Origin of the sequence: Schlesneria sphaerica, assembly GCF_044336245.1 — a bacterium.
Classification (GTDB): Bacteria; Planctomycetota; Planctomycetia; order Planctomycetales; family Planctomycetaceae; genus Schlesneria; species Schlesneria sphaerica.
The window spans coordinates 2214435-2272105 of sequence record NZ_CP172346.1 but is presented as its reverse complement, the minus strand read 5'-3'; the positions used below and the strand labels follow the sequence as shown (position 1 = coordinate 2272105).

At 56.1% G+C, this 57671-nt stretch carries 39 protein-coding genes (1 of these 39 only partly in view); 21 read left to right on the top strand and 18 right to left on the bottom strand.

What is annotated here, in order from left to right; translation table 11 throughout:
- Both ACGY09_RS08350 and ACGY09_RS08345 read right to left on the bottom strand, forming a co-directional pair.
- Positions 1–665, bottom strand: the beginning of a protein-coding gene (locus ACGY09_RS08350; RefSeq protein WP_397571185.1) for a DUF885 family protein. 2911 nt of this gene lie to the left of the window's left edge; 665 of the gene's 3576 nt are visible here — the first part of the coding sequence; it begins with the start codon at positions 663–665; its stop codon lies off the left edge, out of view.
- Positions 662–1765, bottom strand: coding sequence for a cis-3-hydroxy-L-proline dehydratase (locus ACGY09_RS08345; RefSeq protein WP_397571862.1), 1104 nt, complete (start codon positions 1763–1765; stop codon positions 662–664). Before ACGY09_RS08345 ends, ACGY09_RS08350 begins: the two co-directional genes overlap by 4 nt.
- Positions 1766–2014: 249 nt before the next feature.
- On the opposite strand from ACGY09_RS08345, the gene ACGY09_RS08340 reads away from it, so the two are divergent.
- Entirely contained in the window at positions 2015–2620 is a 606-nt protein-coding gene (locus tag ACGY09_RS08340; RefSeq protein WP_373650744.1) for an RNA polymerase sigma factor, read from the top strand.
- 181 nt (positions 2621–2801) lie between these two features.
- Entirely contained in the window at positions 2802–4598 is a 1797-nt protein-coding gene (locus tag ACGY09_RS08335) for a protein kinase (RefSeq protein ID WP_397571184.1), read from the top strand.
- 36 nt (positions 4599–4634) lie between these two features.
- Here ACGY09_RS08335 and ACGY09_RS08330 read toward each other — a convergent pair whose 3' ends face one another.
- Complete coding sequence (locus tag ACGY09_RS08330; RefSeq protein ID WP_397571183.1) at positions 4635–6539, bottom strand: AAA domain-containing protein; 1905 nt, start codon at positions 6537–6539, stop codon at positions 4635–4637.
- Positions 6540–6766: 227 nt separating this feature from the next.
- Here ACGY09_RS08330 and ACGY09_RS08325 point away from each other — a divergent pair, with 227 nt between their 5' ends.
- Positions 6767–8317, top strand: coding sequence for a DUF1501 domain-containing protein (locus ACGY09_RS08325; protein ID WP_397571182.1), 1551 nt, complete (start codon positions 6767–6769; stop codon positions 8315–8317).
- 260 nt (positions 8318–8577) lie between these two features.
- The gene (locus ACGY09_RS08320) at positions 8578–9570 is read left to right on the top strand and encodes a WD40 repeat domain-containing protein (protein ID WP_397571181.1); all 993 of its coding nucleotides are present in this window, start codon (positions 8578–8580) and stop codon (positions 9568–9570) included.
- Positions 9571–9644: 74 nt separating this feature from the next.
- Here ACGY09_RS08320 and ACGY09_RS08315 read toward each other — a convergent pair whose 3' ends face one another.
- The 4 genes from ACGY09_RS08315 to ACGY09_RS08300 form a co-directional block, all read right to left on the bottom strand.
- Positions 9645–10739 (bottom strand): glycosyltransferase family protein, encoded by a 1095-nt coding sequence (locus tag ACGY09_RS08315; protein ID WP_397571180.1) that lies wholly within the window; start codon positions 10737–10739, stop codon positions 9645–9647.
- A 218-nt stretch (positions 10740–10957) separates the two neighbouring features.
- Positions 10958–11974, bottom strand: a complete 1017-nt coding sequence (locus ACGY09_RS08310; RefSeq protein ID WP_397571179.1) for an alpha/beta hydrolase family esterase — start codon at positions 11972–11974, stop codon at positions 10958–10960.
- Positions 11975–12211: 237 nt separating this feature from the next.
- The gene (locus tag ACGY09_RS08305; RefSeq protein ID WP_397571178.1) at positions 12212–13681 is read right to left on the bottom strand and encodes a DUF1501 domain-containing protein; all 1470 of its coding nucleotides are present in this window, start codon (positions 13679–13681) and stop codon (positions 12212–12214) included.
- A 191-nt stretch (positions 13682–13872) separates the two neighbouring features.
- Complete coding sequence (locus ACGY09_RS08300; RefSeq protein ID WP_397571177.1) at positions 13873–17013, bottom strand: PSD1 and planctomycete cytochrome C domain-containing protein; 3141 nt, start codon at positions 17011–17013, stop codon at positions 13873–13875.
- A 359-nt stretch (positions 17014–17372) separates the two neighbouring features.
- Between ACGY09_RS08300 and ACGY09_RS08295 the strand changes: the two genes are divergently transcribed.
- On the top strand, positions 17373–18386 hold the full coding sequence (locus tag ACGY09_RS08295; RefSeq protein WP_397571176.1) for a methyltransferase: 1014 nt from the start codon (positions 17373–17375) through the stop codon (positions 18384–18386).
- Positions 18387–18521: 135 nt separating this feature from the next.
- On the opposite strand, the gene ACGY09_RS08290 is transcribed toward ACGY09_RS08295, so the two are convergent.
- Entirely contained in the window at positions 18522–19868 is a 1347-nt protein-coding gene (locus ACGY09_RS08290) for a UvrB/UvrC motif-containing protein (protein WP_397571175.1), read from the bottom strand.
- A gap of 201 nt (positions 19869–20069) precedes the next feature.
- Between ACGY09_RS08290 and ACGY09_RS08285 the strand changes: the two genes are divergently transcribed.
- Both ACGY09_RS08285 and ACGY09_RS08280 read left to right on the top strand, forming a co-directional pair.
- Positions 20070–21038, top strand: a complete 969-nt coding sequence (locus tag ACGY09_RS08285; protein WP_397571861.1) for an AAA family ATPase — start codon at positions 20070–20072, stop codon at positions 21036–21038.
- Between the two features lie 402 nt (positions 21039–21440).
- Positions 21441–21881: an Hsp20/alpha crystallin family protein gene (locus tag ACGY09_RS08280; protein WP_373650755.1), complete on the top strand. Its 441-nt coding sequence runs from the start codon at positions 21441–21443 to the stop codon at positions 21879–21881.
- A 322-nt stretch (positions 21882–22203) separates the two neighbouring features.
- Here the strand turns inward: ACGY09_RS08280 and ACGY09_RS08275 are convergent, their stop codons facing one another.
- On the bottom strand, positions 22204–23181 hold the full coding sequence (locus ACGY09_RS08275; RefSeq protein WP_373650756.1) for a response regulator: 978 nt from the start codon (positions 23179–23181) through the stop codon (positions 22204–22206).
- A gap of 406 nt (positions 23182–23587) precedes the next feature.
- On the opposite strand from ACGY09_RS08275, the gene ACGY09_RS08270 reads away from it, so the two are divergent.
- From ACGY09_RS08270 to ACGY09_RS08245, 6 genes are all read left to right on the top strand, one after another.
- Positions 23588–24037 carry an Rrf2 family transcriptional regulator gene (locus ACGY09_RS08270; RefSeq protein ID WP_373650757.1) on the top strand — a complete coding sequence of 150 codons (450 nt, stop codon included), beginning with the start codon at positions 23588–23590 and terminating at the stop codon, positions 24035–24037.
- A gap of 55 nt (positions 24038–24092) precedes the next feature.
- Positions 24093–24836, top strand: a complete 744-nt coding sequence (locus tag ACGY09_RS08265; protein WP_397571174.1) for a glucose 1-dehydrogenase — start codon at positions 24093–24095, stop codon at positions 24834–24836.
- 64 nt (positions 24837–24900) lie between these two features.
- Positions 24901–26298 (top strand): efflux RND transporter periplasmic adaptor subunit, encoded by a 1398-nt coding sequence (locus tag ACGY09_RS08260; protein WP_397571173.1) that lies wholly within the window; start codon positions 24901–24903, stop codon positions 26296–26298.
- 271 nt (positions 26299–26569) lie between these two features.
- The gene (locus ACGY09_RS08255; protein ID WP_397571172.1) at positions 26570–29776 is read left to right on the top strand and encodes an efflux RND transporter permease subunit; all 3207 of its coding nucleotides are present in this window, start codon (positions 26570–26572) and stop codon (positions 29774–29776) included.
- Between the two features lie 77 nt (positions 29777–29853).
- Positions 29854–30989, top strand: a protein-coding gene (locus ACGY09_RS08250) for an IS630 family transposase (RefSeq protein ID WP_397568373.1) whose coding sequence is annotated in 2 segments (ribosomal slippage) — positions 29854–30283 and positions 30283–30989 — 1137 coding nt in all. Because the reading frame shifts where the segments join, the coding sequence is not laid out codon by codon here.
- A 331-nt stretch (positions 30990–31320) separates the two neighbouring features.
- The gene (locus ACGY09_RS08245) at positions 31321–32589 is read left to right on the top strand and encodes a beta-propeller fold lactonase family protein (RefSeq protein WP_397571171.1); all 1269 of its coding nucleotides are present in this window, start codon (positions 31321–31323) and stop codon (positions 32587–32589) included.
- A gap of 178 nt (positions 32590–32767) precedes the next feature.
- Here the strand turns inward: ACGY09_RS08245 and ACGY09_RS08240 are convergent, their stop codons facing one another.
- Complete coding sequence (locus ACGY09_RS08240) at positions 32768–33538, bottom strand: response regulator (RefSeq protein WP_397571170.1); 771 nt, start codon at positions 33536–33538, stop codon at positions 32768–32770.
- A 316-nt stretch (positions 33539–33854) separates the two neighbouring features.
- Here ACGY09_RS08240 and ACGY09_RS08235 point away from each other — a divergent pair, with 316 nt between their 5' ends.
- Both ACGY09_RS08235 and ACGY09_RS08230 read left to right on the top strand, forming a co-directional pair.
- Positions 33855–35111, top strand: coding sequence for a glycosyltransferase (locus ACGY09_RS08235; protein ID WP_397571169.1), 1257 nt, complete (start codon positions 33855–33857; stop codon positions 35109–35111).
- Positions 35112–35431: 320 nt separating this feature from the next.
- Entirely contained in the window at positions 35432–35887 is a 456-nt protein-coding gene (locus tag ACGY09_RS08230; protein ID WP_397571168.1) for a hypothetical protein, read from the top strand.
- A gap of 177 nt (positions 35888–36064) precedes the next feature.
- Here the strand turns inward: ACGY09_RS08230 and ACGY09_RS08225 are convergent, their stop codons facing one another.
- The 3 genes from ACGY09_RS08225 to ACGY09_RS08215 all read right to left on the bottom strand — a co-directional run bounded on the left by ACGY09_RS08225 (position 36065) and on the right by ACGY09_RS08215 (position 39649).
- Positions 36065–37183, bottom strand: a complete 1119-nt coding sequence (locus ACGY09_RS08225; RefSeq protein WP_373650764.1) for a sialate O-acetylesterase — start codon at positions 37181–37183, stop codon at positions 36065–36067.
- A gap of 198 nt (positions 37184–37381) precedes the next feature.
- Positions 37382–38068 carry a 6-phosphogluconolactonase gene (gene pgl / locus ACGY09_RS08220; RefSeq protein ID WP_397571167.1) on the bottom strand — a complete coding sequence of 229 codons (687 nt, stop codon included), beginning with the start codon at positions 38066–38068 and terminating at the stop codon, positions 37382–37384.
- 135 nt (positions 38069–38203) lie between these two features.
- The gene (locus ACGY09_RS08215; protein ID WP_397571166.1) at positions 38204–39649 is read right to left on the bottom strand and encodes a GntP family permease; all 1446 of its coding nucleotides are present in this window, start codon (positions 39647–39649) and stop codon (positions 38204–38206) included.
- Between the two features lie 1318 nt (positions 39650–40967).
- Between ACGY09_RS08215 and ACGY09_RS08210 the strand changes: the two genes are divergently transcribed.
- Complete coding sequence (locus ACGY09_RS08210; protein WP_373650767.1) at positions 40968–42173, top strand: hypothetical protein; 1206 nt, start codon at positions 40968–40970, stop codon at positions 42171–42173.
- 798 nt (positions 42174–42971) lie between these two features.
- The gene (locus tag ACGY09_RS08205) at positions 42972–46016 is read left to right on the top strand and encodes a PVC-type heme-binding CxxCH protein (protein ID WP_397571165.1); all 3045 of its coding nucleotides are present in this window, start codon (positions 42972–42974) and stop codon (positions 46014–46016) included.
- Between the two features lie 91 nt (positions 46017–46107).
- Here ACGY09_RS08205 and ACGY09_RS08200 read toward each other — a convergent pair whose 3' ends face one another.
- Positions 46108–46833, bottom strand: a complete 726-nt coding sequence (locus ACGY09_RS08200; RefSeq protein WP_397571164.1) for an SDR family NAD(P)-dependent oxidoreductase — start codon at positions 46831–46833, stop codon at positions 46108–46110.
- Positions 46834–47144: 311 nt separating this feature from the next.
- Here ACGY09_RS08200 and ACGY09_RS08195 point away from each other — a divergent pair, with 311 nt between their 5' ends.
- From ACGY09_RS08195 to ACGY09_RS08185, 3 genes are all read left to right on the top strand, one after another.
- Positions 47145–47342, top strand: coding sequence for a hypothetical protein (locus tag ACGY09_RS08195; RefSeq protein ID WP_373650770.1), 198 nt, complete (start codon positions 47145–47147; stop codon positions 47340–47342).
- A gap of 126 nt (positions 47343–47468) precedes the next feature.
- Positions 47469–48077, top strand: a complete 609-nt coding sequence (locus ACGY09_RS08190; RefSeq protein ID WP_373650771.1) for an RNA polymerase sigma factor — start codon at positions 47469–47471, stop codon at positions 48075–48077.
- A 2-nt stretch (positions 48078–48079) separates the two neighbouring features.
- Positions 48080–50272, top strand: a complete 2193-nt coding sequence (locus tag ACGY09_RS08185; protein WP_397571163.1) for a WD40 repeat domain-containing serine/threonine protein kinase — start codon at positions 48080–48082, stop codon at positions 50270–50272.
- A 22-nt stretch (positions 50273–50294) separates the two neighbouring features.
- Here ACGY09_RS08185 and ACGY09_RS08180 read toward each other — a convergent pair whose 3' ends face one another.
- From ACGY09_RS08180 to ACGY09_RS08170, 3 genes are all read right to left on the bottom strand, one after another.
- Positions 50295–52118: a sulfatase-like hydrolase/transferase gene (locus ACGY09_RS08180; RefSeq protein WP_397571162.1), complete on the bottom strand. Its 1824-nt coding sequence runs from the start codon at positions 52116–52118 to the stop codon at positions 50295–50297.
- A gap of 207 nt (positions 52119–52325) precedes the next feature.
- Positions 52326–52799 (bottom strand): carboxypeptidase-like regulatory domain-containing protein, encoded by a 474-nt coding sequence (locus tag ACGY09_RS08175; protein WP_397571161.1) that lies wholly within the window; start codon positions 52797–52799, stop codon positions 52326–52328.
- 117 nt (positions 52800–52916) lie between these two features.
- Positions 52917–53939, bottom strand: a complete 1023-nt coding sequence (locus ACGY09_RS08170) for a DUF1559 domain-containing protein (protein ID WP_397571160.1) — start codon at positions 53937–53939, stop codon at positions 52917–52919.
- 1527 nt (positions 53940–55466) lie between these two features.
- Between ACGY09_RS08170 and ACGY09_RS08165 the strand changes: the two genes are divergently transcribed.
- Entirely contained in the window at positions 55467–56189 is a 723-nt protein-coding gene (locus tag ACGY09_RS08165; RefSeq protein ID WP_397571159.1) for a class I SAM-dependent methyltransferase, read from the top strand.
- 273 nt (positions 56190–56462) lie between these two features.
- On the opposite strand, the gene ACGY09_RS08160 is transcribed toward ACGY09_RS08165, so the two are convergent.
- Positions 56463–56780, bottom strand: a complete 318-nt coding sequence (locus ACGY09_RS08160) for a hypothetical protein (RefSeq protein ID WP_397571158.1) — start codon at positions 56778–56780, stop codon at positions 56463–56465.
- Positions 56781–57671 lie beyond the last annotated feature (891 nt).

Below are 57671 nucleotides of genomic sequence, written 5' to 3'. Positions count from 1 at the left end.
CCCAGGCCGCGAGCACGCGCGTCCCAGTAATCTTTGGGAGCGATTCCGTCAAAGTCCGGAACCTTCTCGCCTGCGAGTCGGGCGAATTCTGGCAGGTCTGTCGTAAACTCGTCCCGCGCCATAATGCACATTCTCGCTCCGCTTTTGATCATTGCCTCACGCACGTCAGGTCGTCTGGCAAGCATCATCTTCACGAGGTAAGCGGCTTCTTTCAGTGCGTAGGGATTGACCCGACTCGAGGCCACGATCGGAAACCCATCGACACTCACTGACTGCTCGTAGAACGCGGGGATTCCATTTTGTCCCTGTGGATCGAAGCGGAACCCCTGGTAGGTCACTTCGCTCGTCACGCGAGCCGACGCCTTGTCGTCGCGACCGATGACTTCAAACTGATGCCCCAAGGTCGTAGAGAGAATCAAATCCTTGCCGGGTTCGACCGTCCCGCTGGGAACTTTTTCAGTGGATGATTTCTGCCAGAAAATATCGATCGTCTGGGGACTGCCATTGATCATCTGCAATTGAGGACGCGGAAACTCGGCCTTTTGAGAAGGGGACTCGTCAGCGAAAACTTGAACTGTAATCGTGAGAAGGATCGTTCCGATCGCGAGACTGAACCAGGGGCCACGAGATCTGACGGATGGCTGGGGGGGGAAGGGGAATCTCATCGAACCTCCACAATTCGTGGACCAATGACATCGGCCCGTGGTGTGATGCCAAGTCCCGGGGTACAGCTTGCCTGCATCGTTCCCTGAACTCGACAGGGGGCTCCCTCGGCAATGCTGACAGTTACATAACTGTTAAAGTCAGTACTGGTGAAGCGAAATTCTTCCGGGGTACTGTGCGCCAGATGCGCGATCGCCGCTGTGGTGATATCCCCGCCCCAGCTGTCTTCCAGCGTCATCGCGATCCCCATGGAAACGCAGAGATCACGAACCTGCTTTGTCCGGGTGAGGCCCCCGAGCTTACTGATTTTCAGGTTCACGACGTCCATGGCGAGATCCGCCTTGGCTCGCAGCAGCATGCTCAGGTGATCAATGTTTTCGTCGAGGACGAATGGATGATCTGTGTGTCGTCTCACCGCCAGACATTCTTCATAGGTCAGACATGGCTGTTCGATATAGACGTCGATATCACGAACAGCTCGAACGACTCGGATGGCTTCGTGCTGCGTCCAGCCCGTATTCGCATCGGCGACCAGGCGGTTTGATGGTTGCAACATCGCACGTACCGCACGAATCCGCTCAATATCGGTGTCGGGATCGCCCCCGACTTTCAATTGAAATCGCGTGTAACCTGCTTCTCGATAGCCCGCGACCTTGACCGCCATGGCATCGGGAGATTCCTGTGAAATCGCCCGGTAAAGCCGCACGCTGTCGCCGAAGCGTCCTCCCATCAGCATACAAACCGGGAGTGATGTCGATTTTCCGAGGAGATCCCAGCAGGCGATATCGATGCCGGATTTGACGTAGGGATGCCCCTTGAGTGCCGCGTCCATCCGATGGTTAATGACAGCGAGTTCCCTCGGGTCCAGTCCGATCAGGTGCGGTGCCAGTTCTTTCAACCCGGCTCGGACTCCTTCTGCATAAGCGGGAAGATAAAACGGACCCAGCGGACAGACTTCCCCGTAGCCAATCAGCCCTGTATCCGTTTCGACCCCCACAATCGTACTGTCGAAGACGGAGACGGACTTTCCTCCAGACCATTTGTAAGAACCTTCAACGAGTGGAAGTTCGACCCGGTGAGCGAAGATGCGCGAAATTTTCATAGTCACAGCGGCTCGTGAAATAAGAGTTCAGTCTGTGGTGAATGTCAGCCACCAGACGCGATCGGAACGAATCGAGCGAACGAAATAAGAATGGATAACCGGAAATCATGGGACGCAATCCTGTGATGGGCAAGCGAAAGGGGCTGCTATGCCCCGGCGAATTTCCGGGTGTGTTGTTTGCGAGACGCAATTCTCGAATTTTCGCGATAGGTTTAGCGGAGTGATTCGTACGTGCTGAATGAGGCAGATATGACAAGCACACCCCCGACACGGCCGACATTGCTTTTTCGGATTCGAAACGCCCGTGACCAGGAGGCGTGGGAGCGGTTCATCGACCTGTATGCACCGCTCGTTTATGGGTTTCTCAGAAAGCGAGGTTTGCAGGATGCGGATGCTGCGGACTTAACTCAGGATGTTTTACGGCAAGTTGCATTGGCCGCGAACTCACTTGAGTACGACCCCAGGAACGGGACCTTCCGCAGCTGGCTGTTCACGATTGTCCAGAACCGCTTGATTGATCACTGGAGAAGAGAAGGAGTGCGTGAGCGTGCCACGGGAGACTCAGTGGCTCAACGGCTTTTGGAAGAACAACCGCAAGCGGGAGTGAACGAATCTGCCGATGGAGATTGGGACACCGATTACAGCCGGCAACTATTCCATTACGCGGCCAAAATTGTGAAGCAGGACTTCACTCCATCGACCTGGCAAGCGTTCTGGCGGACGGCCGTCGATGGGTTGCCCGGGCCAATGGTGGCGGAGCAACTGGGTCTGAGTTTGGCAGCGGTCTATCTGGCCAAAGGTCGAGTCCTGAACCGGTTGAAGGAGCAGGTGAAACAGCTCGTTGGAGAGGAGTAGCCTCGCTGGCATCGGGAAGAATTTTTGCGATCGCGGGCTTCAGCCGTCGACGGCGCAAGCATCGATCGTGAATGGTGCAAGGCCCTGCGATTTTCAGGCCGTGGGCTCATTTTGCTGCAATGGCGGGCGACGGGTGAGGATTGGCAACGAACACGTTCTGTAACTCAGGAAAGTCAATATCATGACACACTTCACGATCGCGTGTCCCACCCGGGACGACCTGCGGGGCTTGATCGACGGTGCGGTTTCCGGGGAGATGCAGCAGGCGATTCAAACCCATCTCGAGAGCTGCGCCCGATGTCAGCAGGCGCTGGAGTCGCTGGTGGTCGTGAGTGAGTCATGGGACTCAGAACTGGGGAAACTGCGTGAGCAGGAGGGTCTCCCCGTTGAACCGGTTCTGTCCGATGCCATGCAGCAGATGAAGGGGGAGGATTTCGTGGACATCGCGGAGCCTGCTTCCCGGCGGCGTGCGGAGATCGACTTCCTTCAGCCTTCTGACGTGCCGAATTCGATCGGTAGACTCGGACACTACGAAGTCACGGAAGTCGTTGGTCAAGGGGGAATGGGAATCGTGCTGCGGGCATTCGATCCGACGCTGCATCGCGTTGTCGCCGTCAAAATTCTGGCTCCCTATCTGGCTCACAATCCGCATGCTCGTCGCCGATTTGTCCGGGAGGCTCAAGCCATCGCTGCCGTCAGTCATGACCATGTGATTACGATCCATGCCATCGAAGACGTCGCCGAGCAACCCAGAATCGTGATGCAGTATGTCGCAGGTCGTTCCCTTCAGCAGAAGATTGATGCAGAAGGAGCGCTCGAGCTGAAGGAGATTCTGCGGATCGGAATGCAGACGGCATCCGGCCTCGCTGCGGCTCACGCGCAAGGGTTAGTCCATCGCGACGTTAAGCCATCCAATATCCTGCTGGAAAATGGAATCCAACGAGTCAAATTGACGGACTTTGGGCTGGCTCGTGCCGTCGATGACGCCAGCCTGACGCAAAGCGGAGCCATTGCCGGAACGCCGCAGTATATGGCTCCAGAACAGGCAAATGGAGATGCCGTCGATTACCGGGCCGATCTGTTCAGTCTGGGAAGTGTGATTTACGCGATGTGTGTGGGGCATTCTCCCTTCCGTGCGAGTACTGCCATGGGAGTATTAAAGCGAGTCTGCCATGATCCCCCTCGGCAGATCCAGGAGCTCAACCCCGATATTCCTGATTGGTTGTGCAATATCACAATGAAGCTCTTGGCAAAGAAACCGGACGAGCGGTTTCAATCTGCCAAGGCCGTTGCGGAAGAACTGGAGAACTGGCTGGCCCATGTACAGCAGCCGACCGTAGTAGCCAAACCCAGGGGAGTGTCAGAAGGGGTTTCTGCAGAAGCGGAACCCGCAACGCCGTCAGCGCAGCAAACCGGCTTGCCAGTTTCACAGACCCCAGTGAGTCCCTGGAATAACCCCACCACGACAATCCTCTTTCAGCACATATCCGGGCGGCTCTTGCTGTTCTTATTTCTGACCGGAATGACAGTCTCAATCGCGTTTCACCAATTTAATTCAAAGATCGGTCTTGCCGAAGTGATCTTGGTCGGAGCGATTGCGGGGTTGCTTGTCAGTTTTTGGGGTGTGCTGTTCGTGGCGTTAGTCCGACTGCTTTGGGGCAACGCCCGCGAAGTATTCGTCAGATCTTCCAGTTCGCGATGGTTACCAAAGGTGTCACCTGAAAGACGGCGTGCGTATGGGAGCGCCATTCCTCCCGAGAGCTTAGGAATGCTGTCAGCCATCGTCTTAATGGTCATGGGCGTACATCCGCTGCTTGCCGCCGTTGTTGCTCTAATTGTCTGGATCCTCGTGCTGCGGGTCATTCAGCCACCCGGCTCCGCCTACGGGAAAAGACGTGTCATTCCGGTGGCAGCCCAGGAAAATGGGAATGACCGGAGGACGACCTCTCAATCGGCCGGTTCGGCAGCGGAGATCTGAATCCTGTCGGACACGATGGGGATGTCCCCCGCGGGATCAGGTTGCCAGAGTCGGAATCTCCCAGACCGTGCCGTAGGCATTCTGCTGTTCGAAATACTCCAGCAGTCGTAAGTAGAACTCATGGTTGGCGAGCGTGGCACTGTCCCCAAAAACGATCAGTTTGCGGCGGGCGCGGGTCAACGCCACATTCATCCGGCGGGTATCGTTCAGGAAGCCGATTTCTCCCTTCAAATTCGAGCGGACCAGTGAGATCACGACGGCTTCTTTTTCCCGTCCCTGGAAACCATCGACGGTATCAACTTCGACGGCTTCGCTGCTGAGCAGTTCGCGGATGAGTCGCGCCTGAGCGGCATAGGGCGTGATCACAGCGATATCGTCCGGATTCAGACCCGATGCGATCAGTTCCTGGACTTGACCGATCACGAAATTGGCTTCGCCCTGATTTTGGATACTGCTTCCTTCCGGATCAGCTTGTTCATCGCAGTCGGATCCTGCGGTGTCGTAGAACTGGATCGAAGTTTGGGTCAGCGGAAGTTCGGCGACCTTAGGCAGATCGCAGAGTCGATGCTCCCTGACTGAGGCGGCGGCGGTCAGTTCGCCATCATAGAACTCGTTGGAAGAGAACTGCATGATTGCCGCGTTCATCCGGTATTGAGTTGTCAGTCTGCGCGAGATCGACGTTCCCCAACGCTTCACCAACCGCTCCATCAGGCTGACGCCGAACCCTTGTCGCCTGGCTTCAGGACAGATAATCGTTGGCGGCAACTGGTAGTGGTCCCCGGTCAGGACGAGACGCCGGCTGCGGAGGAGTGGGAGCCAGCAGGGGGGCTCGGTTGCCTGAGCCGCTTCGTCGATCACCACCAGATCGAATTGCCGGTCTTCCAGTAAATCCTCGTTAAGCCCGGTGAGGGTACTGCAAACGATCTGCGCTGAATCGAGCAGGTAGGTGACGAGGCGGGACTCGAGTTGTCTGGCATCGTGAAGGAGCCGTTTGGCCTCATCCCGGGCCTCACGGCGCGCGCCGGGCTCGGGAGCCGACCGGGTGAACTTGCCTGCCTGACGTCGCAGGATCCACGCTTGCTTTGTCCATTCCCGGGCGAGTCGCAAATCCGGGTGGGATTCCACAAGCAGGTCCAATGTATGGTCGCGGAGCTGTGGCAAGACCCGTGCCGGGTGTCCGATCCGGATCACTCGTTCCCCGGCCGCAAGCAGTCGCTCAAAGAGATTGTCTACTGCCAGATTACTGGCGGCACAGGCCAGCACCCGTTCACCCCGCCGGACGGACTGCCGGATCAGTTCGACGACTGTGGTGGTCTTACCTGTTCCGGGTGGACCATGGATGATGGCCACATGCTCGGCGGACAGTGCGTGACTAACGGCAGCGTGCTGCGATGCGTCCAAGGGGGACAGGGGGATCCACTCGCGGCCGGGGTTGAACTCCGGTGCGTCTTCGCCCAGCAAGCGGCTTTTGAGCGCAGCCAGTCGACCGCGGTCGGCTTCAGCCACTCGCTTGAGGGCGTTTCTTTGACGCTGTCGAGCGATTTCGTCTGACGAAAGATCGATCCGAAACGTCGGACGATCGGCCGTCGTTTCGGGGGAATCGCTGAGCACCACCGTGATGGTTTCGCGGTTGCGATCAGTGACGACTCCTCTCCAGCCCTCCTGTTCACGACCCTGTTCCTCCGACAGCAGGATCGGTGTTCCCGAGTGAAGTCGAGACCAGGGGAGCTGCTGCCTGCGGTCACGCTTGCCGAGCGTGAGGATGACGCGCCCTCCAAACCCGGCCGTCTCGTCGCGAATGGCGAGATCGACGATTGTCGTACCGGTCCGTTCGGCCTGATCCCCTGATGCCTTGTGTGAAAGCCGCAGCGTCTCGGCCTTCACGGCGTCTGCTTCGAGATCAAGGTTGCGAATCAATTGTTGAAAGAAGTCGGCCGACACAAAGTTCCCTTTTGAAGTTTTTCTCTACGGGAATGCTACATCCAATGCGATGCTCACTTCCAGCGGAAGGCCCCTGACGGAGGTCACCCGTACGCTCGTTCGGAGGGGGGGCCGTCCCGGACTCACGTTCCTTCGCAAATTTCTGCGGTTACCCACAAGTTCAAAGTACCTCCAAATCGACAGCCGAAGGAGCTACGACTTGCGATGGTAAATGACGATAGCATAAAATGATGTTGATTCGTCCACCTTACGAGGAAGCCGGTATGCTGCGACTACTCAGTTCCCCTAGACAGCTTTGTAATGGGTTAACCCGGCGGGAACTTCTGGAGGCGGGTGGAACGAGTCTACTCGGTTTGTCGCTTCCTCACCTGCTGCAAGCCGACGCAGTCCGCGCGTCCGAAGCCACGAGCACCGCTGCGACAAAAATGCCCGATGGGTTCGGACAGGCCAAACGCTGCATCATCCTGTTTCTGTATGGCTCACCCAGCCAGATGGAAACCGTGGACATGAAGCCGGAAGCACCCGTCGAGATCCGGGGAACAATGAAGCCGATTCCGTCGGTTGTGCCCGGCTTGGATGTCTGTGAGCACCTGCCGAACATGGCCCGGATGATGGATCGTGTCGGGGTATTAAGATCCATTCACCATGAATATCCGATTCACGGCGTGGCACATGCGATGACGGGGACGCCCGTGATCGACGTGAACATGGAACTCAGTCCGAACGATCCGAAACATCATCCCTATTTCGGGAGTGCGGTGGAGTACATCGACCGGCAGCGCCGTGGCGGGATGTCGCCGTTTCCTCAGAATGTGGCCCTGCCGTTCCCGTTCAGTTCACAGCGGACAGGAGAAGTCCATCGTGCCGGGCCGTATGCCGCGTATCTGGGATCCGCCTACAATCCGGTCTGGACCGAATTTGAAGGACGGGCAGACCGTTCTGTCTACAAGACCCTGGGGGCCCGGCGGGAAGAAATCTTTGATCCCTACGTTGGTTGTACATCCGATGCTTATTTCCGGATGGCGTCGACTTCACTTCCTGCCGAACTGACACTGGATCGACTCGATCGTCGTCGGTCGCTGCTTCAGCAGATCGACGTGGCCCGCCGAGATCTCGACCAGTCCCTGGGTGGTCGATCGCTGTCCACATTCCAGCAGATGGCGCATTCGCTCATTCAGTCCCCCGCAGTTGTGTCGGCACTCGATGTCCGACAGGAATCGCAGGAGACTCGCGAACTCTACGGCATGACGCTCTTCGGACAATCATGCCTTGCCGCTCGCCGGATGCTCGACGCCGGGACCCGGCTGGTCAGTGTGTTCTGGGACGAATACGGTCTGGCCGGGGATGCGTGGGATACGCACTGGAACCACTTCCCCCGCATGGTCGACCAGTTGCTGCCGGGCCTCGACAAGGCATTCTCTGGCCTGGTCCTGGATCTAGACCGACGCGGGCAATTGGACGACACATTGGTCGTCTGTATCAGCGAGCATGGTCGCACGCCCAAGATTGCGGGGGTCGAAGGAGGCGGGCGTGATCACTGGTCGCAAGCCTACTCTGCACTGTTTGCCGGGGGCGGAATCGCGTGCGGACGCGTCGTGGGAGCCACTGATAAGCACGCAGGCGAAGTTGTTTCAAACCCGGTCGGACCGAAAGACGTGCTGGCGACCATGTATCATCTGCTGGGAATTGAACCGCACATTTTTCTGCCGGACCGGACTGGCCGTCCGATTCCCCTGGTTCCCGAAACCAGTCGAGTCATCACCGAATTGCTGGCCTGATCTGGCACGATCGAATTCGAAACGGGTTGCCTTTGAGACTTCGTTATGGACTTTGGTCCCGCTAACATTGAAGGGTGGTCCCGCCACTCAGCGGAGACTGATTGTGGTTGACCTGCTTACCGCTTACCTGAATAACTGATCTTTCTGACTGTCCTACCCGCCTGAATTGTCCTCGCCTCAGCTTACTTGATTACCTGCTTACTTTGACGAGTCAACTTGAGCTGTGATGATCGTCCCCCCATTCAGTAGAAAAGCTCATTATGTCCGCTGACCCCATGCAGACCCATATTGCCAAGACGCTGGCGCACACCAGCCCCCTCATCTCGTGTCGGATCGATCCGACAGGAAGATTTGTCTTTGCAGGAGCCGAAGATTCCAAGGTCGTCCGCTGGGAACTGGCGACAGGAAACAAAGTCGAATTCATCGGGCACGAAAGTTGGGTGCGCAGTTTGGCGTTCTCGGCGAACGGAGAGACCCTGATCACGGGCGGGCACGATGGAAAGCTGATTTGGTGGTCGGCCGCCGCGGACGCTCCTGTTCCGCTGAAGACCGTGCAGGGACACGAAGGCTGGATTCGTGATTTCGCCGTCAGTCCCGATGATCAGTTACTGGCGTCCTGCGGTAACGACCTGAAAGTCAAGTTGTGGTCACTCGCAGATGGGGTTCTGGTACGCGAGTTACTCGGGCATGAACGACACGTCTACGGCGTGGCATTTCATCCGGACGGTAAGCAACTTGTTTCGGGGGATTTGACGGCGAAATTTGTGCATTGGGACGTCGAGACGGGAAATCAGGTACGCAGTTTCGAAATTGCGAGTCTCTCGAAATACGACCCGGGCTTCATGGCGTATTACGGCGGTCCTTTCTGCCTTGAATTCCATGCAGACGGGAAGCGGTTGTTCGCCGGGGGAATCACCAACGTCTCAAATGCGTTTGCGGGAGTCGGGAATCCCATCATCGTGCAGATCGACTGGGAACAGGGAAAGGATGCGGTAACGCATCTCAGTAAAGGTGGTGTGCAGGGAACGGCATGGGGACTGACCTGTAAGCCGGAAGGGTTCCTGATCGGAGCGACGGGTGGGCAGGGGGGCGGTCACCTGTTCTTCTGGAAATACGACCAGAAGGATGAGTTTCATACGCTCAATCTTGGCAATGTCGCTCGTGACCTCAGCCTGCATCCCGATGGACTTCAGATCGCAACGGCTCACTACGACAAGAATCTTCGCATCAGTCTGATGGCTCCGAAGACCTGATCGGTCGTGGAGGCTTTGCAATTTGAGCGGGCGTCGGTGCGAGAGACTGCAGCCTCCGTGCGTCATGCGCACCATCAGTTGGAGGCGTTTCGCTGAAGTGCGGTCTTTATGGCTGCCAGTGCCTGGGGGGTGCCGTTGATCGTCCCTTTCAGCGGCAGGAGACTCGTTCTGTAGTCGTCGACTCGCCCCAAAAACTCAAGGAAGCGGCGCGCTGTGAATGTTTCGACGGTCATCCAGTCTCCTGCCCCCATCTGTCGCAGAAAGTGAGCATTGATCTGCTGCTCATAGTGCATCTCTTCCGGGATCGCAAAGACAGGCTTTCCGTAAAACAGAGCCTCACCCAGCAACTGATTTCCCGCAGCGCTGACGAGCGCCGTGCAGGAAGCAAGGTCGGCGACAAATCGGTGTTCGTCGATTGCGTGAAAAGTGACTTGCCCCATGGCGGGGCGTTCCCCCAGGCCATAGACGCGTACAGGCCAACCCGATTGGGCCAGAATCTCGATCACGGCTGGGGGAGTATTGGTGCGGAGATAGGACAGCAGGAATCGATTCGTTGTAGGGACCGTTGCCACGACATCCGGCCTTAACATGGGGCCGATTTGCACGACGTGTTCAAAGCCCTTCTTCAAGGGAGGTGTGTAGAACGATGAGGCGACCGGAGTGTAGGGCCCCCAGCCGTAGTACCAGCGAACCGCCCAGCTCATCCACCACGCATAGCGTCGCAGGAGGAGTGGTAAACTGCTGAGATCGTAGGCGAGCAGCACATGCTGGTGATCGATACTCATCCAGGGGAGCCCCGCCAGTCGACTTGCCCGGGGAAGCGCGGGTTCAAAGTCCGAGATGGCGAGGTCTGGCTTTTCCAGTTCGATCTGCTTTCGGAGCGTATCGACAAGTTGCGGCAGGACCCGCCAGCCAAATTTCATCGCTGCCGCAGTGGACTTAAACAGATCCAGTTTGCCACCCGTATAACGAAAGTTCAGGCCTGGGATCTTCTGCAACCGGACATTCTCAGATTGTCGTTCCCCGTACGATTTCGACAGAAATTCATACGCATCCCCCGAAGCGAACAAGACGATTTCATGTTCACTTTTCAGATGCTCCACCAGCGTCATCACCCGCACGGCATGCCCACGCCCTTCGCCGGCCATACTGTAGAAAATTCTGGACATCCGATCTCCGAGACGCAGCGATGAACGAAACCTCAGCGGCCGTCAATAATAGACTGTTTGCAAGTCAATAAACTCTGGCTGGGAGTGAAACGTACGGGAGATTGGCTGACTTTGCTATCGACAACGTCACAGCAGCCCCGTTCAGACGCGCAGCGTAAACGTTACTGTGACCGTGTCCAACGGGATTCTCTGCAAGTCGGCTTTCATCGCGCCTGGATTTACCGGGGCACGTTTTGTTTGAGCGGGTGCTTTTCAAAGAATTCCCAGATCAATTCGTTCGCAGAAATGTTGCGTGCACAGCGGCCCAGGAATGCAACGGGTACCTGACGACCGGGCCAGGTATGACCACCACCGTCGATGACAACCAGGACCACGTCCGCTGCTGTCGCCTTCTGCGGGTAAGTACGACGAGTGACCGTTCGCTTGTCTCCTTCTCTGGAAAGCATGTCGACCTGACATTCTTCTTCGCATCCATTCCGTTTAGCCCAATATGCAACCGTATCTTCAACACCGAGCAGCTGGAATACAGGTGGCGTCGGATTAATAGGGGAACCATAGGGGACGATCCCGTCACTCGTACCGTGGAAGTGCAGGACAGGGACAGCCCGGGGCGGTTCCGGGAGATCCATGGCCATCGTTCCCGAGACGGCCGCAATGGCGGCGATTCGGTCGGACATTTCTGAAGCCAGCCGATAGGACATCATGCCACCATTACTCATCCCACAGGCATAGATCCGATTTCGATCGACATTCGCGATTGATTCGAGTTCGTCCAGAAGATGTCCAATAAACGCGACATCGTCCGTTTTCTTCCCCTTCAGTCGGCTAATCAGACCGCCTGCGTTCCACGTCCTCAGGGGACCGGGACCCGTACCGCTGGGATAGACGGCGAGGAATCCTTTTGCGTCGGCGGTTTTATTCAGATTTGTGAACCAGACCATCATGGAACCATTCATGGCGGCACCATGCAGGGCCAGGACGACCGGCGTTGGTTTTTCAGGGTCATAGCCCGGAGGAACGTGCAGGATGTAGGATCGTTTCTCGGCGCCGGAATAGAGATAACGTGAGTGGTCCCCGGGGGTCAGCGGCGTCGCGATGACGCTCTGGTCCGTGGGAGCGGTCGGTGCTTCTTCTGTGCGGCCCAGCTCTGAGGTACTTCCCAGCACAACGATGAACAGCAGAAACCTGCAGAGGCGACAGGTGTTTGATTCAAGGATTCCGAATGAACGATGCAATTGAACTTCCTCCACTGACGGCCAGTGAACACGCCTGACGCAGGGCCTGGAGCTAATGTGTGATGCCTCGAACTTCTCAGGATTCTCGGTAAGCGCCCAATCGAGTCACCGACAACCGCAACGCATTCACGGGTTGGAATCCGCAGCGGAACGGCGACGGGTCAGACCCACTTCGTCGTCGACGACCGATGCTCGATACAGGACAATGTCGAGCGTCGGTGGACGAGCTGAAACGGTCTAGGCCAGCAGTTCCGGAATGATCTTGGCACCCTCGACGCCGGTGAGTCGCTGGTCGAGTCCCTGGAATTTTACTGAGAAACGTTCGTGGTCGATGCCCAGGCAATGCAGCATCGTGGCGTTGAGATCATTAACGTGGACCGGGTTTGAAACGACGTTGTAGCTGAAGTCATCAGTCTCACCGTAGACCTGACCACCCTTGATACCCCCTCCCGCCATCCACATGCAGAAGTTTCGTGGATGATGGTCGCGACCGTAGTCGTCGCTGGTCAGTCGCCCTTGTGAGTAGACGGTTCTCCCGAACTCGCCACCCCAGACCACGAGCGTTTTATCGAGCATTCCGCGCTGCTTCAGGTCTTTCAGCAGTGCTGCAATTGGCTGATCGGTATCGTGGCATTGGGCTCGCAGGTCCCGCGGCAGGTTGCCGTGCTGGTCCCATCCCCGGTGCAGGATCTGAACGACTCGCACTCCCCGTTCGATCAGTCGCCTCGAGAGTAGCGCACTGGCTGCGAATGACCCGGGTTTTGTGACTTCGGGGCCATACATGTCCAGCGTGGCCTTGGACTCTTGTGCGAGGTCCGTCAGCTCAGGAACGCTGGTCTGCATCCGGAACGCCATTTCGTACTGAGCCATTCGCGTCAGCGTTTCGGGGTCGCCCAGTTGCTCGAGTGTTCGTTGATTCAGTTCGCGGAGTGCATCGAGCATGGCTCGCCGGTTCACGGCACTCACTCCAGCGGGATTCTGGACGTAAAGAACTGGGTCGCCGATGTGACGCAGCGCAACGCCCGTATATTTGCTGGAGAGGAACCCGCTGGACCACATGCGAGTGAACAACGCCTGGGCCGCCGCGCTCGAAGACCATGAAGGTGTCAGCACGACAAAGCTGGGCAGATCGTTGCTTTCGCTTCCCAGTCCGTAAGCGAGCCACGAGCCCAGACTGGGTCTGCCAGGGACTTCGTTACCGGTCATCACGAAGGTGCATGCGGGGTCATGGTTAATGGCATTGGTGTGGACTGTCTTCACGACGGCGATGTCATCAACGCATTCGGCAGTATGGGGGAGCAACTCGCTGACCCAGGTCCCGCATTGACCATGCTGGTGAAATTTGAACATGGAGGGAGCGACGGGCAAACGACTCTGTCCGCTCGTCATGGTAGTGATTCGCTGTCCCTTCCGAACGGATTCTGGCAGGTCTTTATCGAAATATTCGGCCAGGTTCGGCTTATAGTCCCACAAATCCATCTGCGCAGGTCCACCGTTCATGTGCAGATAGATGACGTTTTTCGCCCGGGGGGTGAAGTTTGGAAGTCCGGGTAATGCCGGATGCATCCGGGTGGCAGCAACGGAGTCCGCCGCAAGCGCAGAGGAGGCTGCTGACATTCCCAGGGCGATCCCCCCCATGCGAAGTCCAGTCGAACCGAAGAACTGGCGCCGGGTCATGGCCAGCAGTTGATCATGAAGTATGTTCATTTCTCTATTTCCCTCTGCAAGAACTTCGACTGTGGTCGGCGAGCTCGGATTACTCGTGGTTCCATCGCAAGGTGCAAGACAGTTCAAAAAATCGGAACGTCTCTTTTCCTTGTCACGCCGCGGCCCATCTCTGGAAATGCGATCACAATTTCGCCCGCGAACACCGGGAAGCGGGACTCCCACGGGAATTTTCAGTTTCGGTTTAAGGCCTCGTCAGTGTTCAGAACAAGGTTGGCGAGCATTGTCCAGGCTGCTGTTTCAACGTCAGATGCAACTCCTCGTGGCTTCGATTCGCCGACGTGAATTGCCTGATGGGCCGATTCCGGATTACTGGCGAAGAGTTCCGTCTGTCGATTGAGCGAGGCGACAAGGAGCGTCAGCTCTTCTGGTGCTGGCTGGCGCGAAAGGACGGTCTTGTAGAGGTATCTCAGCCGACTTTCAGTCGATTCACCCCCTTCGACGAACACCCGCTCGGCGAGTGCCCGGGCGGCTTCAAAGTGCTGAACGTCGTTCATGAGCTGCAAAGCCTGAAGCGGCGTGTTGCTTCTCTCACGGACCGTGCAGACCTGTTCGCGGTTGGGGGCATCAAAGTTCGACATGAATGGCGGCGGGGCAGTCCGTTTCAAAAACACGTACAAACTGCGTCGATAGAGCGAAGATCCGTGATCCTGCATGTAGAACCGGGTATTGCTGTCGGAGTATCCGACAGGCTCCCAGATGTTTGCGGGCTGGTATGGTTTCACTCCACGGCCCCCCATCGTTAGATCGATCAGTCCGCTGGTAAACAAGGCGTTGTCTCGCACCTGTTCTGCGTCCAGGCGAATCCGTGGCCCACGGGCATAGAGGCGGTTCTCCGGATCGGCAACTCGTACTTCCGGCAGCAGCCGACTGTGTCGCCGGAACGCGTCAGAGGTCAGCAGCAGCTTCATCAACTGTTTCGTATTCCAGCCCGATTCGCGGAATTCGGCTGACAGCCAGTCGAGCAGTTCCGGGTGGCTGGGGACTTCTCCCTGCATCCCGAAGTCAAAACTCGTTTTGACAATTCCTGTGCCGAAAACCTGTTGCCAGAATCGGTTGACCGTCACTCGTGCTGGCAACGGGTTTTCAGGAGTCACCAACCAGCGAGCCAGGTCGAGTCGATTCAGTCGTGTTTCCGGGCTGCTCTTCTTAATTGCTGGAAGCACCGCAGGAACAGCAGGCTCAACCGGGTCTCCCTTCGTGTCGTATTGTCCGCGCAACATGACAAACGACTCCCGAGGAGCGGGCGTATCTCGGAAGATGAACGTCCCCGGGGGGGAATCGTCTGCGACGGTCCGTGCGATACGCGCCGTTAACCAGGTCGTTCGCGCGGCAGCCACTTCTTCGTTGACCGGTCGAGCCACGACTGCCAGATAGAATCGGCGCAGCTTTGAGGCTTCGTCCTCTGTCAGCACTTTGTCAGGTCCTGCCTGGATCAGTGGATGCAGTTCGCCGGGCAGTTCGGGAGGCACCGTGGTGCCGATGGCTTTTCGCCATGCTGTCATCGATTCCAGTGGATCTGTCGCAGGATCAGCTTGACCTTTCATGAGAACTGCGTCCCAGTAGGCAATTCCACCGGTTTGCGACAGCTTGAGTCCATGGATCCGCTGTCCGGGGTTGAGGCCCAATTCTGCGGCGTTGATCGTCAGGCGATTCCACTGACCGGGACGGATCTCGGATTCCGTCGCCCCGTCGCGAACCAGCCCCGCGTCTGTTTTCTTCCAGTTAAGGGTCTTCGCGCCAGCGATGCCGAAACCGATCGACGAGGGAAGATCGACTTCGTCGACATAGACGGAAACCTCAAACTGCCCCTCCTGGGGGACAAGGAACGGATGCAGCTTGTATTCAAAGTCATCCGTGTATGTTGAAGCAAAGGCTTGTCGGATGATACGGCGACCCATGGGGGCCTTGATTTCGGGGTCGGTCAGCCAGTCGATCGGATTGCGAGATGAACTGCGCGAGTAAGCCCCGAAAGGAGTGACATCATCGAGCAGGACATCGCGCACGGTTTTTCGGGCGATTTCCGTTTTGGCGTCCGCGGGATCAACGTAGTTCGTATGGGAGAGAACAATATCGATCCACGCCCGGGCTTCATCCTGAACCTTCGCTGCTGCTGCGGCGGTCGCTAGTTCTTTTTCACGTGGCAGCTTCATGAAGGGCGCGGTCACATTGGTGTTCCCATCCATTGCAGGATCGGCCGCGCTGTTGAAGAACGCGTAGAGGGAATAGAACTCTTTGGCGGTCAGTGGATCGTACTTGTGATCGTGACAGACTGCACAACCCGCCGTCAGCCCCAGCCAGGCTTGTGAAACGGCTGTCGTTCGTTCGACCGCGTACCGGTAAAGAAACTCTTCCGGGATCGCGCCCCCTTCACTTGTCGTCACGTTGCAGCGGTTGAATCCGGTTGCGATCAGCTGGTCACGCGAGGGATTGGGCAGCAGGTCTCCCGCCACTTGCCAGATGGTGAACTGATCATAGGGAAGGTTCTCGTTGAATGCGCGCACGACCCAGTCTCGGTAGGCCCACATCTGCCGTTCATTGTCCAGATGCAGTCCATGGGTATCGGCGTAGCGCGCGACGTCGAGCCAGTGCTTGGCCATCTCTTCGCCGTAGCGGCTTGATGCCAGATACCGATCCACCATTTTTTCATAGGCGTCTGTGGAAGTATCGGCGAGATACTCATCGACTTCCCGAAGTGTTGGAGGGAGGCCGGTGAGTGTGATGGCGACGCGTCGAATCAGGGTTTCGCGATCCGCTTGCGGCTGAGCGGTCAGACCGGATTTCTGTAGTCGTTTATCCAGGAATCGATCAACGGGATGTGGCGACTGGATTGCGGGAGGAAGTTCAGGCCGCTGAATCGCTTCGAAGGCCCAATGCTGCTGATATTTGGCACCTTGATCGACCCAGCGTCGCAGAATTTCTTTCTGTGCATCGCTGAGCGTCTTGGTTGATTCCGGCGGGGGCATCATCTCGGACTCATCCTTCGACAGGATTCGTTGGACGAGAGAACTTTCATCAACTTTTCCGGGGACGACCACGGTGGATTTTCCGTGGAACATGCCGTCGGCCGTATCGAGTCTCAGATCGGCTTTCCGTGTCGAGCCATCCGGGCCGTGACAATGAAAACATTTGTCGGCCAGAATCGGTCGAACGTCGCGGCTGTACGAGACTTCGGGTTCGGCTGCGAAAAGAGGTGCGACAGGACGCACACTGACTGCCAGGCCCGTGACGAAAAAACACGCCCCAAGGAGGGCGATTGGCTTTGGCCGAGTGAATTGTTGCCGAGCGTATGAGAACAACTGCGTACCTCGCATTTCACATCGTCAATTGGACGTAGATAAACAATCTCAAGAGCAGGATCGCGGGAGTGGCGACCTTGTTGTCCCATTTTACGTTCCCGTCCCCCCCATTGTCGAACTCGACACTCGCTGTCTCCCCGTGCCGTGCGGTCCCAAAGCAGCCTAAATGACATTGTCGCGACCTTTTGCGGGTTTCTGGAAGATTCAGGAGTTCTGGTGAACTCCTGACCTGGAAGACGCGATTCGTTCAGGGATTTACTCGAAAGGCGGGTTGCGAACACAATCAGGGGGTGAAATGACGGAGCATGCCTCGTACGTGGGATGCCGGTTGCCAGAACTGGAACGCGTTCGGGTTTACTACTTGAGGAGAGATCATGACAGGTCCGATGCCATCACCGGCTCTATTTTTTGAGACCATTAACGCATTTCAGAAAACAGAGGCCCTTCGATCGGCGATTGAACTCGATTTATTCACGCTCTGCGCGGCAGGAGACCAGACAGCGGAGAGCCTCGCTGCAGCGACAAAGACCTCGCCACGAGGTGTTCGTATTCTGGCCGATGCGCTCTCGATTTACGGATTCCTGACGAAGCGAGGGAATGTTTATGAATTAACGCCGGATTCCCAGGTCTTCCTTGTTCGCTCGTCTCCCGCCTATCTGGGGGGAGTTATCGAGTTTCTGCTGACCCCACAAATTCGTGAAAGTTATCACTACCTGACGGCGGCAGTGCGTCGCGGGGGAACGGCTGTCTCGGAAGAGGGGACGGTTTCTTATGACAATCCCGTGTGGGTCGCATTTGCCCGGGCGATGGGGCCGATGATGCATTTGCCCGCTCAGTTGCTCACGGGTCTGATCGGCGGAGAGACGCAGCAGCCACTGAGAATTCTGGATGTGGCGGCCGGTCACGGACTGTTTGGGATCGCGTTCGCCCAAAAGTATCCGCAGTCCCAGGTAACGGCACTTGACTGGGCCAATGTTCTCAGCGTGGCGACTGAGAATGCCGAGCGTGCGGGAGTCGCGGACCGGCATAAGCTGTTGCCGGGCAGCGCGTTCGAGGTCCCCTGGGGTGGCCCGTACGATCTGGTGCTGTTAACAAACTTCCTGCATCACTTTGACCTGCCGACCTGTCAGCAGATCGCAGAAAAGGCTTATGCGAGCCTCGCGCCCGGGGGACGTTGCGTAACGTTGGAGTTTATTCCTGATGCGGACCGCATCAATCCCCCAGCGACCGCCTCGTTTGCTCTGACAATGCTCGCCACAACGGCCCACGGTGATGCCTACACGTACGCAGAACTGGAACAGGTGTTCCAGAAAGCCGGTTTTCAGAAGAACGAGTTCCGTCCCTTGCCGCCGACGATGCAGCAGGCGGTGATTTCCTATAAAGACTGAGTCTCTGTCCCGGGCTCGCTGTACCACTGACGTCAGATGATTCAGCAAGCTCCGAGCCCTCCCCGTTGGATTTACCGGGGAGGGCTCTGTGAGGATGCGAGATCAACCCGATGGTCGCTTCATTCCCGGTACAGATCAGGGCTTCTTCCCTTCCTCGCCGAAAGTCGATTTCTTGCGAAGCAGGTGATGATATTGCTGAGCGAACCGGTGCGATTCGTCGCGAACGTACTGGAGCAGTCGCAAGGCAAACGAATGTTTGCTGAGAACACGGGGGTCGGACTGGCCTGGCAGGAAGATTTCTTCTTCGCGTTTCGCCAGCGAGCAGACGAAGGGGGGCGTGACGCCGATACTCTCAAGTGCTGCCATGGCAGCGCCAAGCTGCCCCTTTCCGCCGTCGATCAGCAGCAGATCGGGGAATGGTTCCCCTTCCTGCTGGAGGCGTCGGAAATGGCGGCTCACCACTTCGCGCATTGAGGCAAAATCGTCGACTCCATCGACCGTGCGAATTTTGAACCGCTTGTATCCCTGCTTAAACGGAAGTCCGTCGATGAACTGAACGCAACTGGCAACGGTTTCTCCTCCCTGAAGATGGGCGATATCCATCCCTTCGATGCGGCGGGGAAGGGAGGGGAGATCAAAGACTTTCTTGAGCCCCAGAAGTCCTCGTTTGGGATCGACCTGAAAGACTTCGGGCTGGGCATGTTCGCGCAAGTCGCCTCGAAGGTTCAAATTTTCCAGAGATGTAATTTGATCCCGCAGCCGCGCAGCTTTCTCGAATTTGAGTTCCTTCGCCGCCAGTTGCATTTCCTGTCGGAGTTCTTTGAACAGCGTTTCTTTCTTGCCATCCAGAAACATGCGCAATCGGCGGATGTCGCGGCGATAATCTTCGCGCGAGATGCGCTGGTTGCAGGGGGCCGTACATTGCCGGATGCTGGCCAGCAGACAGGGACGGAACCACCGCCAGCGGTCGTCGGCTTCCTTAATGTCCAGGGTACAGGTCCGAAACTGAAAGATCTGCTGTAGAACGGCGATGGCTCCCCGCAGGCGTTTGGCGTTTGTGAACGGCCCGTAGAGCTTCGTCCCGCGTTGTCGCGGCTTGCGGGTGAACTCGACCCGGGGAAACTCTTCGCGGATGAAGATTTCCAGATACGGGAAGGTCTTGTCGTCTTTCAGTTCCTGATTGAACCGGGGCTGGACATCTTTCACCAGCCGGGCTTCGAGCAGCAGGGCATCGACTTCGCTGTCGGTCACGATATAGTCGAGATCTTTGATCTCGGGGACGAGATTCGCCGTGCGCAGGTCTTCTGCGGCCTGTTTGGTGAAGTAACTTCCCGCCCGGTTCCGTAAATTGACGGCCTTACCAATGTAAATCACCCGGCCGCGCCCATCCTTCATCAGATAGACCCCGGACGTTGTCGGGAAGGTTTTCACCTTTTCTCGCGGATCACACGGTGGCTCGGGGGGAAGTGTGTTGTCACTCATGCAGAAAGGTTCTCGGCGGTCTCTTTGCTTGTCAACTTGTCGGCGAATGAAGTAAGTACGACAATGGATTGAAATTGCTCTGGCAAAATGTCCACCCCCCGTGGGGTGGCAATTGAATAATCAGTTCAGGCAGATGACTGGATCATCGGTCTGACTTTGGGCTTTGTGCGTAAAGTCATTCTAACGAAAGTTAACGTGTCCATGATCGATTCGATCGAAATAGATGGGGTTCGTCTCTATCTCAGCCAGCCGGATTCGTCAGAAGGCGAGTGGATCGGTCAGCGGGAGATTCTTCAACAGTTGCTGGCCTGCTGGCTGGTGGTTGACCAGAAGGACCTGCCTCTTTCTCCTCGACTGGTGGGTTCACCGGGGATTGGGAAGACCACACTGGCAATCTCTGCAGGACGCGCCCGACAGCAACATCTGCACATCTATCAGTGCACGGCAGATACTCGACCTGAGGACTTGCTCGTGACCCCCGTTCTCGCCGAGAACGGCAAGATCAAGTACCACGCGTCGCCGTTGGTGACGGCGATGGTGCGCGGCGGCATCTGTATTCTCGACGAAGGGAACCGGATGAACGAGAAGTCGTGGGCCAGTCTGGCACCGCTGCTCGACCATCGCCGCTATGTGGAATCGATCGTGGCGGGGGTTACGATTCACGCGCATCCTGATTTTCGCTGCGCCGTGACGATGAACGATGACGAATCGACGTTTGAGATTCCCGATTACATTCTCAGCCGTCTGCAGCCGACCCTGACCCTGGGGCACCCGAACCGCGAAGATGAAATGTCCATTCTAAGGTTCCATCTCCCCTTTGCAGAGACGGAGATGCTGAACCTGACGGTCAACTTCCTGCAGCAGTCGCACGAACTGAATCTCGATTTCTCCACCCGGGACGGCATCAACGTGCTGCGGTATGCGATGAAGCGGATGGCTCAGGATAAAGATCATCCTGTCAGCAAAGATGCGCTGTGGAAAGAAGCTCTGATGAACTGCCTCGGCGAAGGGGCCGAAGACCTGGAGTCGCTGGCACGGCGGCGTCAGCAGTCGCTAGGCGGGAATGCCATGCCGATGGGGTTGGGGGACTTTTTCTTCGACCCGGGGGATCCGATGCATCCAGACTACGATCTCGATGACGAGGACGACGAGGATGTAGAGGACCGTTGATTTCTGGATGTCGTGACGGCCTTTTGGAGCCTATGACCACGCTCTCCATTCTATACCGAAAGGCCGAATTTGAAAGGGGTTTCAGGTTTCCTGTCATTTTGGCTGCAGGGTGTCAGACTGCGTTTTGAGGCCCAAACGAATTTCTGCCAAGTTGGCATTGTGGAGAGTTGCCTCGCCGTCGGATTCAAGATTTTTGTTTCGGCGTTTTGTGTTGCCTGTTGATGTAATGCTTTTTAAGAAAATAGGTTGCATTTTGGGGAATGTCTCTGTCAAGCCTGTGTTGACCCGAATGGTACATGACTTGCTTTTTGAGAGGGGCAGACCGGGCCCGGTCGATTCTCAAATCAATCGTGTCACAATCTCTCAGGGAGAGGTCCTCCCTGACGGAATGGAGGTCTCACTATGCTTGTAAGAACTCGACGAATCGGTTTGCCCTCTGTTGACAGTCTGTCCACCGTTCATCGCGATATGGAAGAGTTGTTTGGGCGTCTGGTGAACGGCGCCGCCAACGGTGCCTCCGCTCATGGATGGCACGCTCCCGTCACCTTGTGGAACGATGCTGACAAAGTCTACGTCGAAATCGAAGTTCCTGGGGTTAAGAAGGAAGACCTGGAAGTGACCGTCCATAATGGACTTCTCCGGATTGCAGGCCAGCGCAAGCCTGCGGAAGGGGAACGTCAGTACTGGACGAATGAACGACGCTTCGGGGCCTTCGAGCGGACCATGACGATTCCTGACGAAATCGACGCCGACAGCATCGATGCCGAACTGGTGGACGGCGTGTTGCATCTGACGCTGACCAAGAAACCAGAAGCTCAGCCGAAGCGAATTGCCGTCAAGTAACCTGCGTCGCATGACGAAGCCAGTCATTTACGATCGTTGAGTGGTTTCACTATGCGACCGAAGGTGACTCAGGTTTGAGTCTTACTTGATAGAGCGAACGATTGAATGAGGGGTTCATCATGCAAGCATGGTGGACTCCTTGTATTTTCGGAATGGGCGAACAAATCGTGTCGTCACATGGTATGAACCGACGGGGATTGTCTCTTCCTCTTCGTACCGTCACCTGATGCACTGTTCACATTTGGGCCGACGGTTGTGGCCGATGGGACTGAATAAACAGGCGGCTCATAACTTCCATGGCAGGTTGGCGTTGTCATCGGCGTCAGGGCTTACCGACCTCTGGGGGTGATGAGCCGCCATTCGGATAGGACGAGGGGACCCGCCCTGCAGGGGACTCGGCTTCCGCTGGGCGAGGGTGACTTCGTTTCACCAGCGTGATCGAGTTGCCACTCGTATTGTGGTAGGCCTCATCCATAAACGAGCGAATCAGCAGCAGTCCCCGTCCACTGGGTTTGAGAAAGTTTTGCGGGTCGCGCGGGTCGGGAACTGCTGCCAGATCAAAGCCCGGACCTTCGTCCGTGATCACGAACCTGACCTCGTCGGGCGTAAAACGTGCTTTGAGGTGAATTCGGCGATTGCAGTAGGGAAGTGTCTCCTGACGCGCCAGTATCAACTGTTCATAGGCGTCGTCTTCGCGGTCCCGCAGCTCCGAGCTGATTTCCAGATTGCCGTGGATCATGGCATTCAGCAGCGATTCTTCCAGTGACACGCCGATGCGTGTCAGTTGGTGCTCCTCGAACGTGCCACTCGATTGTCCGATTTCCTGCAGTTCTGCCACCGCGGCAGACAGTAATCTCCGGTCATTGATGAGCGAGAATTCGAGTTCATGCGCGACGATGTGCCGGGTGAGTCGTTTCCGGATCTGACGTCGCGTCGCGGCGGTGAGCACAGTCTTCACGACATCGGACAGACGGCCCCGAATCGACTGCTTAGGGACGTAGCTGGCTGCTCCCTCCTGGATGGCCTGGACGGCAATATCTTCGTTCCCAAATGCGGTCAGGATGACAAACGGCGTGCAGCGAAATCGGTCCCGGACGACCGCGAGTAACCCCAGCCCATCCAGTCGCGGCATTTGCAGGTCACTGAGAATCAGGTCGAAGGGGCCCTGTTCCTCAAGACTCTGCACCGCATCTAATCCGTCCGTGGCCTCGACCACTTCGCATTCGAATGATTTCTTCAATAAATCTCTGATGATTTGCCGCGCCAGCAGCGAATCGTCAACGATTAAGAAGCGAGTCATACCGTCTCCTCCGAATCGGGTCGACTTGCGGGCCCGCGTCTGAAATGTCACGGTCCTTCCGGTAACGGACGAATCGCAGACTTGTCTAATCGGCCGCTGCATTTGGGGCAGATGGACTCCAGCCCTCGGGAGATTTCCCAGTGCCCCACTCTGAGGATTTTCGCGAGTTTGTGCAGTTGCTTCAATCTTGTGATGACGTAGCACGGAAAATGTGCATGGAAACGTCCTCAATCCCGTAGAATGTCTGCGCCTTCAGGACAATGGCAGGGCTTCATGGACTGCCGCAATTCTGCTCCGACGGGATGAACTGAAGATCGCCTGATTCAGATTATCCCCTCGGAGCGGTGACAGAACGAACTGTTTTCAGAACTAATTGACCCTTCACGGAGAGGTGTTCAGGACGACCATGGCTGCCACCAGTGTCCAATTTTCCGTTGCGATCCACATGATGGCTGCCTTGGCCGAGCACTATGGGGAAGCAGTCCGTTCTGATCAGCTGGCAGCAAGTGTCAAAGCGGATTCCAGTTTTATTCGGCGGTCGCTCTCGAAACTCGCAAAAGCAGGCCTGGTGGAGACGACGCGAGGCCGAAATGGCGCCTGTTCTCTCGCTCGCCCTCCCGAAGAAATCACACTTCTGGATATCTACCGAGCCAGTGGCGCGCCACCGCCGTTCTCGATTCATCATTATGATGTCCAGGAAAAGTGCTCCGTCAGCGTTCACATTAAGTTCTGTCTGGGTGACGTCCTCGACAAGGTCCGGTTGAGTTTCGAAGAGACACTCTCGAAGACCACGCTCGCCGACATTATTTCAGATCTTCGAAAAAGATCGTGTAAGGATCGCTCGGGCCCCCTGTAATCCCCTTCAGATGAGTTTGTTACTTTTAATAGCACAAAATCGCAGGGAAAGAAAAATGAGCAAGCTGACAGGTAAAGTCGCGGTCGTGACAGGGGCTTCCAAGGGGATTGGTGCTGGCATCGCCAAGGCTCTCGCGGCCGCAGGTGCTTCTGTGGTTGTCAATTACGCGAAAAGCAAGAGCGGTGCAGATGACGTCGTCAAATCGATCGAAGCTGCCGGGGGAAAAGCAGTGGCGGTCGGCGCCGATGTTTCGAAGAAAAGTGATGCTGAATCGCTGATTGATGCGGCCATCCGAAACTACGGTCGACTGGATATTCTCGTCAACAATTCGGGCGTGTATGAGTTTGGCGCGATCGAAGAGATCACTGAGGAGCACTTCCACAAACAGTTTAACATTAACGTGCTGGGCCTTCTGCTGACGACCCAGGCCGCCGTTAAGCACTTGGGGGCTGGCGGTCGCATCATCAACATCGGTTCGGTGGTTTCGCGCCTGCGTCCCGCCAACACGGTCGTCTACACGGCGACCAAAGGAGCGGTCGACATGGTGACGTCGGTTCTGGCGAAAGAACTGGGGCCGCGCCAGATCGGCGTTAACTCCATTAATCCCGGCCTGGTGGAAACAGAAGGGACGCACGCTGCCGGTATTGCCGGGTCTGACATGGAACGTCAGAACGTGGCGATGACTCCGTTGGGTCGCACAGGCCAGCCAAAGGATATTGCGTCGGTCGCCGTGTTTCTCGCATCGGACGAATCGGACTGGATGACAGGGGAACTGCTAGTCGCGAGTGGTGGACTCTAAACCGCACCAACCAAACCGCACTGCGGGCTCATCGACCTGTCTCTTTCTCTTTAAGGTCAGAATTATGTCAATGTTCATTGGCCGTGGGGTGCTGCGCGCATGGTCTGGAGGAGCTTTGCTGATCACGCTCGTCATGAGTGGTTGCTCCTCAAAAATCGACACGGCGCCACCGGCCATTGTGAAGGTTGTCTCAACTCGACCACTGCCAATGCAGATCATTGAGTGGGACGAGTATGTCGGCCGCATCGATCCGATCGAAGAAGTTGAGGTTCGTGCAAGAGTCGGCGGTCATCTTGAGTCGACTCATTTTAAGGAGGGGCAGATTGTTCAGAAAGGAGATCTGCTCTTCGTTCTGGACCAGCGACCCTATCAGATTGTGGTCGAACAGGCGGCAGCGGATCTGGCCGGTGCAGAAGCTCGCGTGGAGGAAGCCCAGGCACAACTGAAGCAAGCTGAAGCAGATCTGGCAGCCGTGGAATCTCAACGCGATCTGGCTGCATCGATGCTGGAACGTTCAAAACGCTTAATTGCGAAGAATGCTTCGACACAGGAAGAACTCGACACGAGGGAATCGAATTTGAAGCAGACAATCGCGGCGCTGGAGGTGAGAGTTGCACGAATCGCTCTTGCCAAGTCAGCAATCGTGACGGCGCTTTCAGAGACGAACGCGGCCCGCTCGCGGCTCAAGTCCGCCAAACTGAATTTGGAATACACAGAAGTCAAGGCACCGGTCACGGGGCGGGTCAGCAATCGGGTTGTGACTGACGGAAATTTGATCAGTGGTGGAACGGATCAGTCGTCGCTACTGACGACGATTGTCTCACTCGACCCGATTCATTGTTACTTCGATGCGGATGAGCAATCATTTTTGAAGTACGTGAGACTCGTTGAAGCGGGCAAGCTATCTGACTTACGCAGCATGCAGGTTCCCGTTCTGGTCGCCCTGGCTGATGAACCCGGGCAGTATCTCCATCAGGGGCACCTGGACTTTCTCGACAATCGGCTCGATCGTCGTACGGCTACGATGCGAGGGCGGGCGGTGCTGAAGAATCCGGATCTCATACTGACTCCCGGGCTTTTTGCAAAGGTTCGCGTACCAGGAAGCGGAAAGTACGAGGCTGTCCTTGTTCCTGATACGGCGATTGGCACCGATCAGGCGGAAAAGTTCGTGTTTGTGGTGGATGCCACGAAAACGATCCAACGACAGAAGGTCGTAATCGGTCCCAAGATCCATGGACTGCGGGTGGTCAGAGATGGATTAAAGGGAGGCGAGCAGATCGTCTTGCGGGGACTACAGCGAGTTCGAGCTGGTACCATTGTCGAAGCCGATTTTGAGCAGACCGTCGCCCTGGATGATGGTCTGCCCGACGAAGCCCCTCCGATACCCGAGCAGGATCGGATTCCTTCTTACGTTAGTGGCGAATCGACACGTTCTCGAGAATTCGCGTCATCTGCCCATTAGTGGTTAGGGAACGGGACGGTTCCCCCAGCTCCGCGTAGCCATGTGACTGGCTGGTGAGTGCGTTGAACATTCACCGGTCACGTCAGGGCATTCCATTTGCCATCGTCGATCTTCGCTCCTCGTCGCCTGTGAGCTCGAGCGCAGATCAATCGACGAACCCTAGGCGTTCTCAACTTGTAACTCAGCCCGTTTCAAGCTGACGTCGTGTGACGTCGACTGGATAGCTGATGTCAAACGTACTCCGGCATGTTCGAAAGGACAAAGTGATGAGATGAGGATTGCTCACTTTTTTATCGACCGGCCGATTTTCGCTGCAGTGATCTCTGTTGTCATCACCATCTTTGGTGTGATTTCGTACCTGGCACTTCCCGCAGCCCAGTACCCCGACATTGTTCCTCCCACGATTGTCGTCCGCGCCAGTTACCCAGGTGCGTCTCCAGAAGTCATTGCCGATACGGTCGCCACTCCCATTGAACAGGAAGTCAATGGTGTCGAGCACATGCTCTACATGTCGTCGCAATGCACGGTGGATGGCCAGATGGAACTCACAGTGACATTCAAGTTGGGGACCGACCTTGATACGGCTCAGGTGCTGGTACAGAACCGCGTGGCGACCGCAGTTCCGAGACTACCGGAGGAGGTGCGCCGGCAGGGGGTCACAACCACCAAATCGACGCCCGACATTCTGCTGGTGATCCATCTGGTTTCACCGGACAACCGCTATGACCAGTTGTATTTGAGTAATTACGCATTGATTCAGGTTCGCGACGTCCTGGCTCGTGTTGATGGAGTGGGGGGGATCACGACGCCGGGACTGCGCGAATACAGCATGCGGGTCTGGCTCGATCCTGAGAGGCTCTCGCATCTGTCATTGACTCCCGGCGAAGTCGTAAGTGCTATTCAGTCACAGAATCTTCAGGTCGCGTCAGGAGTCATTGGTCAGCCTCCCCAATCAAGCAAGGGCGATTTTCAGCTCACCGTGAAAACACTCGGTCGACTGATGGAACCGCAGCAGTTTGCAGACATGGTTGTGAGAACGGGTGACGATGGCCGTCTCGTTCGCCTGAGCGACATCGCGAGGATTGAACTGGGGGCTCGGGACTACACGATCAACAGCTACGTCGATGGAGAAACCGGTGTTGGGATGGCGATTTCGCAGCGGCCTGGCTCGAATGCTCTCGCCACTGCGGATGCATTGCAAAAGGCGATTGAGGAACTCTCTAAGGATTTTCCGGAAGGACTGACGTACCGAATCGCCTACAACCCGACGGTTTTTGTGCGCGAATCGATCGACTCGGTGATTCATACACTCTACGAGGCTGCCCTCCTGGTGGTGATTGTCGTCCTGGTCTTTCTCCAGAACTGGCGTGCAACACTGATCCCGCTGCTCGCCATTCCTGTATCGCTGGTCGGTACCTTTGCGGCTATGTACGCACTGGGATTTTCGCTGAACATGCTATCGCTATTCGGTCTGGTTCTGGCAATTGGAATTGTGGTCGACGATGCAATCGTGGTTGTTGAGAACGTCGAACGCCACATTCGCGCCGGGCTTTCTCCGCGCGAAGCGGCACACAAGGCGATGGACGAAGTCACGGCAGCTGTCATAGCGATTGCGGTGGGGTTGTCTGCTGTGTTTGTTCCCACCGCATTTATCACGGGCATCAGCGGGCAATTTTATCGACAGTTCGCTCTGACGATTGCTGTGTCCACATTGCTGTCGGCATTTGTTTCGTTGACCCTCAGTCCCGCTCTGTGCGCAATCCTCTTGCAATCGCATGATGAAAAGAAGGATTGGTTCGGTCGCGGTTGGGATTTCGTTTTCGGCTGGTTCTTTCGATCGTTCAACCAGATGTTTGACGGCCTCAGCAATGGCTACGCCCGGTCTGTGGGATGGTTGTTACGTCGGTTAGCGTTGCCTCTATTCGCCTATGTGATCTTGATCGGACTTACCGGTTTCGGATTCAAATCGGTACCGACGGGATTCATTCCGCGCCAGGATAAAGGCTACCTGATCACAGTGATCCAACTTCCCGACGGCGCATCGCTAGCCCGAACCGACGAAATTGTTCGACGTGCCGGAGAAATTATTCGAAGCAACCCTGTTGTCGGACATACGGTCGAGTTTGTTGGGTTCTCGGGAGCCGCCCGCTCTAACAATCCGAGTGCCGCGGTCATCTTCTTTGGCCCGCTGTTGCCGCATGAACGACACCACAAACATGATCACCCCAATATTCTGAATGAACTTTCCGATATCCAGCGAAAGCTTTCAGAGATTCCGGACGCGAATATTTTCGTCGTTCCGGCTCCCCCTGTTCAGGGTCTGGGGAACTCGGGAGGCTATAAGTTTCTGGTGCAGGACCGAGCCGGACACGGAGCGCTCGCTCTTCAGGAGGCAACTCAGGAACTCATTGCAGCGGCTCAGAAGGAACCAGCACTTTCCGGTGTCTTTACGATTTACGGTTCATCGACGCCACAGGTTTTCGCCGATGTCGATCGGGTAAAAGCCTATATGCTGGATATTCCCCTGACCAACGTTTTCGATACGCTGCAGGTCAATCTGGGCTCGGCGTACGCAAATGACTTCAATCTTTACGGACGGACATTTCAGGTTCGAGTTCAAGGCGAAGAAGAATTTCGTGATTCGATTGAAGACATCAATCAGCTGAAAACACGGAACTCGAATGGAGACATGGTACCATTGGGCTCTGTGGTCGATGTTCGCTGGGAAACGGGACCGGACCGGGTTGTCCGTTATAATATGTTCCCATCGGCCGAGGTACAGGGGGATACTGCGCCAGGGTTCAGTTCCGGGCAGGCGATCGCCACGATCGAACGGCTGGCCGAAAAGATCCTTCCTCAGGGGATGTCGATCGAATGGACTGATATCACGTATCAGGAACAGCTTGCAGGTAACACGGCGCTGTACATTTTTCCGTTGTGCGTCCTGTTTGTGTTCCTCGTGCATTCGGCGGAGTACGAGAGTTGGTCCCTACCGCTCGCCATCATTCTGATCGCCCCGGTTTGTCTGCCGTTCGCGCTGGGTGGCGTCTGGTTGCGAGGGATGGACAACAACCTGATAACCCAAATCAGCTTCGTTGTGTTGATCGGTCTCGCAGCCAAGAATGCTGTCTTGATTGTTGAGTTTGCCAAGCAACATGAAGAAGAAGGTCATAGCCCGATCGAGTCGGCGACAGAGGCCTGTCGACTTCGGCTGAGGCCGATCATCATGACATCGTTCGCGTTTATCCTGGGGGTTGTCCCCCTCGCCCGAGCGGTGGGGCCGGGATTCGAAATGCGACAGGTCTTGGGGACCGCGGTTCTCGCGGGAATGCTCGGCGTGACACTGTTCGGTCTTTTCCTGACGCCAGCATTCTATGTCACGCTGCGGAACGTTTCGAACCGATTTTGGGGACGAGCCGAGCATCACTTAAGGAGACCGGACGTGCGCTCGCACGTTCAACCGGAAACACTAAGCTAGTGCATTGTCACCCATCGAAACAGGGATTGCCATAATCCGTATTTTGCGAGAATCTGTATGGCACAAGGAGGTGTGCGATGCAGAAGAAGTATATTGTTCGGTTGAACGACGAAGAACGTCAGGTCCTTCGAGAAGTCGTCGGTAAGCTGAAAGGCTCGAGCCAGAAGGTGAAGCGAGCTCAGATTCTCTTGAAGGCCGATGTCGAAGGTCCGGGCTGGTCTGATCGCAAGATCGCCGAGGCGTTCAACTGTCGGACACAGACCGTGGAAGATGTTCGCCGTCGATTAGTGGAATGCGGTTTCGAAGAAACTTTGTGTGGCGCGAAGCGTGAGACGCCAGCGACGCTGAAGTTGTTGGATGGTAACCAGGAGGCGAAGATCATCGCCTTGCGTTTAGGACAGCCGCCGAAAGGCTATGCGAACTGGACGCTGCGTTTGTTGGCTCGTAAAGTCGTCGAGTTGGAGATTGTAGACTCCATCAGTCACGAAACTGTCCGTCGCACACTCAAAAAAATGGCATGACCAACCGCAAGATTCAGTACTGGGTGATCCCTCCCGAAGCCGACGCCGAATTTGTCGCGGGCATGGAGGATGTGCTGGATATTTATGCAAGACCCTACGATTCAGGCTGCCCGGTGATCTGTATGGATGAGCAACCGGTCCAACTTTTGAAAGAAACACGGACACCGATTCCCGCGACAACGAAACATGCCAAGCGGGTTGACTACGAGTACGAACGGGCCGGCACTGCAAACATTTTCATGTTCACGGAACCTCTGGCTGGGTGGCGCAAAGTGACCGTCAGACAGACCAAAACAAAGATCGACTGGGCTCTGGAAATGGCTCGTTTGCTCGACGGTCGATATGCGACGTCAGAAAAGATTATTCTGGTCTGCGACAATCTGAACACACATACGAAAGGTGCGTTCTACGAGGCATTTGAGCCGGACCGCGCTCGCTCATACGTCCGACGCATCGAATTTCACCACACACCCAAACACGGCAGTTGGCTGAACATCGCTGAGAACGAGCTCAGTTCCCTGACTCGACAATGTGCCTCAGGTCGACGCTTTCCTGATATCAAGACCCTTCAGAGCGAAGCCACGGCTTGGTCTGACCAAGTGAACTCAACACAACGAGGGGTGAATTGGCAAATGAAGATTGACGATGCACGAACTAAACTCAAATCCGTATACCCACGTTCTTTGATGTGACAAAGCACTAGTTTCGACTCACCCACGGGATGCGGGCAGGCTGAACTCCCACCGACAATTTGCTGCATGGCTCGATTCGGCAGTAACGCTGGTTTCGGAAACCGAAGTTGCACAGGTCGGAACAATGCTTGATGGCAGCAGGAATCGGGCAGAACAGCGGCGACGACGGGCCTTTTTCCCCGATCTGTTCGCAATTCCGCCGGGACAAATATAGTGTATTCCCCAGTGTCGGTTGAGAAGCCTTTGCATCGGTTTCCTGCTCAACCCGATGTGCATTTTCTCAGACCGTCTCCACTCGGCATTTTGATTTCCTACCTGCATGGTTCTCTTCATGAAACAGTCTGACACGACCCGCCGAAACTTTCTTAAAACGTCAATTGCGCTCGCGGGAGCGGTTCCATTGATGTCCAGTCTCGCCTCCGCTCAGACCGCAGATTCGGACCGCCCACTATTTGCTTACGTGGGAACGTTCAGTTCTCCTTTGACGGATGTGCTGCCCACTCAGGTGGACCTTCCCCCCGGGAATGGTCGCGGGATTCATATTTTCAAAGTGAATCGATCCACGGGGGTGCTCGATCCTGCGGGCGAATTTCCGATGGGGACCAGTCCCAGTTGTCTCGCGCTGAACGCTACCGGGACCCGACTATATTCCGTGAACGAGACGGACCGGATTGGTACAACGAAAGAAGGGACCGTCAGTGCCTTTGCGGTCAACCAGCAGACGGGACAACTCGAGCTGCTCAACACGATTCGTTCCGGTGGTGCCGGTCCGACTTACGTGAGCGTCCATCCGAATGGCAAATTCCTGCTCGTCGCCAACTACTTCGGTGGTTCTGTCGCCGTTCTGCCCATCCTGGCCGATGGCAAGTTGGGTGAGCCGACCGACGTCAAGAATGACGCGGGCAAGATCGGTCCGACGAAGGCCGTCAATGCTCCCCCGGGAAGCTTCGCCATCAGCGGGCATGACCGGACGCATGCGCACATGATTCAGGCAGATCCTTCCGGTCGATTTGTGCTGCATATCGATCTTGGTCTTGATCAGATCCTCATCTGGAAATTCGACGAAAAGAAAGGGACTCTGACCCCCGCGGCATCACCCTACGTGTCACTGCCCCCCGGTGATGGGCCTCGACACTTCCACTTCCATCCGAATGGCAAATGGTTCTATTCCATTCAGGAGGAAGGTTCGACGGTTGTGCTGTTTGACTATGACGATGAAACAGGTCGGCTGACCGAACGCCAGACCATTTCAACACTTCCCAAAGGATTCGCGGGCAGCAATTTCTGTTCAGAGATTCTTGTGAGTGCGGATGGCAAGTTTCTCTACGCGGGGAACCGCCTGCACGACAGTATTGGGATCTTCTCCATCGGTGCCCAAGGTGAGCTGACGTATCTCGGTGAAGAATGGACGCGGGGTGATTACCCGCGGAGTTTCAACGTCGATCCGTCGGGAAAATTCCTGTATAGCTGCAACCAGCGTGGCGACAACGTCGCACTTTTTGAAGTCAATCAGCAGACCGGCGGACTGCAGTTCACGGGACACTACACGGCCGTCGGAAATCCCTCGATCATTATCTTCCTCGAACCGAATCAAAAGTGATCGATGAGGAATTAAAGATTTCCCCACCTCTCATTCGTCAGAGGTGGGGAGGGAATGGATCAGATGCGGTCTCTCGAATCGTCGCCTGGACGAGTATTGAGAGACCGCTTTTGTGCGTCGCAGGAATCGGAAACTCACTCGGCCACAGACTGCATCGCCCATGTGTGCAGTTGCCGAATCAGACTTGGGATGACTTCGAACTCTGATCTTTAGAGACGGCGCGGATCAAGGCATCGATTCGGACCGGTTTTGAAATCCAGCCATCGAGTTGCAGCGGCTCTGAATCAAACTCGTTGCGCGATGAACCACTGACAGCGAATACTCGCAAGTCGTGAAGTCTCAGATCGCTACGGACCGACTTAAGAAAAGTCGGGCCGTCAACATCGGGCATTCGCATATCGAGTAGAACAATATCCGGCAGTTCATGTCCGTGAAGGTAATCGAAGGCTTCGCGGCCATTGCCAGCGGTGGCGACTTCGAATCCGCCCAGTCGAAGGCACGTAGCGAGTAGTTCACGTTCGTTTGCCTGATCTTCGACGATGAGTACCTTGGGTGTAGTCGATTTGGCTTCGACAACAGCGTCGTGAGTGGCTCGTTCCAGATCAGAAAACTCTCTCAAGACTTCGCTGAGGTTGGCTTCGAGATCGACTGTTTCACCGAGTTCAATTTTCCGTTGAAGCAACTGAAGCTTCAGCATTCCCAGGTTAAGTTTATTTCTCCAGGCGTGGCTCAGTTCTCGCACTTCCTTTGTTATTTTCGAAGTAGGAGCGGGGGAACGAGAAGCAGAGTCGGGGCTGTTATCGAGCACTTCTTCCCGAAGCACTTTGACGTCGTTGGGGGCCTCGATTCCAAGTCGAACGACAGAACCTGCGGAACGAAGGACATCGATCGTGATGCCCAGTCCGGGAAAGACCACTCTCTGTCCCGGGCGGCGAGATAGTACGAGCATTAGAAAACCCTTCCATGGCAAGAAACCAGGCGCATGACCAATGGTATGTGGCAGGTCGCTGCGATTATCAGGGTAAGAGCCTCTTGCCCACGTCAACACTTCCGTGCGGACCCCGACAATCCTTCTTGACGCAGATTGTATACGACTGGGTACGAAGTTCAATAGCGATCCCGATTTAGGGAGAAACGAAGCGGACCCCGTGGCGGTATTCCCGCCGTTGTGCGACGAACTTCTCGCGAAGCGTTCTCTACAAGCAAGACGCGAAATCAACTAGAAATGAGCTCCTCACTCACATTCGCTCTCAAGGATCGAGCCGATGAAGTTCGTGTTGACGACGATTGGAAGCGCAGGGGATGTCTTTCCGATGATCGGACTTGCTCGCACTCTGCAAGAACGTGGACATCAGGTTTTGCTGGCTACCAACGGCGCCTTTAAATCCGTCACTGAACGAAACGGCATTCCCTTTGAACCGCTGGGGACGGCCGAAGATTATCATCGTTGCATTGCCAGCCCGGATCTCTGGCATCCGACAAGATCGTTTCAGCATGTTTTTCAATTCTTCCGAGGAACTCTTCAGCGGCAGTTCGAAATCTTGAAAGCGCATGCCGAGTCCGGGCCCGTGGTCGGCTTGTCCAGTTGTCTTTGCTTTGGATCTCGCATCGCACAGGAAGCGTTGGATATTCCTGTTTTGACGGTGCATCTGCAGCCCTCAGTTATCTGGAGTGACCTGGAACCGCCCGTCGTTGCCGGGCTGTCGGGACCTCGGTGGTTTAAGAGCGTGATGTTTCGACTGGGTGAGAAGCTGGCTGTCGACCGCGTTGTCTGTCCGGAACTGAACCAATGGAGAGCAGAACTCAGTTTGCCACCAGTTCGCCGAATTACGCGCTGGTGGAATTCGCCCACCGGAGTACTCTGCCTGTTTCCGGATTGGTATGCCGCTCCGCAGAGTGATTGGCCGCAGCCACTCATTCAAACAGGGTTTCCTCTGTGGAACGATCAGTCGGAAACAAAGAGCGGTACTGGCTTGCCCGACAACCTCAAGCAATTCCTGGATTCCGGGACGCCTCCGATCGCGTTCACCCCGGGAACCGCAAATCGACATGGTCGGGCATTCTTCCAGACTGCAATGCAGGTCTGTCAGATGTTGAATCGACGGGCGCTGTTCCTTACCAGATACACAGAACAACTCCCCGTGACGCTGCCTGAAGGCATTTTGCAGGTCGAATATGCGCCGCTGGACCTGCTCTTGCCACGCTGTGCTGCTTTCGTTCACCACGGGGGAATAGGTTCAACATCGCAGGCATTTCTGGCAGGAGTTCCCCAGATCGCAATGCCACTTGCACACGATCAGTTTGACAATGCCGCCCGCATCACGAGCTTAAATGCAGGCCGTTCTCTCGCTGCCACTTCGTTCAAACCTCCTGTCCTGACTCGCTTGCTTAAGGATATCTTGACGAGTCCGCGAGTCACTGCGGCATGTAAGTCGCTGCAGGAGAAGGTTGCAGCGCGAAACGCATTGCACGAAAGCGTTGACGCGATCGAACGTCGAATTGGGATCGCGGATATCCGCTAATGGTGGAAGATGTGTGGGAACATACGTGGCGCCAACCAGGCAAATGGGTGCCGTTCGAGAAGTCGAAACGGAACGGTCGGACCGGTGAACCAGATTTCTTCGGAAGATTACGACCCACTTCCCGTCGAAATGAGTTTTTCTCGGTTGTTGGCCTGAGAGGAAAACTGACCGGCCGACCGGCGAGCAAGACATATTGCCGATTCCGCCGAAATGAAATAGAAGCCCCGTCCCATCATTTTGGATTGCACATCGCGACTGACCCGTGACATTCTGTTTCGTCCCCGTCAGTCTCGCCGAGGGTTTCATCGAGGCGTTGTTCAATGGATCTGGTCTCACGCCGTCGTTTCGTCGCATGGACGGTTGCTCAAGGATGTCTTTGTCTCGACGTCGGTTGTGGTACGATTCTGCATCCTGAGCGGCGCGGTCAACCGGCTGGTCCACTGGATTGGAAGATTGTAGCGCTGGATGCTGTGGGGCTGATGTTTTTCTTCGTGCCGGGAGTGATTGCCTTTGCCGTCGACTTCAACAATGGAACGATCTACCTGCCGCATGAGCACCATGGACGTAAGCCACAGTACTATGCGGACCAGGAATTTGCGCAAGTGACTGTTCCCCGCGATGAGATCTCGGCGGAACGCATCGAACAGGTGGTGGCTCAGCACACCACGCGCAAGATCTCTCTAAAACCCGGAACTTATCAGACAGAAGAACTGAAAAGCATCGACGATTTCTGGAAGGTCAAGGAACGTTGCCGAACGGCGGTGAACCCGGGCTGAGTCGAGCCCCCCTCACTCGTTTGAATCGTGCTTTGCTGTTGCAAGGGACGATAGAAATCGCTTCAGTTTCGCCTATGGAATACACCTCCTCGCCATCACTTCAATTTTGGGTGACGAGGGCCGGGGCGGTCGTGCGATTGGCTGACAACGGGAGGGTACGATGCCCGGATAAGACCCTTATGGGTTCCCTTTATGGATCTCATTCCAAACCGCGACATACCATAGCAGGGCAGCGCGGCGTTGTCCGATGCCGGAAAAATGACGGCGAGAATTGACGTCGCCCCGATTTTCCCCTGCCAACTGGTCCGTATCGGGGCCCGGCCCGAAGTGAGGCCGCTTCCATAGTTGATGTATGGCCGACCGAATCCGCTCTTCTGCTACGGGATCATTGTAGACGGTGGGATGAAGAGTGGATTTCGCAAGCAGCCAGGGTGGCTCGAATCGCCATGCCCGCGCGGCGGCTTCCCGGATCTTGATCATGTTCCTGATATAGGTCTCTGTCGGGGTGTGTTCGATGACATCGGATTCTCCCTGCTGCCACAAGACGGCTCGGAACGAACCGATTTCGCGTCCCGCCTTCACCAGACGGTTGTGTAGTTCTTCGTCGGGCATCCATTGGCGTGACGCAGTGCCTCCCACAGCGACATTCACAAACGCGACAGGGACGCGCAGCGTCGGGACGAGAAGGTCTCCCAGATGCGGCCAGATGGTTCCTCCATCTCCAACATGGGGTTGGGGATCGTTGGCAACGGACCAGGTTTTCGCCACCCAGTCATAGGCAGAGACACGACCTTCGGGATCGGTGACTTTCAGCAGTTCGTCATTTGCACCCGCAGCGTACGACTGTCCTGCGACAAGAAAGACTTCTCCGACACCAACAGGTTCGACGGCCCCTTCGGCAACCGTCTTGCCGTCAAGGATGCAGCGTACTTCCAGTCGGTACCATCCCCCCGCCACCATTTCGGCCGGACCACGAAACGTCTGTCCCTCTGATTCCGTCACCAGCGGCGCCCAGTTGGAATCCGTTCCAAAGGCTCCCTTGAGCGCGACGACGCGGAACTCAAGCTCTCCGTTGACGTCGGCAGGAAGAGTCCCCTGTACTTCGATGTCCGCGTAGCCCAGTTCGGGGCCTCCAAGATTGTGATCGTGCGAACGAGAGGACTGGAAGCCTTCCCGCTGTACGACCTGATGGGGAAGGGGACTTGATAAATCAAGTCTGGCCGTTTCCGCTGCGATCAACGGACAGGCTCCCGAGAGGAGAACGATCAGGCTCCACGCGACGCAGATGCGATTCATGAGTTTTCTCCGATGTCTAATGTTGTTCGTTCTGATCAGACTCATCGTGGTGGGAGCCGGTCTTCGGTCCTGTCCGCATGGTAGGTTTGGTGCCATGGGTACAGAGAAGTTGTCGCCTGAAACGCGCTTCTGAAACACACCTGAATCAGGGTGATGCGAACGCTGCCGCGCGCGCTTCACCCTGATCTGTTGCCGTCTTCAGGTTGTTCCCGCCGCGGCTTGATCCGCAAGGATGATCGCGTCGTCGCGACGAATTCGACCCGCGGGAATCGTGTGGTCACCGCTTTGCAACCGCGACAACATCTCTCGCTTCTCTGCACCGGTGACGACCCAGAGAATTGTCCGACTGCGGTTGAGGACCGGGAAGGTCAGCGTCATACGCTGGCGACCCTGATAAATGTCCGTGACGGCAACGTCGCTTCCTTCAATCGACAGGGCGGCGTCATTGGGAACCAGCGACGCTGTATGCCCATCAGTTCCGAGACCGAGATGAACGAGGTCCAGTACTGGGGGGACACCTGCGTAAGTTCGGAGAAGTTCACCATACTGGTCTGCGGAAGCCTGCAGGTCCTGCTCCGCTGTATTCATCGCGTGTATCTGGCTCTCGGGGATCGGAGCACCGGCGAGGCTGGCCCTAAGATGTGTCAGGTTTCTGTCGGAATGGCCATCGGGTGCGGCGCGTTCATCAACTTGAAAAATGTGGACATTCCCCCAGGGGATTTCTTCTTCGGTCAGGGCCTTGAGCATCACCCAGGGGGTCCTGCCGCCACTGACCGCCAGCAAAAATTGGCCACGTTCCGCGACGGCGCTCCGCGCGAAGCAGGCGATTTCACTCGCCGCTTGGCGAGCGACGGTGTCTGCGTCGGTCAGTACTTCCAGATTCATCGAACACTTCCTTCAATTCAAAATTCTTGCTGCAACACTTCGACGCCTGGTCAGGGTGATCACTGTCGCGCTGTGGAGACGCAATTGATCAAACGGTGATCCCACAACGGGAATCGGCAATGGAATCGCTCGGGTCTAGAATGACCCGAATACCGAGCCCAGTACGAGGACGACGAACAGGCCGATCACACAGCTCACAATCACCGTCATCACCATGTCGAGATAGCTCTCACGATGAGACAACCCGCTGATGTGAAGTAGTAGCAGCACCGTACCATTGTGGGGAAGTGCATCGAGGGTTCCCGCACTGATTGTGGTCAGCCGATGCATCAGCCCGGGATTAATCCCCTGTTCTTCCGCAATCTTCAAATAAGTGTCACCTAATGCGTTGAGGGCGATCGCCATCCCACCCGATGCGGTTCCGGTCAGGCCAGCCAGAGCATTCATCGCGATGGTCAGGGAGATCAATGGGCCTCCCTGAATGGACAGGACCGCGTCTCGAACGAGACCAAAGGCCGGAAGTGAGGCGATGACGACACCGAAGCCGACCAGGCTGGCGATGGTGAGCATTGGCAGAACCGACGAGTTGGCCCCGGCGTCGAGTGTCTCGCGCAGTGACGGCAGACGCTGAACGTTCACGAGGATGACAGTGAGACTCCCCGTTGCGAGAGCCGTCACCACTGACCAGACACCAGCGACGGCACCAATGTGAGTCTGACCCCATTCCGCTTTCGCAAGATAGGAAAAATCAATCGCCGGGAGGATTACTTGCGACATCAGGAAATTCACGACGATGACCACAGCCAGTGGCAGAATTGCCATCGCGAAGGACGGTTCGAACGTCGATCTTTCACCGTGGTTGAATTCGGCAGGATCGAAGTCGCCCACCGCCGTCGCGTGCTCGCGGAGTTTTTCGTCAATGATCGGGGGATCCTGTGAAACATCACCGTAGCCTTCCTCGGCCTGTCGAGCGATCGCTTCCGCGCGCGAGAGCCACCACAGGCCGAATGCGGCGATGACCACTGAAGCGATGATCCCCAACCCGGGGGCAGCATACGTTGTGGTCCCGAAGTAAGGCATCGGAATCGCGTTGTTGATGGAGGGGGACCCGGGTAAGGCTGACATTGTGAACGTGAACGCGCCGAGTCCAATCGCTGCCGGCATCAGTCTGCGCGGGATGTTCGCAGCCCGAAACATTTCTTTCGCCATCGGAACCAGCACAAAAAAGGCCACAAACACGCTGACGCCGCCGTATGTGACAACTGCGGATGCAAGGACCACCGACAGCATCGTCCGACGCGTTCCCAGTTGTTCTGTGAGAAATCGGGCAATCGAGGTGATCGATCCACTGTCGTCCATCAGTTTCCCGAACAATCCTCCCAGCAGAAACATCGGAAACCACTGGGCCAGAAACTCAGACGCTCCTCTCATGAAGGTGAGCGTCCAATGGGCCAGCAGCGGTTCGCCCGAGATTGCGGCTGCAAGCAAGGCCGCGGCGGGTGCGACGAGCAGAATCGTCCAGCCTCGGTAAGACAGCCACATCAGCAATGACAACGAGAGCAAGATTCCGACTAATCCCATACTGAAACCTCTCTCGCGAGATCATTTGGGCTGGCTGTGGGGTGATCAGTCACACATTCCCGTGAAAGATTTCCTGGAATAACACAATTGCATATCTGACAGTCCGCTGGCAACACGAAGATCACTCTTGGGTTGCGATAAAGAGGGTGACGCGATTCTCAAGCTGCGTCGAGTGAAGCGGGGTTCTCGATTTTCGAACCGTAGCGGTCAACCGCATCCAAAATCGGAGCAAGTTGAGCTAAATGGACTCAAGCAGACATTTCGAATCCCCGTCGGGGAGGTTGCAAACGAAGATCCGAGAGGAAGGTGAACTGCGATCGGGTGGAGAGACGATGGCGCCCGTTGCTGGTAAGCCTCATTTCATCAGCGAGGGGAGCCAAATCGCTGCCTCGCGTGACAAGCTTGCATTTTCTCGTTCATCTCTGCCGTTTAACTGTATGCAAACGATACAGAGTGCCCTCGCAATTGAAAACGTCCGCTGGATTGGATGTCAGTAATGACCTACTGATCATCCAAAAGTAACTGCCAAGGCGGATGGTGGGTTTAGTGCATCTTTCTGAATGTGTGTTGTTTTGGTTCTTTTTTGATCGTTAGATGATGGTGAGTGGTTCTTTTTGGTTCGGTCTTCCGGTGGGTTGGTTTAAAGTTGTAGGGTTTTGATGGTTCATGTTTCCGAATTGTGTCTTTTTTTGAGTTCTCAGTCTTCCCAAAACTTGTCGAAAAATGTTATCTTGGTGAATGTCCGACCTAAAGAATGAACCATTTACGATGCGTTGCAAAAAAGTTCGTCTGGGTGATGCAAAATGATCTGAGTGGTTGTGGTCGACGAATTTTCAGGCTAAGCGATTCACGGATGACGGCCTGATTAGAGGTGTGGGCGGAACACGGACGGTGCTGGGAATCTGGCAGATGGATTTGGAGGCGGCGAGGGCGAGGAGCTGTCGGTCAGTCCGGCTGGTGCGTGGATTCGGCAGTCTGGTCCTTGCAGCACTGAAATAAGTGAGAAGGGGTGACATAGCTTCCTTCACGTTCTCGTGGAGCAGGTTGGTGACGGCGGCGAAGGCGAATATGAACTGGGGGTGGGTGCGGGGCTGGCCTCAACCTCAGTGATTTCCGCAACTTCTCAAGATTCTGTTGCAAGACTCCGAATCAGGGTGAAACCCCCAGGCCACCAGCGTGTGGCACTCGGGGAAATGAGTAGTGCGCGTCTTGCGCTGTGGGAGCGTGAGTCTGTCTTTTGTGAACTGTTCTGACGATGAGCACATCTTAAGAGTGATCCGAAAGCTGCAGGGTTCTCTGAAACAGAGTGGAAACTGTTATGTTTGGTACAGTCTCTATGTGTCGCAGTTCATTAACGGCTGTTGCCTTTTGTGTCGGTGTATTCTTTTCCGATTGCCTCGCCCCGATCGCTTTCTCACGTCTTGGTAGCTCCTCTGTCGCCTGGGGCGCCTGTCTGGATGCGGATGAGGTGCGTGCCTGGTATGCGGCCGCGATGCGAAAGTTGACGTCCATCGCGGTGACGTACACAGGGGTGGAAGACCTTCCTTCGGAATTCCCCTTAAACTTCAATCCCAACACGGGTGCCCACATGCCTGATCCGGAAGCGATCAAACGTCGCTATCCGGGCGGAGGGGATTGGTTCTCGCGCTCGGAAGGGTTGCGTAAGTCGCGTCGTCCAACGCGCTACTGGGATGGGCACCGTTACGTTCCGATTGTCAAATCAGCAGAATCCACCGGCGGCGATCTGGTGCGACTCGTTGGAACCGTCGACCCCTGTTTCGCTGACACGGTTGGCCCGAGCATTCTCGGGGGCTTTCGACTTTCCCAGTGCCTGTCAAATTTCGAACAAGGTCAATCCGGACCTAACTCCACTGTCATACGCAGAATCATCGAGGACGGCCAGTCCAACTGGCGGGATGTGATGGGGCCAGTCTCCACCCGCCATGGATTCGATACGCAGTTTGTCGCAGAGATTGACGTCGCCGGTGCGGAACTGGCCCGTCGCGGCCCCATTCAACACTGGGTGGCAACGCGACTGTCGTCAGGCTACGCCGTCTGGAATCAAAGCTCCGGTCTCGAAGTCGTCGATGAACTGCTCGAGCTGACAATGGATGCATTTCGAAGGGTGCCAGTCCAGGTTGATCTGTTCAATGGAGCCGCCATCAAACAACTCGCCACTGCGGTGGATTTCGCCTTCTTGAGCCCCCGTTCCTCCCGTCGTTCAAATCCCTATCGGAAGATATTGATCAAAGCTCATCCGATGGACAACGTCAGTGAGGATCAGCACGCGGACTTGGCCGGGCAGCCTCAGGCCATCGAGTCTCAGGAGATGTTACGGACTTATTCGGGGGATCGGGGATATGATACCCGAGCGATATTGCGCTATGCCTGCGTGATTGTTTTGATCGTGAACGCGCTCATGGTTCCTCGATTGGTTGCGCGTTTCGGTTCGAAGCGCCATCGCAAGTCTCGTCGACGATCTCGCCATTCAACACGCAGTCTGCTCCAGCGTTGGATGGCATAGACCGTCTGGGCACAACCCCACCTCTCTCTAATGCTGCAATCGTCTTGCAGATATGGTCTCTTTGCTAAAGGTTCACCAACGTCGCCAACGGTCTACCAACGCTTGGCAAACCGTTGAAATGGATACCGACGTCCTCTAGCACACGCTTGACCTTGAGAGCTCAATCTTCGGGGCCGATGCCGAATGGCCTCACTCGTCGGGGCACTACCAGTACGCCCAGTGTGCATACGAATTCCTCCATTAAAGAGGATCCCCCCTGGTTGTCCCCGAGGAAGACGATCCGTCTCCGATCCCTTTCCGAATTGAGAATCCGCAACGGGTTCAGAAGGGGCGACGCTGTATCGAATCACCGGTCGATGTTCCAGCGTTGGGGCTGTTCGATCGGCTCTCAAAATGGAAGTCTGAACGATCCGCTGAGCACGCTCACCGCTTGCCCGTGAATGCAAGACTCAGGCTCATTCTTGATCCAGGGCACATCGCGCACTTTGAGTCGCCGGCGATTCACGCGTCTTCAGTTGAAGTAGGGCCAAGCGTGCGCAGTTGGCGTCACGGGCAGGCGTTTCACGCGGGTTGCAATCCGCTCTTCGGCGATCCGATGAACCGATAGATGCAGCGATGTTGATGACTTCAACTTCTGCGAGGACGTGGATACTGTAATGTGCTGCCACTTCCGGTTTGCCTGCTACGTCTCACGAACAGGGCAAACCCCTGCCAAATCTGAAAGGGACGACATTAATGGTCGGATTCTCGCGGAACTTGCTGGTTGACTGCTGCGGTATGTGGACGAGCAAACCCCACATGGAAATCAGTCGGCCTCTGGCCACGCTTGCGGGAATCGTTGCGGCTGTTTTCCTGGCGTCGTCCAACCTGTTGGCTGAGGAAAAAAGTCTCGCAGAGCTGATGCCCCGAATTGCCCCGAAGACACCCGAAGAAGCGGTCAAGTCCTTTAAGCTGGAACGCGGATTCTCACTGGAACTCGTGGCCGCAGAACCGGCGGTGACCGATCCGATCGATGCAGCGTTCGATGAGCAGGGGCGTATGTTTGTGGTGGAGATGAACGACTATCCGTTCCTTCCCGAGCAGCGCGTCAAGAAGTACATCGAGCAGCGGGCCCGGACGGAGGGACGTATCCGCCTTCTGACGGATACTGACGGGGATGGTCGGATGGACAAGAGTGTCGTCTTTGCCGATGGATTGCGGTGGCCGCAGTCCGTTTGCTGTGCAAAGGGAGGCATCTATGTCATCGCACCACCCAGTCTTTATTTCATGAAGGATACCGACGGTGACGACGTCGCGGACTTCAAGGAAATCATCTGCACCGGTTTCAATTCGTCTAACGTACAGGCGCTTTCGAACGGGCTGGAATGGGGGCGGGACAATGCTATCTACTTCTCTTCTGGAATCTCCGGTGGTGAGCTGACGGTTCCGGCCCGGGGTGGAAAGCCCGAGTATAAATTCACGCCCGGACGACGTGACCTGCGACTCGATCCCGCGACGAATGAGCTCACCATGGTCGGGGGCGGGATGCAGTACGGGCATACCATCGATGACTGGGGTGATCGTTTTATCTGCTCCAACAGCAACCACATCGTTCATGTTACCTGGCCTCTGCATTACCTGGAGCGAAATCCGCTGCTGGTGATTCCCGAGATGAATCGATCCATCGCGAAGGAAGGTGCTGCGGCTCACGTGTTTCGTACCAGCTCGGCAGAACCGTGGCGGCTTGTCCGAACAGCGCGTCGCGCCGCTGACCCGGTGATGCGTAAAAATCTTCCTCCATCGGAGCTGGTACCGATTGGTTACTTCACATCCGCGACCGGGATCACTGTCTATCGTGGCGGAGCCTATCCTGAAGAGTTTCACGGCGATGTTTTCATTGGAGACGTCGGCGGGAATCTGATTCACAGAAAGAAGATCAATCCGGCAGGAATCAGCCATCTTGCAGAGCGCGCGGATAAAGATATCGAGTTCATGACGTCCACTGACAACTGGTTCCGTCCGGCCAACTTCGTCAATGCGCCGGACGGCACCTTATACGTGCTGGATATGTATCGCGAGACGATTGAGCACCCGATTTCGATCCCCGACGACATCAAGGAATTTGTCGATTTGGAGAGTGGTTACGACAAGGGGAGAATCTGGCGACTGGTTCCACCTGGGTTTCGCCGCACCAGTCCGCCTGACCTGAGTCGAGCGTCAACCGCCGAACTGGTTGAGGCACTGACCTCACCCCATGGCTGGGTGCGCGACACGGCTCAACGGCTGCTGGTCGAACGACAGGATTCGTCGTCCAATGCCAGGCTGCACGAGATGGTGGCGGCAGGCCAGAACCCGGGCCAGCGAACGTACTCAGCGCAGACGCGGCTCCATGCCCTGTGGTCGCTCTCGGGGCTTCACGATGTCCAGGTCGGTGATGTCAAAAATGCTTTGAAAGACTCGGATCCGCACTTGCGGGAACATGGTCTGCGTATCGCACCCCAACTTGTACAGCAGTCGCCAGATCTGGCCCCAGATGTGATTGCCCTGGCCAACGACGATTCTCCGCGTGTCCGCTGGCAGCTTGCTTTCACCCTGGGAGATCTGCCACCGGAGCTGGCCGTTTCCGGGCTGAAGTCAATCGCCGCCTATGCGGCCAACGATGCCGACCTGCGAACGGCGTGGTTGTCTTCGATTTATTCGCAGATGGGGACCGTGGCGGTGGAGTTGCTTTCCGGGCCGACAGAGCCTGTCGTTCCCGTACTGGTTCAACTCGGCCGCCTGATCGGATCGGCACCCGATCAGGCCGACAGCGTGCGACTGTTGCAGTCGATTGTCCCCGACCGTATTCCGGATTCGACGCGGATTCCGGTACTGCTGGCATTGGGCGAGGGGCTTCGTCGTCGTGGTACGACCATCACGAAAACGCTTGCAGATTCCCCGTCAACAAATGAGTCGGCAGATGCGATCCGTGCGGCGCTCGATCATGTCTTCGAACGCGCGGCTGCGACGGTGCTGGATCGCAATGCCGCCGAAGCCGACCGCATTTCGGCTGCAACGCTACTCGCTCTCGGAGATTCTGGACTGGCGGAACGCACACTTCCTGAACTCTTCACGCCTCAAACGTCGCCGACACTGCAACAGGCGGCGGTCAAGTCGCTGGTGATGCAGGGGACCGAGGCGGGATTCAACGGCGTGCTGGAGCCGTGGAAAAGCTTCGGACCTGCCACGCGGCGAGAAGTCGTCGATAATCTGGTTCAATCGGCGAAAGGAGGAGAAGTTCTCGTGAAAGCGGTTGAGTCGGGCATGATCAAGCCGAGTGAAATCGAGCGGGACAAGCGACAACTGTTACTCAATCATCCTCAGCCGGCAGTTCGTGATGCCGCAAGACAACTGCTCGCCGAGCCGTCGAGCAACCGGAAACAGGTTGTGCTTACTTATCAGCCCGCTCTTGAACTGAAAGGAGATCCGGAACGGGGTCGAATGGTTTACACAAAAACCTGTATTCAGTGCCATCGGGACGGGACGTCCGGTCATCAGGTGGGACCCGACTTCGCGAGCGTCAAGAACAAGTCGCCCGACGACCTGCTGATCGCAATCCTTGACCCGAATCGCGAGGCACAGCCCAATTTCCAGACGTACACCGCGATCACTCAGCAGGGAAAGATTTACACGGGAATCATCTCGGCAGAAACCGAGGCGAGTATCACGCTGAAGCGGGCTGAAGCAAAAGAGGATGTGGTCTTGCGAGACACACTCGACGAGCTGGTCTCGTCTGGGTTGTCACTCATGCCCGAAGGACTGGAAAAGGATCTGGACCCCCAGCAGATCGCTGATCTCATCGCGTGGATCAAGGGTGAGAGGTAACTGGTCAAAATAGCAAAAGCTGACCATATCGCAGACGTTGGCAGGGGCAATTTGCCTGCGACATGGTCAGCACCGAAAGACACTGCATTCGCTAGACCTGCACGAGGCCCGCGTCGACAAAGAGATCGATCCCCGCGAGGAATCGTGACTCATTCTGTGCGAGGTAAACTGCGGCGTCGGCGATTTCCTCGGGATCGCTGATTCGACCGAAAGGGATTCCTTCTGGGAATGCACCTTGCGTCCGGTTGCCGAACAGCGGAGGAACGATCGGGGCAGGGTTGATAACGTTGACCCTGATATTTTTCAGTTTCAGGCTGCTTGTCCACGTTTTTGCGAACGCGCTGACGGCAGCCTTCGTGGCGTTGTAGGCACCGATGTTGTCGAAGCCCGTCACACCGGCAACAGAACTGGTCAGAATGATGGAAGCACCGTCATTGAGAAGCGGCAGCGCCTTCTGAACGGAAATCAACAGGCGGCGCACGTTGATTCCGAACAGCTTGTGGAAATGAACTTCCGTTGCGGACCCATAGTTATCACGCTCGCTATACCCCGCGTTGGCGAACAGGATATCGATGCGGCCTTTCTTTGACCGGACGGTTTCATACAGGCGACCAAGATCAGCAAACTTGTCGATGTCCCCCTGGACAGGGGCAGCGTGTCGGCCAATTTGCATCACGGGCGTGTCGAATTCAGCATGGCTGCGTCCCGTGATAAATACGTCCGCGCCTTCTGACACAAACTTGCGCGCGGCAGCGACCCCAAGTTCGGTGCATCCACCCGTGATGACGGCTACTTTGCCTTCTAGCTTCTTTGACATGGTTTGGCTTCAAACTCCTCATCAGATGTCAAGAACCACTGACGGTCAAATATCGCTCAGACCGCTGTCGAGAACGCGACCCTGACAGACTGAATTACCGTCCGTTGATGCGAGTCTTACATCCTCAGGCCGCTTTTTTGAGAAAAATCAGAAAATGGCGACGTCTTTGAGGTGATTGGACAGGTTCCCAGTGCGTGCGAGGCTGAGTCAGAAGAGCAGTAGAGAAATCCTGTAAGAAAGTTTGCGGGAAACGGTATTTCCTACAAGAGGGGTGAGTTGGCCGTTTGACTGTTCACGCAAGCGAGGTTCGCATGACGACACCGGTGATTGAACGAATTCGCAAGTACTTCCAGATTCCCGATGCCTCGATATTCATGGAGTTCCACAAGCCACACGCGAAAGAGATTGCGCATCGGAAAACCATGATCTGGGGGCTCGACGAGAGCATTCTGAGAAGTCTGCGCAAACAGCAAGCTGACGGCGGAGATATGTCATGTCCGACTGCCTGAGTCGTCTTTGGAACGGCCCTTTCCCTAGTCCACGCTACCCCCGGCGCGTATCATACGACGTAATGTCGTTGAAGAAGATCCCTCAGTCAGGATCCACGACAGCAACTGGTTTACTCAGGTGCTCATTTGGCTGTCAACGACTCACCACTGACTCGAGCAAGTCTCCTGGTTCAGATTCGTGATGGCACGAACCAGCGAGCGTGGCGAGAGTTTGTGAGTCTATATGGGCCGGTCGTGTATGGGTTTGCCCGGAAGCGGGGATTACAGGATGCAGACGCCGCTGACTTGATGCAGGAGGTCATGCGTTCGGTTGCTGCGGCGATTGGTCAACTGGAGTATGACCGCAAGCGTGGATCGTTCGCCGGTTGGCTGTTTACGATCACTCGCAATAAGGTTTTCAACTTCCTTTCGGCTCGGCGAAGTCGTCCGCAGGGAGCAGGGGATACCGACACTCACCGTCTGCTCAATGCCCAACCCGATAACGACGAAGGCTCCGACGCCTGGGAACTGGAATACCAAAGACAAATTGCTGCGATCGCGATGCAGCGAATCCAGCCAGAATTTCAGGAAAGTACGTGGCGGGCCTTCCAGTTGACGGCCGTTGATGGACTGCCGGCACCTGTGGTTGCCGAACGGACGGGGCTTTCCACAGGAGCCGTCTACGTGGCGAAAAGCCGTGTTCTCGCCCGATTGAAAAGCGAAGTCGAAGCGGTGCGGAAGCAGGAAGAGAATTAGTTATGCATACAGATCAGACCTGCCCGCGTGCGGAAGAGCTTCGGCAGCTTCTCAATGGAACCCTCTCGGGCGAACGTCAACAGTCCTGCACTGAGCACATGGACGTGTGCAAGGGCTGCCAGACAACGCTCGAAGTCCTGGCTACCGAGGGGACTGATCTGTCGAGCGTGGTGGGGAGCTTGCGCGAGTCCGCCCCTCCTGCCAATTCGGGCTACTGGAAAGCGGTCGAACAAGTTGAGGCGGTGCTTGAAGAGACGCTCGTTCCCAAAGTGAGCGTCCTGAAACGCGATGTCTCGCTCGACTTTCTCGAACCCCCCGTTGACGCCGCATACCTGGGACGAATTTCTCACTTTGATGTGATGCGTGTTCTGGGGCGGGGGGGGATGGGCGTCGTTCTCGAGGCGTTTGACTCTCATTTGCAGCGGAATGTTGCTCTGAAGGTGTTGGACCCTGATCTGGCAGAAGATGACATTGCCCGTCAGCGTTTCTGCCGAGAGGCCCGCGCAGCCGCGTCGATCACACACGAAAATGTTGTGGCGGTGCACCAGGTGGAAAGATCGGGCGCCAATGGGCTTCCCTACCTTGTGATGCAGTTGATCACGGGAGAATCGCTGGAACAGCGATTGACCCGAGAAAAAAGCATGTCGATGCGCGAAGTCGTACGCATCGGGATGCAAGTTGCAAACGGGCTGGCAGCCGCTTATGCCCAGGGGCTGATTCACAGGGATATCAAGCCCGGAAATATTCTGCTTGAGCAATCGAATGACCGTGTGAAGCTGACGGACTTTGGTCTGGCCCGTGCGACAGAAGATGTGAAGCTGACACGGTCTGGTTTTGTTTCTGGCACGCCCCTGTATATGGCTCCCGAGCAGGCGATGGGGGAAGAACCGGACCACCGGTCGGACCTCTTCAGCCTCGGTGCTGTGATGTACGAGATGGTTGCCGGGCAGCCCCCTTTTACAGGCAATTCTGCACTCGCGATTCTGAAGCGTATCAGCGATACGAAGCATCAGTCGCTTCGTGAACTGAACCCTGAAGTCCCCGGATGGCTGGCCGATACGATCGATCAACTGCTTGCGAAGAAGCCGTCCGATCGAATCCAGTCAGCCACGCACCTTGCTGAACTGCTTGAGTTTCAACTTGCCCTGATGAAAACGTCGGAGGATGTACCCACGGTTTGCCGGATTGAGGCCAGTAAAGAAGCGGCGCGTCAACGCTGGATTTCGGCGGCGATTGGTGTGGGATTCTTGAGTCTCGGTTTGCTCGGAGGGATGCTGATCGCAAACCGCCCTTCTGTCAGCACTGCCCCCAGTTCAGCAACCAAACCATTGGCGGTTCTCAGCGCCAATTCGGGTACCGTCTGGTCCGTGGCCTTCAGTCCGTCCAGTGACTTGCTCGCCATGGGTGTGGAGGATGGTTCCGTACGGATCTGGGACGTTCAGTCACGTAGCGTGAAATCGACCCTCAATGCTCACCGAGCGGCCGTCTGGTCAGCTCAGTTCACGCGCAAAGGAGACTTGCTGGCGACTGCAGGTGACGATGGGCTGATCAAACTGTGGGATCTGACCTTCTCAGAACCAAAGATCACCTTCGAAAACCCCCACGCGGTGAGAAGCATCGTTTTCTCACACGACGATCAGGTGCTTTATGCAGGGAATAAAGACGGGGGAATTAAAGCCTGGTCACTGGAAACGAATCAATCCGTAGCCCAGGCTCACCAACCCAGTGCCATCTATGCTTTGGCAATTTCGCCCGACAACGAGACCCTTGCCAGTTCGGGAAGTGATAAGGTTGTTCGACTCTGGAATGCTCGCAATCTGACGCAGAAATTGCTGCTGGAGGGACATTCTGGCCCGGTCTATGGTCTCGCCTTCAACCACGACGGTCACCAGTTGGCGTCGGTGGGGTGGGATAAGATGATCCGCATCTGGGATGCTGATAGTGGGCTTCTGCTGCGATCCTGGGATGGCAAAGGGGACGACATCTGGGGCGTGGCATACTCTCCAGATGGAAAACGCCTCGCCACGGGGGGGCACGAGGGAGTAGTGAAACTCTGGAATCCGGAAACAGGACAACTGCTCGATGAATTTCTGGGCCACAAGATTGCGGTGCACAACCTGAAGTTCAACCAGGACGGACATCTCCTGGCATCCGGAGGCCGAGACGGGACCGTCCGGATCTGGAAGATCGAGTAATCGTTACCTTGCGTGTGTGGTTTCAAGGCGAGCGGAGGGCGCGGTGCATCAGCTCGGCGCCCTCTCGCGCGGCACGATTCCCGGGATTAATTCTCAGCACGGTCGTGTAATAGTGCAGGGCGGTGCGGGCGTCCCCCCTTCGCTGGTAGACTTCACCGAGAAACAGATTTCCCGTTTCCGAATCTGGCCGAAGCTTCAGCAGTTCCTGGAAATGCAGCTCGGCCAGGTCGAGTTTCTGGAGCTTCAGGTAAGTAAAGCCGAGCATGTCGTGAGCCCGGTCGGAATGAGGGTCAATTTCGAGGCTCAGCTTGAACCACTTTTCAGCTTCTTCGTAGTTCTGCTGAATCATCCGACAGAGTCCCAGGTTTAATCGGGCTCGAATGAAGTTCGGGACAGTCGATGCGATGGGCTCGAGAATGACTGCCGCATCGTCGAATCTCTTCTGTTCAATCAAGTGGATTGCCTCGTCGACCGCGTTGAGGTGTACGAGCATGTCCTTGATGTCTGGAAGCTCCTTCTGACCTTTAAGATCGAGTGCAGCACGGGCGGGGCCGCCTGTGTATCCAAGACTCTCCAGCGCCCGACGATCTTGAGCGGAAAGTTCGACGTTCTCTCCTGAACGGAGGCGAAGCTTCTCTTCAAAGATCGCGAGTTCGTTTTCCAGATCGTTCAGAACGTCTGAATTTGTCACGGCGAGGTTCACGAGTTCCGAGGGATCCGCAGTCAGATCATACAGTTCCGGGCGTGTCGATCGGACATACCGCCACCGCTCGGTCGTCAGCCCCCGCAGGGGGGACCAGAACGCCTGCAGATAAGGTTCATCTGTCAGCGAGTAGCAGGTACGGGGTTCAAGGGGTTGACCCGAGAGGGCAGGTTGCAGACTGCGCCCACTGATCTCAGGTGGGACTGGCGCACCTGCAGCGTTTAACAGTGTCGGAAAGAGATCGACTAACGGAACCGGTTGAGTCACCCGTCGGCCCGGGGACTGAATTCGAGGATCGACCACAATCAAGGGGACCCGCAAGGTCGATTCGTGAAGCGTAAATCCGTGAGTCAGCTCTCCATGCTCGCCCAAGCTCTCTCCATGGTCACCGACGACCAGAATGTAAGTCTTGTCCCTGATCCCCAACTCGTCCAGTGTTTTCAGCAGCCTCCCCACGAGCAGGTCGGTATAGGCGAGTTCCCCGTCGTAGGGCTGATTGTCGAATCGATCGCCGAATTCATCCGGGTGAAGGAGGTAGGGCTCGTGCGGATCGTAGAGATGGACCCAGCAGAGAAAGGGAGATGGGGACGGGCTGGAAGTCGATTTCTTCAGCCAGCGGCTCGCGGAGTCAATCACGAACTTGCCATCGCGGTAGCGGTGGAGTTCGTCACCCTCCGGGCTCGCAGTCGACAGGTCATCGTCGTAGTGCTCGAACCCGCGACTCAGACCGAACCGCGACTGGAGAACGAACGCGCTGACGAAGGCCGCACTGTGATATCCGACCTGTTTAATGAGCTCGGCAAGTATGGGGATTCCGGGTAGCAGGCTCGTCTGCCCATTCGTGACCACTCCATGTTCAGGAGGCCACAACCCTGTGAACATCGACGTGTGGGAAGGGGCCGTCATTGGAGCCGGTGCGTAGGCGCGCTCGAACAGAATTCCCCTTTGAGCCAGGGAATCCAGATGAGGTGTCTCCGCTCCTGGGTATCCATAGCATCCCAGGCGGTCTGCGCGTGTCGTATCAAGAGTGATAACAAGGATGTTCAGCCGAGGCTGCTGTCCTCGCATCAGGATTATGCACGTAATCAGAACGGTGGCCGCGACACAAACGCCGCCCCAAACCATTTTGGACCTGACTTGCATCGAATCTCCTGGGGGCGAAAGGAGGTAGTTGTTCACAGACGCAGAAAGAGACGTGAGGGGCACCGGGTGACTACGATAATGAAGTCATCCCGGTTTTTCCTCTCGAACCTTTCTGGCTGTTCACACGATGGGTGTTGGCCTGTGAACAACCACGACCGCAACGGCCCTCAGCGAGGGGGGACAATATTCAGGTTGATCAACTTGAGCTTATTTTTTCCTTTTCTCCAGTTTGAAATCGTAGGGGGATTTGCCGCTTGCCACGTCTGCCACCAGCTTCGATTCCACGGCATACTGTCGTGGAAGCTCCTCCTTTGCACCAAAATTCATCGGGCCTCCCGGATTTTTGGGGTCTGGCTTCCAGACGGACCCATCGGCTTTCACCATTCGACTGACTGAAACACGGTATTTGCCGGGGATTGCTCCTGTTTTCGGCTTGCCGTCCGGGCCGAGCGACTTGAGTTCATACTTTCCGGATTCATCCGTGGTTCCGACGGCCCCTTTGCCTTGAGTCTGTTCGAGTGGTGTGAACGAGACGGTTGCATCGACCAGCGGCTTACCGTCAAACGTAATCGTGCCGGATGCGGGAACCGGATCAGGCCACTTGGGGAGTTTCGGGCCGCCTCCACAACCCAGGACCACAGTTAAGTTGAGAAGAATGAGTGCTCTCAAACCAAATTTCATGCGGGGAATCCTTACCTTAATGCGAGCCAATTGAGGGAATAGCGCGAGCGCTGCCAGATGAAGGGTCTGGCAGCGCTTCAAATGAACATGCGCAGGAAATTCGAATCCGCAGAGGGATTAGAATTCGCTGGGATTGACGCCGTCTGAGACGTAGCCAAGAGCCGCCTGTGCCTGTCCGGCGATATTTTCGCTGATGAAGCGAACTGCCCCGTCCCCCATCAGCGCGTGACATCCGCCAACATGGAGGCTACCGGGGGAACTCCATTGTCCCAGTCGGCCGTAGAGATAAGTTGATGGGTCGTTGTTGTAGATCCATTGATTGATTGGCGTCCATGGCCAACTCTGTCCGGGTCCCACATAAGGGCCGACGAAGTCGATTCCCAGGTTCACATGGCAGACGTAAGTCCAGCCCCCCAGAGTTCCGTTGTACTTTTCTCGTGTCTGTTCCGCCATGACGACACAGTTACTGGTGCCATCAACCCAGTCGCGCATTTGAGTCGCTTTGTCAGAGCCAAACGCGCGGCGGTTTTTCAGGTCTTGTGCTGACCAGTAGTGGGCGTAGTAATACTCAAGGTAGGTGGCACACATGGCGTAGCTCGTACGGTATCCCCCGGCCTGCGTCGAGCTGATGCTGTAGTACTTGTTAACGCCAGTGTAGTAGTCACTCCCCGGATCGGATGGGCATTTAAAGAGGGCAACTTTCGTTTTTGACAGCTCGGCATTCACGTTTGGATCACCTGTCACCGCACTTGGCTGGTACATGTCATAAACGTGCGACCAACTCGCGGCGTGTTGGAAATTCCAGGCGTTGTAAAGGGGGGCCTGATCAATGTAGGGGGCCAGCAAAAGCAAACCCGAAACGTTCATGTATCGTGGAATCGCAGGTACGGTTCCTCCCCCAGCGAAAGAGTCTACACCCCCGATACCTGGCGCGATCGACAACGGTGGGAAGCAGGAGTGAGTATCGTGGTAGTTGTGGAGAGCCAATCCCAGATTCTTCAGATTGTTCTTGCACTGTGTCCGACGGGCTGATTCCCGAGCCTGTTGCACCGCCGGAAGCAGCAGTGCGATCAGAACTGCGATGATCGCAATGACCACCAGCAGCTCGATTAACGTAAAGCCAACGCGACGCGATTTCATCAGATGCTCCTTGTCAACTAGAAAAGCAAGGATAAAAACAACCGCAAGTGCGGTATCAACGCAGATGAACGCAGAAGCTGAAGCGAAGTCGAAATAAAACATCCTGGCACGAAGGTGCCCGGCGATGGAATTTCAGTTCGAGACGTCGGCCGAAGTTGGCGATGGGATCCTGAAGCGAATCAAATCAGAAACTAAAACAATACCAATCAGAAGTTCAGTGAAGAACGTAAAGTACTGCTGAGAAAGGAGTGTTTCTGGATGGTCACCCAGCGAAACGAAGTTTCACCTATGGTGTGCACTGAGAGTGCCGAATGACTGAATTTAGGTATACTGCTGCGGCAAGCCGAAGTAGTCAAGCGAAAAATCCGAATCGTTATCCTTCTTTTCGGATAATTCTTAGGCATTTTTGATCGTAAATTATGCACATGCTAACATCGTGGCGGATTTCATGCGGACGTATCGATCAGCCTCACAATCAGCTCGCATCCTGAGTAGTATGCGAGAAACTGCGAGTGAAGGTTCATAGCATGTTCTCTCTGAATACCCGGTGAAATCACGAGAAATATTTGCCTCTACTTTTGCCCTGAAAGCTGCAACGGAATCCAAACACCGTCCATGCTTCAGCGTCTGGATGTTTCAGCGGCAGACCTGGAAAAGACCTGAGAACTTCTACTGAAGCCTGTCCGCTAGTCCGCAAACGACGATTCCCGCTAGTCGTCCTCGAAGGCCACGGTGGCTCTCTTCCGGTGCTTTGGAGCTCACGTCAGATGGCAATCAGCCTCCACGTCTGCAGGCAGCCTGGGCCAGTGATCGGCAAGGCACACTGGCCTTCAAGGCCTGACTACTTCTGTGTACTGAGCGGAGGATCCCGATTGCGGGGCTGTAATGCAGCGGAGGTGAGTCACGGGACCGGATAAGTCGGTCGTCGTTTCCGTTGGTGTCCCGCTCCGGGGCCCCTCTGCTGATGCCGTTTCCGGGGGACATCCGATCCTTCGGAACCCGATCTCGCGCCGTTGGAAATTTCTGAAGGTTTAACTCGACCTGAGTTGAAACGTTGTGGTCCGTTAGAAGGGCGTCAATTCCCAAGACATTTCAGGCGGAAGTCTGGATGCGAGCCTTCCACAACAACTGGACCGTTTTCCTGGACGCTTCAGCCGAACTGACACTCCGCGACTCGCACGCGATCCGAAGTCCATCTCGAAGGTGAGCACTGCCGGCCCCTCTGCTGTAACACGGGCCGAGATTACGAGTGCAAGGCAAAGTTTCGTCCGGAGTCGCGCATTGTTTCTGCCGGGAATGACACTCTTTGCGACCCACTTGCTGGTCAAATGCGCGACGCTCTCGGCGGCGTGGGGTGGCCCCCCCGGAATCTCGCGGTGCGATGCTGGTTTGCAAGCTGTGACTGGCCAAGCCATCTTGACCCTCATTTGAGGGAGACATATACAGTCGCTTCAGGTCGTATTGAGCGAATTGCCGTGGGCGACACTTCCGTTTCCGAATTCTTCGGTATCAGATTGAGAGGCACCTGTGGTTGGCAAAGTTCACCTCTCGCACACTCCCCGTTTTTCCACCGCACTCGAACTTCCAGTCCGGATGATGAAGCAGATCCTGGTCAGTCGCAACGTTCCGTTCGGGGGCCGGGTGCTCGTGGCTGGCTGCGGACATGGCGAACTGGTTGCGTTTCTGGACGGGATTGCGTACCAGGTGGATGCCGTGACGGACTCGCCCGAAGAAATTGAACAATTGCGGAAACGGTGTCCTCAGTACGACTTCCATTATGCGCGGCTTGACGAAGCCGTGGGAGCTCCCCCGGACGTCTTTGATTTGATTCTTGTGCAGGATCTGTGCGTCTATCGGAACAATCTGCTTGACCTGGGAACACGTTCGGCCACGGCCAATCTCCTGGCTTGCTTGAAACCCGGGGGTGATCTGGTGTTCGTCCGGAAGCAGGACGGCCCGATGGGCTGTGGCACCGGACATGAAGCGGGGTGCTGGAAGCGGCATCTTGCCTGCTTTCCCGGGCAGATTACGATCAATCAGTACCCGGAAAGTTTCTTCGGGCGATCAACGTGGGATTGGTTTTGTGGAAATCGGGATCATGGCGACTACTTTACCGTGACGATGCAGTCCCCCCCTGAAAAACTCAATCGTAACTTCTGGCGAGATTTTGCGCGTCGCGGGCTGATGACGGGCCAGGGAAAATGTTGCGCAGGGCAGGCCGCAGGCGTTCCCGCCCTCCGAGCGGCGTGACTCGACATCGGCGTTCAGCCCGACTGACTTTGAAGTTCCCTCAGCGGGGGAATGATGATTTGTCTGCTGGAACCAGCCATTCAACCCATCCCCAAGAGGTCCCTTCCCGGCTTGTGGAGGAACCTCGCCTCGGGGCTGGAGCGGGCTCGCTTTACCCAGCAACGCGCCTTTGTCTGAGCAACGAGACAATCCGTCCGCTTGCGCTCACTTCCCTGTAGCGGTGGGGACGTTCGGGCTGAAGTGGGACTTTCGAAGCTTCGATTTCTTCCGTGGTCAATTCTCGTGCCGCTTCGGTTCGTCACCCTGATGAATCATGGGAAATCGCTTCCGAAAGATCAGCTTTTCCCACCACCGGGCAGGACGGAGTCGGGGATCGCTGATCGCGAGGTCATGAAATTTGCCTCTGCGGGTAATGACTCGCACTTTTTCCGGCGACTGAATCTCGGCGACGGTCCAGTACTTGGGGACTTCATACGAATATCCGTCTCCCGAAGGGACGGCATAGACATGCTGAGCACGGGGGCCTGGCTGCAGGCCGAACTTGCTCACGAAACACACGACAGGATCACCTACCCGAAAGCGATTTTGCATGTCGACCACCCTCGTCCGCTACTTGTGGTGAAATTGGAGTCGCAAAAATCAGATCGATATCGAAATCCCGCAGCTATTTTTCCCGATCCCCGCAAACATCACAGAGAAGCGAATTTTGTTCCAAACGCGGAGGTTGGCTTTACTCCCCAGCTCCCGCGTCGCCTCCTGACGATAATTTTGCGGTCCAACTGCTCATCTGCACTCTCTTTTCTGGCGATTCTCCACTCTTTGTCGACGACGAGACCGATTGTGTCAATCGTAACGGTTTTCGGGTGCTGGGGCGGCCTGCACAAGATTTACACTCTGATCGCCCACGGATTTCGCAACTCATGATTCTGCCAATTGATCGGACGCACCCGTTGCCCTGAGGAGGCGACAGGGCGCGAGTACCCAAACCAGGACAGGGGGAGAGGGCTGCTTCTCTTGAGGCAACGATCGCCCCTGCGGAGTCTCTCTCTCGCCCCTGACTCACCCGTGAGGCTCAGCAGAATTTGATCGTTGCGGCCCCCAATGTTTCGAGCAGGCCTGTACAACGGCTGGCCGGACCGGCGTCTCAACGTGTCAACACGTCGACGCACAGGTGTCGTCAATCTGTCGAGTACCGTTCGATTGGCGGTTTTCCCCGGGAAACGGAGAGGGCGCGCGCCTTGCCCGAAGAGTCGACCTTGCGCAAAACGCAGGTGATTCCGATTTCGTCAACTATGGCCTGCGAGTGGATTGACCGGTCGGCACTAAATGCCGCCATCTTCCGGGGATCTTCCTGACGATCTAACACCAGTTCCCGTTAAAGACTGCAAGCGATGTCTCGGATCTGCCTAGATTGCCCAGATTGGAACACTCTTTGCTTCCTCAATGGCTTCATCATGTGGTGACAGTTTCATTCGCCGGCAG

Excerpts from the sequence above, each read along its gene's own strand:
- ACGY09_RS08345 (WP_397571862.1), bottom strand. The coding sequence starts at position 1,765 with ATGAAAATTTCGCGCATCTTCGCTCACCGGGTCGAACTTCCACTCGTT.
- ACGY09_RS08340 (WP_373650744.1), top strand. The coding sequence starts at position 2,015 with ATGACAAGCACACCCCCGACACGGCCGACATTGCTTTTTCGGATTCGA.
- ACGY09_RS08335 (WP_397571184.1), top strand. The coding sequence starts at position 2,802 with ATGACACACTTCACGATCGCGTGTCCCACCCGGGACGACCTGCGGGGC.
- ACGY09_RS08325 (WP_397571182.1), top strand. The coding sequence starts at position 6,767 with ATGATGTTGATTCGTCCACCTTACGAGGAAGCCGGTATGCTGCGACTA.
- ACGY09_RS08320 (WP_397571181.1), top strand. The coding sequence starts at position 8,578 with ATGTCCGCTGACCCCATGCAGACCCATATTGCCAAGACGCTGGCGCAC.
- ACGY09_RS08315 (WP_397571180.1), bottom strand. The coding sequence starts at position 10,739 with ATGTCCAGAATTTTCTACAGTATGGCCGGCGAAGGGCGTGGGCATGCC.
- ACGY09_RS08305 (WP_397571178.1), bottom strand. The coding sequence starts at position 13,681 with ATGAACATACTTCATGATCAACTGCTGGCCATGACCCGGCGCCAGTTC.
- ACGY09_RS08300 (WP_397571177.1), bottom strand. The coding sequence starts at position 17,013 with ATGCGAGGTACGCAGTTGTTCTCATACGCTCGGCAACAATTCACTCGG.
- ACGY09_RS08295 (WP_397571176.1), top strand. The coding sequence starts at position 17,373 with ATGACAGGTCCGATGCCATCACCGGCTCTATTTTTTGAGACCATTAAC.
- ACGY09_RS08290 (WP_397571175.1), bottom strand. The coding sequence starts at position 19,868 with ATGAGTGACAACACACTTCCCCCCGAGCCACCGTGTGATCCGCGAGAA.
- ACGY09_RS08285 (WP_397571861.1), top strand. The coding sequence starts at position 20,070 with ATGATCGATTCGATCGAAATAGATGGGGTTCGTCTCTATCTCAGCCAG.
- ACGY09_RS08280 (WP_373650755.1), top strand. The coding sequence starts at position 21,441 with ATGCTTGTAAGAACTCGACGAATCGGTTTGCCCTCTGTTGACAGTCTG.
- ACGY09_RS08275 (WP_373650756.1), bottom strand. The coding sequence starts at position 23,181 with ATGACTCGCTTCTTAATCGTTGACGATTCGCTGCTGGCGCGGCAAATC.
- ACGY09_RS08270 (WP_373650757.1), top strand. The coding sequence starts at position 23,588 with ATGGCTGCCACCAGTGTCCAATTTTCCGTTGCGATCCACATGATGGCT.
- ACGY09_RS08265 (WP_397571174.1), top strand. The coding sequence starts at position 24,093 with ATGAGCAAGCTGACAGGTAAAGTCGCGGTCGTGACAGGGGCTTCCAAG.
- ACGY09_RS08260 (WP_397571173.1), top strand. The coding sequence starts at position 24,901 with ATGTCAATGTTCATTGGCCGTGGGGTGCTGCGCGCATGGTCTGGAGGA.
- ACGY09_RS08255 (WP_397571172.1), top strand. The coding sequence starts at position 26,570 with ATGAGGATTGCTCACTTTTTTATCGACCGGCCGATTTTCGCTGCAGTG.
- ACGY09_RS08245 (WP_397571171.1), top strand. The coding sequence starts at position 31,321 with ATGAAACAGTCTGACACGACCCGCCGAAACTTTCTTAAAACGTCAATT.
- ACGY09_RS08240 (WP_397571170.1), bottom strand. The coding sequence starts at position 33,538 with ATGCTCGTACTATCTCGCCGCCCGGGACAGAGAGTGGTCTTTCCCGGA.
- ACGY09_RS08235 (WP_397571169.1), top strand. The coding sequence starts at position 33,855 with ATGAAGTTCGTGTTGACGACGATTGGAAGCGCAGGGGATGTCTTTCCG.
- ACGY09_RS08230 (WP_397571168.1), top strand. The coding sequence starts at position 35,432 with ATGGATCTGGTCTCACGCCGTCGTTTCGTCGCATGGACGGTTGCTCAA.
- ACGY09_RS08225 (WP_373650764.1), bottom strand. The coding sequence starts at position 37,183 with ATGAATCGCATCTGCGTCGCGTGGAGCCTGATCGTTCTCCTCTCGGGA.
- pgl (WP_397571167.1), bottom strand. The coding sequence starts at position 38,068 with ATGAATCTGGAAGTACTGACCGACGCAGACACCGTCGCTCGCCAAGCG.
- ACGY09_RS08215 (WP_397571166.1), bottom strand. The coding sequence starts at position 39,649 with ATGGGATTAGTCGGAATCTTGCTCTCGTTGTCATTGCTGATGTGGCTG.
- ACGY09_RS08210 (WP_373650767.1), top strand. The coding sequence starts at position 40,968 with ATGTTTGGTACAGTCTCTATGTGTCGCAGTTCATTAACGGCTGTTGCC.
- ACGY09_RS08205 (WP_397571165.1), top strand. The coding sequence starts at position 42,972 with ATGGAAATCAGTCGGCCTCTGGCCACGCTTGCGGGAATCGTTGCGGCT.
- ACGY09_RS08200 (WP_397571164.1), bottom strand. The coding sequence starts at position 46,833 with ATGTCAAAGAAGCTAGAAGGCAAAGTAGCCGTCATCACGGGTGGATGC.
- ACGY09_RS08195 (WP_373650770.1), top strand. The coding sequence starts at position 47,145 with ATGACGACACCGGTGATTGAACGAATTCGCAAGTACTTCCAGATTCCC.
- ACGY09_RS08185 (WP_397571163.1), top strand. The coding sequence starts at position 48,080 with ATGCATACAGATCAGACCTGCCCGCGTGCGGAAGAGCTTCGGCAGCTT.
- ACGY09_RS08180 (WP_397571162.1), bottom strand. The coding sequence starts at position 52,118 with ATGCAAGTCAGGTCCAAAATGGTTTGGGGCGGCGTTTGTGTCGCGGCC.
- ACGY09_RS08175 (WP_397571161.1), bottom strand. The coding sequence starts at position 52,799 with ATGAAATTTGGTTTGAGAGCACTCATTCTTCTCAACTTAACTGTGGTC.
- ACGY09_RS08170 (WP_397571160.1), bottom strand. The coding sequence starts at position 53,939 with ATGAAATCGCGTCGCGTTGGCTTTACGTTAATCGAGCTGCTGGTGGTC.
- ACGY09_RS08160 (WP_397571158.1), bottom strand. The coding sequence starts at position 56,780 with ATGCAAAATCGCTTTCGGGTAGGTGATCCTGTCGTGTGTTTCGTGAGC.